Genomic DNA, 56,335 nt, shown 5'->3' with positions numbered 1-56,335 from the left:
CGCCATGGCGGCGGTGGCATAGATCTCTTCGCGCAGCACCATGGGCACCCGCTGAGCCAACACGTCACGAATCATGCCTCCCGCCACACCGGTCATCATGCCCATGAGTACCGCCACCACCCCCGACGTGCCCAGCAGCAACGCCTTGTGGGTACCGATCACGGTAAACAGCGCCAGGCCGAAGGCATCGGCGATGGGTAAAAACCCCCGAGATAGACGATGGATATAGTGAAATCCCACCAACGACACGCCCACCGTGGCGAGGATGACCCACAGATACGTGGGGTCGGTGACCCAGAACACCGGCCGGACACCCAGCACCAGATCCCTCAAGGTGCCGCCGCCAATCCCGGTCACCGCCGCCAGCACCAGCATGCCAAACGGGTCCATCCGCGAACGGCAGGCCAAAATGACTCCCGACAGGGCAAACACGATCACACCCGCCAAATCCAACCCGTAAATTACCCCCGACACGCGGCGCTCCTTTGATGCGACCCTGAAGAGGCGGGCAGAATATCACTGTTGCGGCCGGTGCGTAGCGGATTATGCGGGCAAGGTGACGTTAATGTTCCTGACGCTCGAGCCACTCGCGCAGAAACGCAATTTCACTCTCTTGAGCCGCGATAATCTCCTCGGCGAGCTGGCGAATCTCTGGGTCATCGCCATATTCGAGCACGATCTCGGCCATCGCAATGGCGCCTTCATGGTGCGGAATCATGCCCTTGGCAAAGTCCACGTCGGGATCTCCGCTGAAGGCCATGTTCATATCTTCATGCATACGGTCATTGGCCGCCTGAAAAGCGGCGACGGCCGGATTCTCTGAAGGTGATGCGGCCTGCCCATGGGCGTCGCTGTCTGATGAGTGATGATGCGCATGGCTGAGCGGCGCGATCAGCGCCCCTGCGAGCATCATGGCACCTACCCAGTACGGCCTGCGCATGGCGGGTAGAAGGCTCTGGGTGACACTTTGGCAAACGTTGGACATCAGTGTGCTCCTCAATGGCTGATTGGCTTTGCCTGCCTCTGTCAGGCAGGATGCTATCGTCACGATAGATTAAAAGTCTAAAACCTTGGGGCAGCACAGAGGTCAAGAGGCCTAAGGTCTAGGGTCTCCCCATTTTCCGGCGTGTCATCGGCATAGTCCTCCTGAGGAGGTGAACAAGTCTGGTATTCGTGCCTCGGCGTCTGGCGCTCTTCTCCAGAGGGGATAGAAAACACTTCGGCCTTGAGCAAACAGCCGTTGCCAGCCCCGCTGCAGGCTATAGAACGGGAATATCAGCCGGCGGTGTCGCTTCTGACGTTGCGCGTGCCGCACCAACTCCGGCGCTCGGTCCTGATAGGCCGCAAGCAGTGTCATTTCCAACAATTGTTGCGACTAAACAATAATTGCTGCGACAATCTCTATGTTGAGTTTACATAGAGTGCGCCTTTGTGACCGTTTCTCTTAAACAATCCAGAACCTTTAGCTTCCATGATGGCACCCTAAAAAACGAGGCAGAGCGCTTGGTCGTTTGGTGGTACGGGCCTATATTTAAGAACAATCGCTTACGAAGCGTCCCTAAAATCCATATCTTCTTAAGAACCATCGACCATGAAAATAACTTAGGAGGCGTGATGAGACGTGAGACTGTCTTAACGCATCTTGGGCTATTGAGAATAGGGTCAGTATGGGAAAAGGGCGTGAGTAGCTCGCGTATTGCCTACGAGGAAAGAAAATTCTCCGTTTCTTTTTCTCCAGGCGGCTGGCGAATTGTCACCTTAGATGATTTACGACAATCAGGACGAAGCCTCTATACCGCTTTTCATGACTCGAACTACTTACCCCAGAAAAATCAGCACAAAACATACCTGATTGAATTTGACCTTCCAGATGGCAAACACTTGCTCATCCCTTGCACAGAATTTTTTATTCGCGTTTACGGCCGATCTTCTGAAATCAAGCGAGTGCTCGCCACTTACCCTTGGGAAGAAGTCAAAAAACGTCTTTATCGACCGCTTGATGCGCCTGCATCCCCAGGTACGTGGCCTGTCAAATTTACCTATCATGTTCATAAACACGATGCCATTTTGCTCGCGCATATGTTGTACGATCCGTATGCCAAGCGCGCTGCAAAATATATATATTCACAATTTGAAACCAGCTCCACGCCAGATGAGATGCTTTTAAAAGCCACCCCATGGTTTCAAGGCAGCGGGGAAATCTCTGTTTCTGGCGTTCCAATTGATGGTGGCAACACATTCCTAGGCTTGCAGATATTAGGCTGTACGCAGCCCGATGGTGCCACGATCCACCGCGAAAGAGAGAAGTCAACGACAGTACCAGCCACCGATGGCGATGATGCTCCCACTCAATTTCCCTATCATCAGCTTCAAGACATCCCCGATGTCATTGACCTGACGGATGATGAAGAGCCCGACCATGGCTCTTCTTGGCTAGACCTTCCTGAGGACGAATTCGTTATTTTAGGTAAGCCTCGCGCCGTCTTGGATAAACGATATACTCGAAAAAATGTGCCCGATACACGAGGCGTCCCCGTTCCGGGTGACGAAACTATTTTCTCCACTGGGGAGCCGCATGGATCAGGAAAAGGGGTCGGACAGGCCTCTATTCATGCTCCTATTACACTGGAATCACAGGGCTTTCTACGTGATATGTGGAATGCGCTTCTCTATTTGCAATCGGCCTATCCCGAAACGATTCGTGGCGTTAGCTGGTTTACCTTTGAAGACGGCTTTAGCACTTCCCCCGACCCTCGGTTGATCAGCCTCGAACCTTTCGAAATAGACGAGGAGGTGGAAACGTCAGTCGCTAATTGGGTTTACATTGATACTCAGACCAAGGTACCTCGCGGGGTGCTCGTCGTTCGGGTGCATGTGTTAGATCAAACGCTCTATCTCATGGAGATCCAACGACGCCCTCCAAAACCCAGAGCTGGCGGTAGCGAGGAGGCATCCAAGCCTCCTTCCTATAAAGGTTTAGTCTTCACGCTGAGCCACCAAGGCAGCTTCGAGCAGTGGTTACGCCAAGTGCTGTCTAACGTGCGGCACGTAGAAGGTGTTGTCCAAAAACTAGTTGGTCACTGCCCAGGATTCGCCGATACGTTCAAGCACCCTAAATCCAAAAAGGAACAGATACCCTGCGAAGCCTCTGTGTTAAATGCTTTTAGCAAGGTCAGTATTGGTCGCAGTGACTTAGCATAGGTACTATTTGCCACCTTTATGAGTAGCGGTGTCTGTTTTGTCGCTAAGAGCAACCTGTACACCCCGTGTGCAGGTTGCTCTTCTGACGAAGAGCCGATACGGCCATCCCTTCAGTGGCGGGCGAGGATCTTCGCTGCGATGGGCGAAGTGATCATTTGAATCACGGCAAAAAAAGCGGCTGGAATCGCGATCTCTGATGGCAAGCCGGAAACAGCGACAAACGCTGCAGCGATGCTGAATTCCTTTTTACTGACCGTGAAAAGATAGGTAATCACCTCTTTGCGATCAGAGGTGAGTAACCGTGAGGACATACCTACCAGGTACCCAATCAAATTGAGGCACAGGGCCGCGCCCGCAATCACAAACGCATACCAGCCATAGCCAATGATCGTGGTGGCATTCGGCCCGACCACGGCGAGTAGGATCAGCAGATACAGAATCGACCCTATCCCTGCATACGCTGAATCATGCCGTGCAAAGAAAGCCGAGAACTTTGTACGCAAGCTGACCCCAATCACGGTAGGAAGAAGCACGATTAGTGTTAATTCAAGAATAATTGATCCAAGCGGCACGTCTAACTGAAGGCCGGTGAGCCATAAAAACAGGAAGGGAACAATAAACGGACATAACGCGGTGTTGACTGCGTTGAAAACAGCGGCAAGCGCCACATTGCCTTTTGCCATCAGTACCAAAAGAGGAGAGGACACATCTGTCGGCAGCGTGCCGAGCAAGGTTTGGCCAGCAGCCAGCGGGCCGCTTCCAAAAAATAGACGGCCCGTTAGCCACCCGGCAATCGACATAGGCCCATAGACCAGCCCCAATGCCAACAACTGCCGTGACGGCTTTCGGAACACGATGCGCACTGCATGCGCATCGAATGTGAGGCTGATAATCAACATCAGTAATGCCAGTAATGGCCCAATCGCGAACTTAAGCATTATTCCGGTGGCCGGAAAGAGTAAGCCTCCCCCCGCGACGACGATTACAAACCAGACAAGGTGCGCCTCGACAAAATAAATGAATCTACCCATGGTGGATTAGACGTTACCGGTTGAAGTGGATTGAGCCCCGCACCTAAAACATGATCACCTTCGGCCCAGCGCGCCATGGCTCGCTTGGTAGCTAGGGACGTGCTTCCCAATCCAGCGATGCAAATAGATAATGCTCAAGGGTTGAAGCTTTAGTTGCTAGAGGTTTTATAGTACCAAGAACAGATAATTCGAGAGAAGGTAACAGATGGGACATCATCATGATCATCCCCACATTGATCCTGCCTCTGGCGACCGGCGCGTCAGCATCTCCATTTGGGCCAATGGGCTCTTAACCATCGCTCAAATCGTCGGTGGCATTATGGCGGGGAGCCTATCGCTGATCGCTGATGCGTTACATAACTTTTCTGACATGGCAGCATTAGTCATTGCCTTTGCTGCTCGTAAAATCGCCAGACGGCCTGCCGATGTGCATATGACCTTTGGCTATGGCCGCATCGAGATAGTGGCAGCACTCATCAATTACACCACCCTCATTATTGTCGGTGTCTACCTGATTTACGAAGGCGCTATGCGGATGGTCGATCCCCCTGAGATAGAGGGATGGACGATCGTGATTATTGGTGGCGTCGCGCTCGTCGTCGATGCCCTTACCGCCATGCTCACGTGGTCAATGCAAAAAGAGAGTGTCAATATCCGCGCCCTTTTTCTGCATAACTTATCGGATGCGTTTGCCTCCATCGCCGTGATTATCGGTGGTTCGCTTATTTTACTGTACGACATGCGCTGGGTAGACCCCGCGATCACGATAGGGATTGCGCTATATATTCTTTACCTAGCCTTCTCTGAAATTGGCGGCCCTATCCGTACGCTAATGCTGGGATCTCCCCCGGACATTGACGGGCAGGCAGTCGTTGAGACCGTACGAGATATCGAGGGAGTCCAGGATATTCACCATGTGCATCTATGGCAGATGCAGGAAAACATGGCAGCCCTTGACTGCCACGTGGTTCTGACAGAAACCGGCTGGCAGCAGCTTGAATCCGTCAAAGCAGAGATCAAGGAGCAGCTTATAAATGCGCTTCAGTATTGCTCATTCCAGCCTAGAGTTTGAGCATAGTGACCACGCGCATCAAAATGCCAATCTATATGGGCATGAGTGACAGACCGAGGCCGGCTCCCAGCTCAGGTAGATAGCGAGCAGCTTACTCCCATAGCGATTGGCTTATTTTTCAACCCTACTTTTCCACCCCATCGTTGAGACAGAGAGAGAAACATGTTCAAAAAAGCGTCTTTTATATTGGCCGGTACGTTAATGCTGACCGCTGCGATCGTCGCCGTATCGAAGCCTGCCCTCTTAGACATGCAAGCTCAGGCAGCAAAAGAGAGCGGTGTCCAGGCCGAGGACTCCTTGGTGCGTTCACACTCCCCCATCTTGGGACGAGAAGACGCGCCGGTGACGATTGTGGAATTCTTCGATCCGGCTTGCGAAGCCTGCCGTGCTTTCTATCCCCTGACAAAAAGTATTCTGGAAACCTACCCAGAAAAAGTGCGGCTCATCGTGCGCTACACTCCTTTCCACGGCGACGTATCGGACAAGGCCATTCGGGTATTAGAAGTTGCTCGTCGTCAGGGCGTCTTTGAACCGGTACTGGAGAGGCTGCTGGCTCGCCAGGATCAATGGGCTTCACATGGCAGTTTTGATGAATCCGCTATCCTCGATATCGCGAGCCAAGGAGGCCTTGATTTAGCGGCTGCCGAAGAGCAACTGACTTCTGCTGAGGTGCAGGCGGTGATTGACCAAGACATGGCGGATGTCAGAGCCAATCAGATTCGCCAAACACCTACCTTTTTTGTCAATGGCGAGCCTTTAGACCCCTTTGGTATGCAAGAGCTGATTGATGCCGTCGAGAGTGAAGTAGCGGAGATCTCTGGGGAAGAGGATGGCCAGTGATGCAGCGCTGGTGGTTACTAGGCTTGGTGGGCTTTTACCCCTTGCTAGCCGAAGCCAATTGGCAAACGCATCTGTCATTGCCTCCGTCTGAACTTAGCCCTGTCAAGTTACAGGCGGCTAGCGAGCAAGAAGGCACATTACCGCTCGATAGCGTTGATACCCTAACCTTTGGGCGTGATGTCGTCATTAATACCACTCTCTACGAGGCCTTGGCAGCAGAAGGTGTCCCAACGCGTTTCGCCACTAAACTGGAAACACTGCTCAGCGAGTTTATAGCAGCGCCGCTGGAGTTTTCTGGCAGTGAACGTATTCAATTAGTGTGGGAGGAAGATCGACGCCAGGACGGCGCCCGTGTTGGGCCACCACGCCTCAGTTATGCCGCTCTGCCTGATCAGGCAGAGCCCTTGGAGGTCATATGGCCGGTCACCCAAAAGGGGGACGTAGCTCTTTTCAAAAGCGACACACTGCTAGGCACGTTGCGGTTGCCCGTGCTTAGTGCCCGCTTAACGTCTCGCTTTGGGAATCGGCGACATCCTGTGTATGGAGGGATGCGTCCTCATAATGGAATTGACTTGGCTGCGCCGACAGGAACGCCGGTCATTGCCACCGCACCTGGGCGCGTATTCTTTATGGGTCGCCAAGGGGGATATGGGCAGGTGATCGAGGTGGAGCACGACACAGGGGCCATTAGTCGCTACACACACCTTAGCCGATTCTCCCCACAGCTAGTGGTTGGGGATTTAGTCAATGCGGGAGAGTCGCTCGGAGAGGTAGGTTCCTCCGGGGTCGCCACGGGCCCCAACCTGCATTACGAAGTGAGAGTCAATAACCAGCCTGTTGATCCCCTTGGTCAAGGTCAACGCATCATGTTGGGTGAGCAGCCGACTCAAGGTGAATATCAAGCGTCACTTTACGAGGCAAGAGATCGCTTGGAACAAGCTATCGGCACGGCGTCCATTTATGACTTGATCTCGTTTAACGAGCCGTAACCACCCGTGCTTAGCAACGTTGCATGGATTGTTAGTAACGTGAACGTGTGCTTGCCTCGTTATGGAATCCTAGCGCTGTGATCACTCATCTACCACAAGACAGGTAATCGGTATGGAAGAGGTTTCTCTCGTCACCATGGGGGTATTGGGAAGCCTTGCCGCGGGCTTGATGACGGCTGTCGGGGCGCTTCCTGTCTTGTTTACCAAAAGACCGAATCGTGGTGTTCGCGATTTAGCGTTGGGGTTCGCCGCTGGCGTCATGCTAGCGGCCTCTTTCTTCTCACTGATCATACCCTCCTTAGAAGCCTCGGAGCTGCGTTACGGAGGTAGCGTGGTACCTGCTGCCATTGCCTGTGCGGCCATCTTGCTAGGGATTGGAATGGTCGCACTACTGAACGAACTCTTACCTCATGAGCACTTCGAACAGGGGCGAGAAGGGCCAGAGGCTGCCTCACTACGTCGTATCTGGTTGTTTATTATTGCCATTACGATACACAACCTGCCAGAAGGGCTGGCCGTTGGCGTGGCCTTCGGCGCAGGGGGAAGCGAAGGAGGCATTCCACTAGCGATTGGCATTGGACTTCAGAATGCCCCAGAAGGACTGGCCGTAGCAGTATCACTGCTAGGCGTGGGCTATTCACGTTGGCGGTCATGGACGATTGCCGCCCTTACGGGGCTTGTTGAGCCGTTGGGTGGCTTATTAGGCGCTGGAGTCATCAGCATGTCACAAGCGCTACTGCCCTGGGGGTTGGCCTTTGCAGCGGGGGCGATGTTGTATGTGATCAGTCATGAGATTATTCCCGAAACTCATCGAAGCGGGCACCAAAAAAAGGCCACGCTGGGCCTCTCTATCGGATTGGTACTCATGCTGTTTTTGGATGTTTCGCTGGGCTAACCATTGGGCGTGGGGCGTAGCGTTAGTGCTAACCTAAGTCGTGAGCCCCTCCGTGCGATTTTTCAGTGATACAGAGCTGATGATCACTGATGACCTCAATGATTCGGCAGCTTTCCACTTTACCACCGGCACACTGCGTGACCATCCGTTGAAGCTCCTCACGCAGTATGGACAGTCGTTGAAGGCGGGACTCCACTTTCTTTAGGTGATGCGTGGCGATGGCATCGACTTCTTGGCAAGGCATATCAGGTTGATCTGACATGGCCAAAAGCTCTCGCACTGACTCCACCGAAAAGCCAAAGTCTCGGGCATGACGAATAAAGGTCAAGCGCCGCACAGCGTCGTCTCCATAGCGGCGCTGCCCCCCACCGGTTCGTGTCGCATCGCGCAACAGCCCAATACGCTCGTAATAGCGAACCGTTTCAGGTTTGCAATCGGCTCGTCGTGCTAACTCACCAATGCTGATACTTTGGCCGATCATCGACATGGTAAAACTCCTTAGGCAGGGCTTGAAGCTGTAGTTGCTACAAGGTTTACACTTAAAAACCATAGCCCATTGGCAGGAGAGGCACCATGAAAACATCAACGCCGACAACAGCGCCTACCACCTTGACGCTGCGTGTTGAAGGCATGGACTGCGGCGGTTGTGAGCGCAAGGTTGTATCGGCGCTAGAGCGACTGGAAGGCATTGAGGAAGTCACGGCAAGCTCGGTCACGGGATCAGTGAAGATTCACCACCACGATCACGGGGCCCCCTCGCGAAAGACCATTGAGGGCATCCTGAACGAACTAGGCTATCAAGTGGCTTCCCATGATGGCCAAACACGCGCATCTGGTGCTTCATCCTCTTGGTGGCAAACCGCTAAAGGGCGCTTGGTCATTATCACAGGAAATCTGCTGATAGTGGCCTTCGCGCTTCGTTTAGCATGGCCTGCGCTGGGTAATATGCCTTTCATTTTGGCCACGCTAGTCGGCTTAATACCCATTGCGCAGAGTGCCTGGGGCGCCCTCAAAATGCGCAATCCCTTTACCATCGAGATGCTGATGTGCATCGCTGCGCTTGGCGCATTGGCCATCAATGCTGCCGCTGAAGCTGCGATGGTCGTGTTCTTGTTCGCCGTAGGTGAGCTACTCGAAGGGGTAGCTGCTTCACGAGCGCGCCGCAGTATCTCAGCCTTGGCAAATTTAACACCCTCAACGGCGAGGCTGATGGACAATGGCCAGCTGCGTGACGTCTCGGCGGAGTCACTTAAACCCGGGCAGCGTGTGCTGGTGCGGCCCGGTGATCGCGTACCCTGCGATGGACGCATCCTGGTGGGCACCTCCGACATTGACGAGTCGCCGGTAAACGGCGAGTCCATACCCCGTTCGCGAGCGCCTGGTGATGACATTTTTGCTGGCACAGTGAATCTTGATGCCGCCCTGGAGGTGGAGGTAACACGAGGCGCTGATGACAATACGATCGCTCGCGTTATTCGTCTGGTTGAAGAAGCACAGGCCGCCAAGGCACCGATAGCACGCTTTATTGATCGTTTTGCGTATTACTATATGCCCGCCGTCGTCTTACTCGCCCTACTGATGGCGATAGTGCCACCGCTGGTATCGACCATGGCATGGTCGGAGTCGATTTACCGTGCGTTAGCATTGCTGTTAATCGCATGCCCCTGCGCGTTGGTCATTTCTACCCCAGCCGCCATCGCCGCAGGTCTCTCGGCGGGCGCTCGGCGCGGACTACTGATCAAAGGGGGAGCCGTTCTTGAACAGTTAGGTAAGCTTCGCTTGGTGGCATTAGATAAAACGGGCACCCTCACTGCGGGTACCCCAAGAGTCACAGATGTGGAGTCTTGGATTGCTGAGGAAGACGATAACAGCGTATTGCGGCTCGCCGCCGCAATAGAGCGGGATTCCAGTCACCCTATCGCCACGGCTATCGTTGAGCATGCCAGACAGTCGGGCATCAACCTCCCCACCGTCACTGGCAGCCGCGCTCTGGCGGGGCGCGGTGTTTCCGGCCAGGTGGAGGGTCGCGAGCTGAGCTTAATGACGCCTCGTCACCTTCACGAGAAAGTCATCCTTGAGGAAAGTCTCAGTGCTCGAATTGTCGCGTTAGAAGAAGCCGGTAAGAGCCTCGCTCTCCTCGTCGAAGGCGAGCGTTTACTGGGCTTGATCGCGGTTCGCGATGAGCCACGCGAAGATGCCATTGAAGGCCTAGCGGCGCTATCCCGTTTAGGCGTACAGGCGGTCATGCTCAGCGGTGATAATGCCCGCACCGTCGCTGCCACGGGGGGTCGCTTAGGCATTGAAGCGTACGGCGAACTAATGCCTGAAGACAAGGCAGCGTATGTTCGAGACTGGCAAGCGGCAGGCCGTGGCCCCATCGGTAAAGTAGGTGATGGCATCAACGATGCACCGGCACTCGCGGCAGCAGATGTGGGTATCGCGATGGGGGGTGGCACGGATGTGGCGTTGGAAACCGCCGATGCAGCCTTGCTCAAGAACCGCGTTACCGGCATCGCTGAGCTGATAGACCTCTCTCGTGCCACGCTGCGCAATGTGAAAACCAACGTTGTTCTCGCCCTTGGCTTAAAAGCCATTTTCCTAGTTACAACGGCGCTGGGTATTACCGGCATGTGGATTGCGGTGATGGCCGATACCGGTGCTACCGTCCTGGTGACGTTGAACGCCATGCGACTGCTGGGTTACCGCTTTTCGCCCAGTACCGCAATGACAGGCCTGTCACAAGGAAAAACAACGTCATGAGAACAGCGCCAAACGATAGCCCTTCACGTCGCTGGCCATGGTTCACATTAGCTTGCGTGATGGCTCTAGCCGATCAACTGGTCAAGGAAATTGTGCATGCCCAGATGTCGTTTGGCCAAGTCATTCCGCTAACGCCGTTTTTTAACTGGGTTTATACCGGGAACACAGGAGCCGCTTTCAGCTTTCTCGCAGAAGCAGGGGGTTGGCAGCGCTACCTCTTTCTTGGTTTAGCGTTGGTGGTGGTCGTCGTATTGGTTGTGCAGCTATGCAAACCCCTGTCGCGCTTGGAGGCCTGTGCGTACAGCCTGATTCTTGGCGGCGCGCTCGGTAATACTGTTGATCGCTTAGCGCGAGGGTACGTCGTCGACTATCTGGACATTTACTGGGGCGAATGGCATTGGCCCGCCTTTAACATGGCCGATATCGCGCTATTTGCCGGTGTATTGATGTTCGCGGTGGCGTTATGGCGTGAAAGTCCTGCTTTTAAGCGCTCTGAGTAACGCTATGGATGTGGTCGATAAAGATAAAGAATATACGCTTTTTGCTGGGCGCTCCTCACCAATAGTCGATTGCGTTGTAGCGCTCGCCGCTGGGGTGCTGACCACCTTGAGTGCCGCCCCCTTTTCCCTATGGTGGCTTGGCCCAGTGAGCGTGGCACTGGTCTATTGGAGAATAGCGTCGCTAACGCCCGCCATGGCCACCCTGCGTGGGTGGTGCTATGGGGTAGGCCTGTTCGGTTCAGGCACGTCGTGGGTCTTCGTTGCTATTCACGATTTCAGTGGCACCGGGGCCTTGGTGGCGATGCTCCTCACCACTCTTTTTGTCAGCGTCCTGGCGCTCTTCTTTGCAGTCCCCTTTGGGCTCTATCGACGCATCACGGGGCCACGGTTCGCCTTTCTTAGCTTTGCCGGTATGTGGGTGGTGAGCGAATGGCTACGCACTTGGATGCTCACCGGCTTTCCCTGGTTATTGCTGGGCACCTCTCAGATTGATTCTCCACTAGCCCCATGGGCGCCCGTTGGTGGTGTGTACTTGCTGTCACTCATGACCGCGCTGACAGGTACGTTAGGGGTAGAGGTACTGCGTCGCCGCTGGAGTTTCCTTGTCCCAATGGCCGCCTTGTGGATCGTTCCATTCCTATTGCCCGCCCAATGGACAACCCCGGCTGGCAAGCCCATCCGGGTGGCATTGCTGCAAGGGAATCTTGACCAGCGCATTAAGTGGACTGCCCAAGGGCAGCGCGAAGCGATCAGTATCTACACGACGATGACACGGGAGCAAGCAAGGGATATCGATCTCATCGTTTGGCCTGAGGCAGCCCTTCCCATGCTTGAGCAGGAAGCACAGCAAATACTTGAGCAAGTAGCGTCCGACCTGGGGCCTGACACCGCCTTGTTGACCGGCATTTTGCAACGCGACAGTGAAGGGCGCTCTTATAACAGCGTCATAGGGCTAAATGATGTGCAGGGCGAATACCAGAAGGCGCACTTGGTGCCCTTTGGCGAGTATTTGCCATTCCAAAGTCTCCTCGCTGGCACCCTTGCTTTTTTCGACTTGCCAGTACCTCGCCTGACCCCAGGGTCAGGCGAACAGGCTCCGTTACACGTGGCTGGAGCCACCATTGGCAATGCCATTTGTTACGAAATCATTTTTGCCGACCATGTCGCCCAACAGGCGCGTAATGCCGAGCTGCTATTAACGGTTTCCAACGATACGTGGTTTGGGCGCTCCATTGGCCCACACCAACATCTTCAAATGGCGCGTCTACGTGCCTTAGAAAATGGTCGTCACCTACTTCGAGCTACCAGTAATGGCGTGACGGCCATCATCGATTCACAAGGTCACGTCACAGCCCGTGCCCCACAGTTTGAACAGGCCAGTTTAACGGGCGAGGTGACCCCGATGCAGGGCCTAACTCCTTTCACACGCACCGGTAGTGGCCCCGCTTGGATACTCGCTGCGGTGCTGACACTGCTCGGGTTACAACTGAACTTATCTCGATCAAAAAACGACGCATTAGATGAAAAAGGAACCTAGCGATGCTCTTGGCAAAGAACGCAGCAATACTTAAGAGATTCCTCCCATGGCCAATGCAGATCGGCTTCATCGTGAGTGTGATGGTTTCGTTTCTGGCATGGCTCCCTGTCGCCATGGCGGCACAACCTTCCACTGCCCAGGAGACGGAATGGCCCAAGGGGCATTACCCGCTACCTGAGGAAGGCAATATTATCGGAGAGGCTGACACCTTCATCGTGAAGAATTACGAGGATACTCTGATTGATATTGCCAGACGTCACAACCTTGGCTACCAGGAGATTGTACGTGCTAACCCAGAGGTCAGTATTTGGGTGCCCGGAGTGGGTACTGAAGTAACCATTCCAGGACGCTTCATCCTGCCGAATGTCGAGCGTACTGGGGTCGTCATCAATATCGCCGAGCTGCGGCTTTACTACTACCCAGATGTCAAAACCGGTGAGACACCGCGCGTTGAGACCTATCCTATCGGCATCGGTCGCGAAGGGTTTGATACACCCCTTGGTGTGACCGAGACCACCATGAACATTAAAAACCCCGCATGGTACCCGCCTGAGTCGGTAAAACGTGAAGCGGAAGCACGCGGCGAAACCGCACCAAGCGTTGTACCGCCCGGCCCCGATAACCCGCTAGGAGACCATGCCATCATCCTAGGCTTCGATGGCTATTTGATTCACGGCACCAACCAGCCCGATGGCATTGGCATGCGCGCAAGCCGAGGTTGTATCCGCATGTTACCCAAAGACATCGAATCTATATTTGACCGCATTCCACCCGGCACCCAAGTCAACATCATCAATCAGCCGATCAAGATAGGTTGGGAAGGCGGTCAGCCGCTGATTCAAGCCTTTCCGCCGCTTGGAGAAGAAGAGCACAGTATGACCGCACTCACAGAGACCATGACACGCCTTAACCAATACAATGTCGATAACGTAAACCTCGATTACGAGCAGCTCAGCGATGTCCTGTCACTCTCTAACGGGCTTATAACCCCACTACATCCAAAGCAGGAACAGGAGCCACAGCGCCACAGCCCAGAAGAGAAGGCTATCAAGGGCATTTATGAAGACCTGGTTTTGACGTCATCTCAACGGTCATGACACGCCTTTTGGCACCCCGTTGAGCCCTGGCATATAGGTAGAGAGCCATAGCCCCGTCCAAACGGCGGGGCGACATTCGCCTACAGAGTCGCGGGGCCCTCCAAGTGACTGCGCGCTATCAGTGTCTTAGCACTCAATATCCAGAGGCAGCCAGTAGGTAACGCCACCCACTACCACCTGTATCCCGTCTGTCGTCCGCTCTACGGTCTGTTGTCGAAGCATTTTCTGCGTTAATTTTGTGTCATGGAAATACTCCATGGCAGCAACGATCCATGCCTCCCTCCAGGCCTCTCCTTGATCAGCACACCGGGCCATCGTCATCAGGGTGCGGGCTAGTGTTTCTTTTCGCCGCTTTCTTGCCCGTTTTACATCCACCCGAGGAGCCAACGTGGTGGCATGTTGGCGATTTAAGAAATTAGTAAACCCCGTGACCGAGGCTGCTTGTCCGGGCACCGCATGCAAATAGTTGTCCACATCGCCCTGTTGAGGCAGTCGCTGCCCCTCCCGGTCAGTAGCGAGTAGCAATGCGGCTGCCGCTCTTAGTGCAAGTCGTGCGGAGGTGTGGGACGTTTTGCCCGCCTCTATACGGGTTTCCAATTGCAGCCAATAGGCTTGCAGCACTTGGTCTGATAGCGAAGCGAACGGCATAGAACTGAGACACGCTTGAATACGTCTTTTCTCTGAGTCGATCCGCTTTGCTTGGTGATCCGGCTCTACCCCTTGCTCTTCATGCAACCATCGCATGGGAAGCCTCACACGCCGCAAGCCCTCCGCCCCGAAGTGATGAAGTAGCTCCGAATAGCTCGGTATCCGTGACCATGCCTGGTCGAGCTCAAGGAAGAACGAGAAGAAATGATTGATCTTGAGGGCAGCCTTATGCGGCCCAGTGATACGAATCAGCCATTCACCAAATTCCCCAAAGGCCTCACTTAACGCTTTGGTAGTGATACCGGCTTGGCCAATGGTGATGCGTTTACGGCATGTTCGCGTCCAATAGCAGGGCTCACAGGCATCACCTCGACCCGCTGGCATGGGATTACCACACGATGGGCAGGCAATTTCCCCTTGCTCATTACAGGCTTTGCACAACGCATCCCCGTTGGGTGCCACCACCAATAAACGATGTCGACGACATGCAGAACAGGTACCGTGGTCTGCTGTCGAACAGCGTGGACATAAGCGATGATCATGCCCCATACGCGCCACTCGGGTAAGACGTTGAGATGCTTTCCCACACGCCTCGCAGGGCTCTGGTTCTTTGAAATAGGGAGCGCAGGCGATACAGACAGGGCCGTAGGGAGTGACCTTGCCGATGTTGTAGTCTGAACTGGCTTTTCCACATCGTGCACACGGTTTGTCAACGTTGCACTGACGACAGACGGCGTCTGGGTCATTCTTAGGCAGACGGGCTAACTCACCACATCGTGGGCACATCCGCCGCTTAAACACACGAGCATAGCAAGTTGAACAGTAGCCGTGCCCTTTATGGCGTCGCCACAATTTGGAGACTTCTCGGCCACACTCATCGCAGTCGACCGTTTGGTGTTGATTCAAGAGGTTGGCTCCGCTTTCATTCTGCGTTTTAAACGCGCCCATGAGGCTCTAACAGCGCGTTCCGACATGGGGCGACAAGCCGGGGGAACACGGCGGCGATGCGGCCCATGAGGGTGGTGAGATAACCGTGATAGCAGCGGCAACAACACAACGGGGGGCGACCTTCGGGGATCATGAAGCGCGCTCGTTTTGACATTGCACGCGACCAGAACGCTGAACGTTTCTTCAAGGCCCATACTGAGCAAGCGTTCCAACGCTACCAATAAGGCACTACGCTCGCTGACAGCCAGCAGCTCAAACGCCAGGCCAGACACAGGCATTCGGCAATCCGTAACCGAAATGCCCAATGAAAGAAGCGCATCGGCCAGGGGTGACACAGGCCGCCGACTTGCACGCCGTATAACGCCAATAAAAAAGGCCACCATAGAAAACCAATCGGCGGGTGCGATAGAGGCCTGCCTAAACGTCACCTTATCCTGTTCTAACACACGATCAGCCATCACTTGAACACTGAACGCTTCAGGTAAAGGCGACGTGCATACCGCCTTTCTAAAATCGTTATGACACCGGCTGCATTGAGCTAAATGTTGATCTTCCGCTGTCAGGCGATGGGGCTCTATAGGGGCCTTGCATGCTGGGCACTCATCTACCAGCTGCACCCCATGAAAGCGGCACCCAGTGTGCCAAGCGAATCGCCAGTGCCGGCGCAAGTAGGGGGTTGAGTCCTCTGCCAAGCACAACGTGCATACCTGTTGTCCTCCATGGCGGGTTCGATTTCGGCTGCCGAGTGCCAACAACCAGGGCCAAGTCCGGGTTTCCGGTAACGAGTAACCGACCACTTTCTCACAATCGTCCCGCATCCCCGCTTTCTGAAACTTAGCGGAAGATATCCCCGAGGCATTCACTAATGGGCGCATTCTTGCGAGGGGTATTTCCCTATCAATGTCCCTCGTCCATATACGCCATGTTGGCCAAATAGCCCCGGTGAGCGACAAAGGATCACACCCCTGTCGCAACGCCGCCCGAACGAGCCATGATGAAAGGGACTCCTCAGGCAGCAGGGGCACACTCAGCGCCCAGGTCATTACAGCATCACTTCCCTAATGCCACGGGTGGGCCGCACCCATGATTTACTCTGAATAATTTTCTCATCGATGCACTCAGCTCCAGACAAAATAGCGGCATTTGCACACTCAATCAGCAGCCGGTGCAGGTCACCCAAATTACCGCCAGAAATCGCGTGGAGCTGGGTCGCCAATTGGGGCTCATGCAGTTGGGAAGGATGTTTGAGAGGTAATATCTTCTCAAAGCCAGCGAGCAGCTTCTGAAACTCCTGATTGAGCTCCCACTTTGGTAACGCGACCACATCAAAGCGACTCGCATGCTGTGGGTCTGAATGCAGCACACGCACAGCATCTTGCGTCCCCACACCAACGATGGGAATCATTAGCTCATTGCATAAAAGCTTAATGGCATTCATCGTTTCGCGCTGCTTAACAGCACCACCGGTTAACAGAGAGTGAAACTCATCGATGATCAGTAAGCGCGTATGGCAAGCACGCAGTTGATGAATCACCTGGTAGCGCAGCTTGGGAACAGGATCTGTAGGCCGGTAGGGAGCCCAGAAACTCTCTAGCACTGCGATATACAGACTTTTCTCATCGGCACTCGGGGGAGCCTGAGTGACAACAACAGGCTTCACGGGCTCTACGTCTTCATTCACGTAGCCTTCACCGTACTGCTTACGAAACTTGTCTTTCCGTTGTTGGAGTCACCCACGAGCAAGAGGTTAGGCATACGAGGACGACTGGGCTTCTCCATCAACCCACGCATGACCTCAATGACACGATTGGCCAATGGATAGCCCAACCAGCGCGGTTGATCCATAAACTCCATTCGCTCTTTAGCGGACAGCCCCAAGACGTGACGAAGATCAGGATGAAGGTGTGTGCTCATGCTATGTCCCAGTTCACATCGATATCACCCGTTAAAAGACCGTCCCCTTGAGCGGGTGTCTCTTTAGGGGCCGCAGTTGAGGGCGCATGTAAAAGGGGATCTGCAGGCGTCACCTTCTTCTCATGCTCTTTACGTCGTTGTGCCTGACGGCGACTTCGCTTAGTACGTGCTTGCGACTCCTCCACATGGGTTCGCAGCTCACTAATAGCGCGTAGAATTTCAGTCTCATTGACCGAGTTTCTTCCTTCCTGCCGAAGGCGCGCTTTAGCTTGGGCATACTCCCAAACACTCATCGAGGGGAGGGCAAGATTGGCAAAGGGCACGCGAAAATAGTGCCCGAGCTCCGGGTCTTTGAACCAAATGACACTAATGTCGCGAGGGTCGCGCCGGAAAACAAAGGTGCGTTTCTTGTCTGGCATGTCTGGATCTTTGGCATTGATCCAAGGTCTTAGCGCTTCATCGTAATAGTTTATGCCATCGATGGTCACACCAAAGGTCTGGATCGTACGCTGAAAGCTGGGCAAAAAATCGAGCAATACAGAGAGCCTGTCAGCAGGCCTCGGCGCTAATCCCACTCCCTGCACATCCGCATTGCCAAACACACCAATTTCCCACTTTTTCATCGGCGACATACCAATCCCAGAATGAAGGCGCTGGTGGTAAACCTTGCAAATCAACGTCACCAGCCACTCTTCAAACTCGCTTTTCGTCATGGCCGCGTGCTTCTCTGGATCGTATCCCTCTTTCTCTTTAATGGAGGAGAAGGTCGTCCCAGGCAGGTTATGGATTTCCTTTAGAAGAGAGCCCAGTACCCGCTCAATGTGGCCACCATAACGAGGCTGCTTAACAGGCCGAAACTCAAGGTTGACCCCATAGGCTAGGCATGAGCGCCGAAACGTCTCAGAGCGAAAATCTGGGCCGTTATCGACATGAATCGTGGCGGGTGTGCCCCATACCGGCCACTCAGCCTCCACATTATGCAGTAGCAACCACTCATCTTTAGGAAGCATGGAGTGCGCCACACACATGCCGACAGATGTTTCAGAGGGCGGGTCAAACGACAAGTAATACCCCGTGACCATGCGAGTAAACACGTCCATGGCCAACGTAATCCATGGGCGACCAATCGGCTTGCGATACACGTCATCGACCAAAATAATATCGGCAGGCGTGTGGTCAATCTGCATAACGGCTAACGGATAGTCCGCATTGGGAAATTTTCCGGCAGCCGGCTGGAACTTGTTAATGGCTTTGTCTCTAAAACCATGGCCACGCAACCGGTCACGCTCTGGGATATCACGCAGACGAGCACGAACGGTACCAGGGCTCGGCGGGTCGATGCGCCGTTCATGGCAGCGCCGCATGACTTCCTGTACCGCTTTTTGTGCGGACGGACGCTGCAGCGTCAAATACACCTCTTTGATGACTTCCTGAATCACTGCCTCGGCATGCGCGGGAATACGCGACTTTCCCTTCTTCCACCCTGGCTTTTGAGGAATCAATGCGAGCACCGAGCCCGTCGCTTTATACCGCTTCAACCAACGGTAGATCGTAGCCGTATCAACCCCCGTTTGTTTCGCACGCTCCTCCGCTGCATCCCGCCCCACCGTATGGCGATCCACCAAGGGCTTAATGATGGAAAAGCGATGCTCGGCCTCCCGCCAATCGGCATCCCCAATCTCGGACATATCCTGCTCAGGGGATACGGACCCGCTATTGAGAGGCGCTAGTTCTTTGATGCGAAGCGGGCAACTACGCCCGGACTCAACGGCAATGCCAATGACTGTCTCAAAATCGAGCACCTGGGAAATTCGGTAAACGGTGCCATCTTTCTGAACCTGCTCACCCACCATAATCTGCAAGTGTTGGCGTGTTTGGGCGACGCCGTTATTGGGTTCAGTTGCGCTGCCACGATGGTTATTCATAATCGGGTACCCATACCTCCGATAGAGGACTGAAGGATTGGGCCATATCGCAATCTAACTGCCGAGTCGCCAGTAGATGCCATAAATGCGCAATCCCCTCTGCCCGGTAAATATCGCCCATAAAGTGCCGAGAAAGCAGGTAATCCAAGGTCGCCACCCCCATTTCCCTCACCGTGTTGAGGACTGCCTGGCTTTCGACAGAGGGAAACACCATCCGCTTGTAGCGCGCTAGGAAGGTAATGTTGTCCAAGGTCTTATCACGAATGCGGCTTTCATCATGAATGCGAAACGCCCAGCCCTCATTGTTGGCATGCCGTATCGCCGCCTTCCATTTAGGCGACCATTCACGCCAATGTGCTTGCCACTTTTCCCGTGGTTTGACCTCCACCAGGAGAGGTTTTGGGTAATCCCTGTAATGACGGTTACCGAGACGGTAATAAACCAAATAGTCAGGTGTGTAGGTGTAGCGCCTACCGGTCACGGGATGATGAAACGGGATCTCGCACGGCTGGGATATCACACCAAGGACGCTCACATCAAAGTCAGCCTTGATGAGGAAATCACGTTCGAGCGTCGACTCGAACGCAATAGACTCCTCCCCGCGAAAGGCATAGTAGCCAGACACACTTCGTCGGGTAGGGCCGATTTTACGAACGGATGTAGGCAGTGGCATGGGCAGTCGCACCAAATGTTGAATAAAACAAGACCTGTCGCATCAATTGCTATTAATTCTGTCGCACTCAATCCTGTACAGACTACCATAATAGCCCGATATTACGCCCTGAGGGTCGCACTAATTGCTGAAAATGACAAGCAGTGCCCAGGCCAGGCTGGCCAGCGCCACCAGGTTCTGCAGCGTCGTGAAACGGCGTGCCTGGACACCCTCTAGGTCGAACCCCTGCTTGGTGAACCGGTACCCCTCCTCGCAGGCCCAGCGATCCAGGTAAGCCTGAATCATCCGCTCGCCTTGGCGGCGACCACGCACCGGGCGCGTCGTCACCAGCACCAGGCGCTCCGACTTCTCATGATCGACAACGATCATCCACAGCGGCGTCTCCGGATGCTCCCGCAGTGTGACCTTGGTGATGCCGAACCGCACCGGGATATGCTGCCCACGGCGCAAGTGGCCGCGGTGCTTCAGTGGCAGATCTCGGGCAATCTGCTGCGACGTCTTGGCGGTATCTCGCCACTGCCAGAAGCGCTGATTGGCGGCCCGGACCAGCACATGACGCTCGGCGCGCAGCCAGGCATCCCACAGCCGCCCTCGATCGCCGCCACGATCGATGACCCACAGTGGCCGGCCCTCCACATGGCGCTGCACGGTATCCATCACGCTCAGGATATCGGTGTTTTCACTGCGGTAGCCGCCGCGAGCCGGCGATAGCAGCCGCGTGAGCAGTGGCCAGGTGGTGCCCCGCTTCAGGTCGCGTGCCACCACGCTGATCAGCGGATAACCGCCGACGATCTCGCCGGTATCACCGTCGCGAACGCGGGTTCGGTATTCACTGGTCGGGGCGCCATCCCGGTTCAGGTCGCCCGGATCGATGGCCAGCACCATGTCATCGGTGATATAGGGCGTGATCCGCTGGAGCTGCAGTTGCTCCGCGGCCCAGGCAAGCTCGCTGTGCCGGGACAGCATGCGCGACAACCGCTTCTGCGTGTGGTGTAGCCGACAGGGTTCCTTCAAGGCGCGGGCGATCTCGGCCTGGCGCAAACTACCGCTGGCCAGGATGCCAAAGAGCGTTTCTGCCGCCAGCTTCACGACGGGTCGAGCGAGGTGATCCGACAGGTCGTCACACCAGTCGATCAGGCGAGCTTTCCATTTGGCGCGGTCTTTGGCATCTTGAAGCATCGGGGCTTTCCTTTTGGTTCATGGTGTTAGGGGTAACAACATGATACCGGCGGGAAAGCCCCGATCTCGTTGATAGCACTGAAATTTTCAACGCTATTCAGGCAGTTACAGCACCACCTGTGGAAAAGTGGGGAGACGCTAGGCCTAAGGTACGTTACCCTTGGGGGAGTCCACTTGATAAGGAGTGCTCATGGATTGGAATCCGGCCTACACCTGGCTAGTCATCGCGCTGCTGCTCAGTCTCGGCGAGCTGACCTCTGGCGCCATGGTCCTCCTGGCGCTGGGCATCGCCGCCGCCTTGACCGCCGCCGTCACCGCGCTGGGGCTGACACTGCCCTGGCAACTGCTCAGCATGGGCATCTTCGCGGGTATTCTGGTGCCCGTGGGCGTGATGGTGATTCGCCCGCGCTTTTCGCCCAAGGGGGTCGCCTACGGCACCACCGGTACCGGTGTGGAAAAGAACCAACACTATGTCACCCTGACCCGCGACTTCGATAATGCCACCGGCATCAAGGTCAATGGCGACTTCTATCGACTACGCGTGCTGGAGAGCGGAGCCACCGAGCTGCCCTCCGGCACTCCGGTGGTGTTCAAACGTTTCGAGGGCACCACCGCCCTGGTCATGCTGGCCCCTGCCAGCAACCCGGTTCCCCAGGACGACCATTCGCAACACAAGGAGCTTTAACCATGGATCTACCCATCAGCCCAGGCCTGTTGATCAGCCTGATCATCGTGGTCATCGGTATTCTGATCATTTCCAAGGGCTTGGTGATCGTTCGCCAATCGGAAGTCATGGTGATCGAGCGACTAGGCTCGTTTCACCGGGTGCTGGAGAGCGGCATCAACATCATCATTCCCTTTATCGAGCAGCCCCGCGCCATCACCATGATTCGCTACAAGAAGATGGGCGAGGAGTATCACCCCATCACCAGCGATGAAATTCGTATCGACCGTCGGGAAACCGTCATGGACTTTCCGGGCCAGCCGGTCGTGACCACCGACAACGTCACGGTGCGGATCAACGGCGCGCTCTACTATCAGATCATCGACCCCAAGCGAGCAGTCTATGAAGTCGAGAACATGAGCCAGGCCGTGGAGGTACTGGCCAAGACCACGCTGCGTTCGGTGGTCGGCAAGATGGAGCTGGATAAGCTGTTCGAATCCCGGGCCGAGGTGAACAACGAGATTCAGGCTGCCATGGAAGAGCCTGCTTCCAAGTGGGGGGTCAAGATCTCCCGGGTCGAAGTTCAGGACATCGCCATGCCGGAAGAGGTGGAGTCGGCCATGCGTCTGCAAATGGCTGCCGAGCGTAAGCGTCGTGCAACGGTCACCGAAGCCGAAGGCGAGAAATCAGCAGCCATCGCCATGGCCCAGGGCCAGCGTGAGTCTGCCATCCTCAACGCCCAGGGCGATAAAGAGTCGGCCATTCTGCGTGCCCAGGGCGAGCAGGAGTCGATCAAGCTGGTGCTCAGCGCCATTGGCGACAGCGACGAGCACAAGCGTACGGTAGTGGGCTATCTGCTTGGCCAGAGCTACATCAAGGTGCTGCCCACCATGGCCAAGGACGGCGAGCGCGTCTTCGTGCCCTACGAATCCTCGGCGCTGCTGGGCTCCATGGGCATGTTCCGTGAAATGGCGGGCACCCCGGAAGACGCCGTGGCCAACCATCTGGATCACGCCAATTCTCGTCAGGGCGGCTTCCGCAGTGGCATCGTGGGGGGCGCTGCAGGCGGCCAATCGTAGCCATACCCGCGAGGCCAGCGTCAGCGCTGGCCTCGTCTGTTCTCTCTTCTCTCTTCTCCTCTAACGCCCCAGCCGGGTCAGCCCTCGTGGCGCCGAAATGCGAAAGAACCGCTCGACCACCTCACTGGCCCCCGCTGGAGTGACCAGCGACACGGCAAAAAAGAGCGGCAGATTGACCATCAGCCCCCAGAATCCGGCATGGATCCCCAGCGGATGTGGCCACACGGCGGTGAATGCCACCGTGACCATGAAGCCCGCCACGATACCCGCCATGACACCTAGCTTCGACGCTCTAGGCCAAAAGAACATGCCGATGAACGCAGGCAGCACTTGAGAAGCAAACCCCAGCCCCACCAGCAGAATCATCACCAGGCTTCCCGGCTCGGCAATCGCCAGCGGCGCAATCACCAGCGCCATGATGGGCAGGATCAACCAGCGTGCCACTTTGGCCGTCGTACCATCGGACAGCCCCAGCAGAGGCTGCAGGACATCCTTGCTCATGGAGAGGGAGACCGAATGTATGAACGGCTCACTCGACGACATGGCGGCTGCCAGCGTGCCTGCCCCCAACAGTCCGACCAGCACCACCGGCAAGTGCTGCATGGCATACTCCAGCACGACGGAGTCTGCCCGTGCCAGCTCCGGCAATGAAAAGATACCGATGAAACCCACGGTGACCATGGGCAAAATCACGATGTAGTAGGTCGGCAGCCAGGTCGCACTACGGCGTATCGTGCGTGCCGAGGAAGCACTCATCCACTGGGTCCATACGGGCGGCATGAATGACAACATCGAAACGATGATCGAAGTGGTCCAGAAACTGAAGCTCATGTCGCCCGCCGCTCCAGGCAGCGTCAGAAACTCCGCGTGGTCAGTCTGAATACGCTCGAACACGGCCGCAAAACTCACGCTGCCCGTCGCACTCTGCATCGCCCAAAGCCCGACGGCCCAGGCCACGACCAGCATCAGCGCCCCTTGAAACGCGTTGGTGCGCCCAATCGCGCGCTGACCGCTGGCGCACAGATACACGGCGATACACGCCAGCACCAGCACCACCCCCAGCCACACCGGAATGGCCCCGCCGCTCATCACGAAGAGAATGTATGCCGACCCCACCGTTTGCAGCACCGCATAGGCAATCGAGCCTACCGCCATGACGCTGGCCGCCAGCGCGCCCAGCGTCACACTCTGGTAGCGGTCGGCAATGGCACTGGCCTGGGTGACATGGCCAAACTGCTTGCCGAACTGCCATACCTTGGGCCCGAAATACCAGGCCACCAGCGCCAGATAGGCCAGGTAAACGGCCACGTAGAACACTGCCACGCCTTTGGAGTAGGCCCAGCCGGGCGCGCCCATGAAGGTGTAGGCACTGACGCTGCCGGCCGCTATCAGCAGGTACAGCGTGACAGGCCCCATGCTGCGCCCTGCCACCCCCCACTCCTCCAGGCTATTCATGGAACGGCCCGCTCGGGCGCGCAGGCCAAGCAGCATGGCAGCGGCCACATACAGCAGCGTGATGATCAGCGGCCAGAGGCTACTCATGGTCGTCACGCTCCACGATGCGATTGCCCACCAGCATGACGACCACGCAGGCCAATATGATCACGTAGCTCCACACCACCAGCAGCGGCAACCCCATGACCAGCGTCGCTCGGTTGACCCAGCCAATGACCGGCCAGATTCCAGCACCGACCAGCCCCACAAACGCTACCAACAACCACCAGCCCGCACGGGAGGTAGGCAATACCCATAAACGTCGCATCACGATTCCATTTGAGTGAACATGCCGCTGCCCAACCAGGCAGCCTCTCGGCGTCGAACGCCACCCCAGGCGCAGGGCCATTGTCACGGCGGCGTCACGGCACTATGGCAGATTGGCCTTACCCTGCCAGCCGCCAAGTCGCCTAACATGAAGATTCTAATGCTTTCCGACGTGTACTTCCCGCGCGTTAACGGCGTTTCCACTTCGATCGAGAGCTTCCGCAACGCCCTGGAGCGCCAGGGCCACGAAGTGCACCTGATCTGCCCCGACTACCCTGCTCACACAGCTCAGGAGCCGCGCACCTGGCGCATCGACTCACGCGGGGTCATCGGCGATCCTGAAGACCGCATGATGCGGTACCAGCGCATCATGGCGATGGCCAGTTCCCTGGCCTGCCTGAAGTTCGACCTGATTCATGTGCATACGCCTTTCGTGGCGCATTATGCAGGCATTGCCTTGGGTAAACGGCTGAACGTTCCGGTGGTGGGCACCTACCACACGCTTTTCGAAGAGTATCTTCATCATTACGTGCCAGGACTGCCGCGCCGCAGCCTGCGGTTTGCCGCTCGACGCTTTTCGGTGCACCAATGCCACCAGCTCGCTGCAGTGATCGCACCATCGTCGGCCATGGCCAACACGCTGAAAACCTACGGCGTTCAGTCACCTATCGCGACGATTGCTACCGGTTTGTCACTTGACCGCTTCGTCACCAGTACGGCAGGTGGGCACTTTCGGGAGCGCCACGGCCTCCCCACCCAAGGACACTTGCTGCTGTTCGTGGGTCGTGCCGCCTATGAAAAGAACATCGGCTTTCTGATCGACATGCTACCCAAGGTACGCCAACGGCACCCGGATACCTGCCTGGTAATCGTAGGAGAAGGGCCTGCCTTGGCGTCGTTGAAACGCCAAGCAACGCAAGCAGGATTGGCAGAGGCGGTGTTTTTCGTGGGCTACCTGTCCCGCGATGGCGCCTTGCAGGACGCTTATCGAGCCGCCGACGCCTTCGTGTTTGCCTCCCCCACCGAAACCCAAGGGTTGGTACTGCTGGAAGCCATGGCCCTGGGAACGCCGGTGGTTTCTACTGCGGCCATGGGCACGCTGGACGTACTGCAACAAGGCGAAGGCTGCCTGATCGCGGAAGCGCACCCTGCTCGCTTTGCAGAACACGTCAATTGCCTGCTCACCAATGACATCCTGCGCCGCTACCTTGGCCAGCGCGGCCAGGCCTATGCCCAGCGCTGGAGCGAAGAGAGCAAAGCAGAAACACTGGCAGCCCTCTATGAACAGCTGTGCCCCAGCGTGCTGGTGTCCTACCCTGTTTAAGATACTTCACGAACTAGCAAGCGCCCGATATGGCCCTTGCTGTTTAGCCTCGTAAAAACATTAGCAAGGCGAGGTCATAGTAGGAGCCGAGCCTTTTGCAAACCGTTTTGGAAATAGGCCTAGTCAACAGTGCATCGGCTTTTGTGGAAGCATCAATATAACGTCATCAATATCCAAGTGTTTGGGCTAGCATATTGTTAAAGCTACGAAATACTCACTGATAAGCTAATTTAGACAAAAATAGCTAATCTTTTTTGTTACCCCGATCTGGAGCCATTTCTTATGAACCAGCCCCTATACCGTCTTGCGGCCTTTTCAACCGATCCTACCAAGGGCAATCCTACAGGGGTTTGGATAGGCGATCGTTTGCCAGATGCTGAAACCATGCAAGCCATCGCCGCTGAAGTAGGGTATTCGGAAACAGCCTTCATTGTACCGACAAGTGGAGAAACCAGAACCATTCGTTACTATAGCCCCCTCGCGGAAGTCAGCTTCTGTGGCCATGCGACTATTGCAAGTGCTGTCATGCTCGGGCATTTAAGCGGTACAGGCATCTATCAACTGGATACTCGAGCAGGCCGTGTGCCAGTAAAGGTCTACAGGGCAAACGGTCAGATTCAAGCGACACTTACATCCGTTGAACCTAGACATAAGCCTGCCTCTGAAGGGCTAGTCAACGACGTGTTAAAACTACTTGGTTGGTCTTTCGACGAACTCGACCCCACCCTTCCTCCTACTGTTGCCTATGGTGGCGTTTGGCACCTGGTGCTGGCGGCTCACTCACAGGATCGGTTGAACCGCCTGGATTATGATTTTGACAAACTTGCGGCGCTCATGGCTCGTGAAGGCGTGACGACATTGCAACTTGTATTCCGCGAAACAAACGATCTTTTTCACTCCCGAAACCCATTTCCCTTAGGCGGCGTTGTCGAAGACCCTGCTACGGGTGCAGCGGCAGCTGCTCTAGGCGGCTATTTACGAGATGCCCAGTTAATGGATGTGCCAGGGAAGTTTTTAATCAGGCAGGGTGAAGCAATGGGAAGATTAAGCCTGTTGCAGGTTGAAGTGCCGGCACAAGGAGGGATTATCGTGGCAGGAACAGCAGTAGAAATCACTTGATGACAGCGGTGCCATCATCGACACATCGCCTCTCACTACTCCAGCCCCGCCAACAACTGCTTGAGGAGGTCATCGAGCTGTGATCTTTGCTCTGCAGTAAGGCCGTTGACCAACTGCGCCTGAGTATCCACGTGGGCAGCCACTGCCTCTTCAATCACCTCGAACCCACGTTGAGAAAGAGAAATCAGAAAACCGCGCCCATCAGCAGGGTTTTTGACTCGCTCGATCAAGCCCGCTTTTTCCAGTTGATTGAGACGATGCGTCATGGTGCCTGAAGTCACCATTGTGGATGCCATCAGATCTCCCGGAGACAGCGCATAAGGTGCCCCCTCACGCCGAAGAGTCGCCAGAACATCAAAGCTGGCGTCCGTCAGCCCGTACTTTGCCCATGTCTTCTCCATGACGCGCATTAGCGCGTGATTGAGCCGCTTGACCCGGCCGATGGTCCCCATCGGCGCGACATCGAGGTCGGGTCGCTCCTGCCGCCACTGCTCCAGAATGGTGTCTACATGATCCATAACGTGTTGTCGCCTAATTACCTTGACGTCAAGATGAAACGCAAATATCTTGATATCAAGCTATTTAACAAAGTCCCCATGGGCGCTTAACCTATGATGCTATCAACCACTACACGCACGATACAGCCACGCCAAAGCACCTGGCTCATGCCCCTGATCTACCTGATTGCCGGAGGCACCCTGCTGGGCCTGTCGACGAATTTGGCGAAACTGGCCAGTGACTTCCAGCTGTCTGCGCTCGCTTTTCTTTTCTGGTCGATCTCAGGGGCAGCTCTGATGCTATTGATGTTCGCTGCTTTCCGGCACAACTTGCCACCGATCAACCGCCGCACTTTAGAGTATTACGTTACCTCAGGGCTACTGGGCGTTGCGGGTGCCAACTTACTGTTTTTCTCCGCTATCCCTCATGTGGGGGCCGGTTTCGTGGCGCTCATTATCACACTACCACCGTTGCTCACCTACCTGGGAGCCTTGGCATGCAATGTGGAGCGGTTCCAGATATCCCGTGCGGCAGGGGTTATGTCAGCCCTGGTGGGAGCCATGCTACTGGCATGGCATAAGTTATCAGCACCGGATGCCCATTATCTCTGGATTCTCCTTGCCCTTATCGGCCCCGTACTACTCGCCATCGGCAATCTTTACAGAACCTTGCGTTGGCCAGAAGGTGTGTCTAGTGATGCGCTAGCGCCGGGAATGCTGATTGCTGCCGCCGTATTGTTACTCATCGTGGGGTTCATGCCGGGCTTCACCCTCTCTGTCCCAACAGATCACTACCTGCCGACCCTGCTGATTGCCGTTCAAGCGGTGGTCTTCGCAGCTCAGTTCTTACTGCTTTTTCTGCTACAGAAAAGCGGCGGCCCGGTATTTTTAAGCCTGTTGGGCTCCGTTGGCGCTATCGTAGGTGTGCCCGTAGCTATCTTTTTACAGGGAGAAACCGCGCCCGAAGGCTTACTACTGGGCACACTGTTAATAGGTACGGGAGTGGCTCTGCTAAATATTGGCAACATCAAACGAACGGCCCGCCGAGGCAGGCCGTTGCGTCATTGATAGTGGGAATTAAGCGGCGGGGCAAATCGGCAAGCCCGGCACGGAATGCCGAGCCCGCCAAATGGGTTATCGAGAGAGCTCCTGGCGCACGATGTCGGCGCCTGCGCTCAATGCCTTCAGCTTGCCTTGCGCCACTTTGCGCGGCAGGGGCGTCATGCCGCAGTTGGTGCAGGGGTAGAGCTTGTCGGCGTCCACAAAACGTAGCGCCTTGCGCAGGGTATCGGCGACTTGTTCCGGGGTTTCGACGGTGTGGGTAGCCACGTCGATGGCTCCGACCATCACCTTCTTGCCACGAATCAGCTCGATCAGCTCCATGGGCACGTGGGAGTTCTGGCACTCCAGCGAGACGATGTCGATGTTCGAGGCCTGCAGTTTGGGGAAGATTTCCTCGTACTGGCGCCACTCGGACCCCAGCGTCTTCTTCCAATCGGTGTTGGCCTTGATGCCGTAGCCGTAGCAGATATGCACGCCGGTCTCGCAGGTGACGCCTTCGATGGCTTTTTCCAGGGCGGCGATGCCCCAGTCGTTCACCTCATCGAAGAACACATTGAAGGCGGGCTCATCGAACTGAATGATGTCTACCCCCGCCGCCGCCAGATCACGGGCTTCCTGGTTGAGGATCTTGGCAAATTCCCAGGCGAGTTTTTCACGGCTCTTGTAGTGGCCGTCATAGAGGGTGTCGACCATGGTCATGGGGCCTGGCAGCGCCCACTTGATGGGCTGGTCGGTCTGCTGGCGCAGGAATTTGGCATCGTCGACGAAGACCGGTTTTTCCCGCGAGACAGGGCCCAGCACCGAAGGCACGCTGGCCTCGTAGCGATCACGGATCTTGACCGTCTTGCGCTGCTCGAAATCGACACCATCGAGGTGCTCGATGAACGTCGTCACGAAGTGCTGGCGAGTTTGCTCGCCGTCGCTGACGATGTCGATGCCTGCCTGACGCTGATCGTGCAGGCACGCCCGCAGCGCGTCCTGCTTGCCTTCCGCCAGCTCGTCGCCCTGCAGTTTCCAAGGGGACCAGAGCGTCTCGGGCTCGGCCAGCCAGGCGGGCTTGGGCAAACTACCGGCGGTCGAGGTGGGCAACAGTGTCTTCATAAGAAATAACCTTCATGATGAGGGGATCAAAGGGCGTAATCGGCCGACCACTTGTCGAGTATTTGGCGGAAGGGCTTGATGAAATACTGCTCGGTAAAGCGCCCCTGCTCGATGGCCAGTTGGCTGCGCTCTTCACGGTCGTACACGATGCGCGTCAGCGAGTAGTCCTGATGCTTCAGGCTAGGCTGATAGAGCTTGCCTGCCGCCGAGTTGGCGTTATAGATCTCGGGGCGGTAAATCTTCTGAAACGTCTCCATGGTGCTGATGGCGCTGATCAGTTCGAGATCCGTGTAATCGGCCAGCAGGTCGCCGGAGAAATAGAACGCCAATGGCGCCACGCTATGGGGCGGCATGAAGTAGCGCACCTGCAGGCCCATCTTGGCGAAGTAGAAATCCGTGAGCGACGGCTCGTCGTTGACGTACTCGACGCCCAGCACGGGGTGGCGATTTTCCGTCTGGCGATACACTTTGCTGTGAGACACGCTCAGGCAGATGACCGGCGCCTTGCTGAACGATGCGCGGTAGGCGTCGGAGTGAATGAAACGCTTGAACAGCTTGCCATGCAGGTCGCCAAACCCTTCCGGGATGCCAAACTCCGAGCGCTCCTGATTATGCTCGGCCAGCCACACGCTGAAGTCGTAGTCGCGAACGTAGGAAGAGAAGTTGTTCCCCATCATGCCTTCGATGCGCTTGTCGAGATGCTGATCGATGATGGTCGTCTTCAGCATTTCAATCGCGGGGAAGGCATCGCTCGCGTTTGCCATGTTCAGCTCGCCGGTGATGATATCCAGCTCGACGGCGTAGCGATCCGCCCTGGGGTTATCCCAGTGCGCCAGGGTATTGAACCGGTTGTTGATCATTGTCAGCGCATTGCGCAGGTTTTCCTGGCAGCGCTCGCCTCTCGCCAGATTGGCGAAGTTGGTCGTGGTACGCGTGCTCTCGGCAGGACGGTAGTTTTCGTCGAACCGGACGCTCTTGATATCGAAGGTAAAGTCGTAGCTCATCGCGAACAAACACCCTGTTGGTCGAGATTGGCGACGGCGCCGCAATGCAGCTCAGCGCTCGATGCCATGTTTGACGTTTCGATACACGGGCGTTAGCGCCACGTCATCGAAGAGGATGTGTTCTTTATGCCAGACCCACCACATGAATGAAAAGCGACATTAATTCAACTCATCATGAGAAAGCCTCATGATGAGCTGTTTGGCAGGGCGCTTACCCCTGTTGAAACGGGTACACCGAGCCAATGTTCAGCAGCTGCGTCAGCTCATCCAGCGCGGTGAGGACTTCCGTGGCGAGCTGCGGGTCGGCCAGGTCATCGGTGGTGAGGCGGTCGCGGTAGTGTCGGCTCACCCAGGCGGTGAGGTCGTTATAGAGCGCATCGTCGAGCAGCACGCGACCGCTGAGGGCTGCGCGCTCGGCGTCGCTGAGCACCACGCGCAGGCGCAGGCAGGCGGGGCCGCCGCCGTTGCGCATGCTCTGCTTCACGTCTTTGACGATCACTTCGCCAATGGGGTTATTGCCTGCCAGGATGAAGTCCTGCAGCGTGCGCCACACGGCCTCCCGCTCCTGACACTCGCTGGGCACCACCAGGGTCATGGTGCCATCCGGGTTGGAAAGCAACTGGGAGTTGAACAGGTACGACGCCACCGCGTCTTCCATGCTCACCGCTTCCGCCGAGACCCGAATGGGAATGAGCGGCGTACTCATTTTGGCGCGTAGCTCGTCCAGGGTCCGCGCCTCGTCCAGAAACGCCATTTCGTGGTAGAGCAGCACCGGGCCGTTGCCCACGGCAATCACATCGTTGTGGAACACGCCCGCATCGATGGCCTCCGGGTGCTGCTGGGCGAACACGGTCTGGGCGTCGCTCAGCCCGTGCTGGCGGGCCACCGCCTGGCTGGCTTCCAGCGTTTGCCGGGCGGGATAGCGCTTGGGCTCGCTGCGCCCGCCGCCAAACGCCTGGCGGCCATACACGAACAGGTGCACACCGGGCTCGCCGTACTCACCGCACAACCGGGTGTGGTTGGCCGCCCCTTCATCGGAAAACGCGGGGGTGGCGGGCAGCACCGGGTGGTGGGCGAAGTGCTGCTCATCGCGGAAAATCGCCTGGAGTACGCGCCCCGTGGTGCGCGGCTCCAGGTAGCGGTGGAAGCTCGACTGCAGGTTGGCCGGGGTAAAGTGCACCCGTCCATCCAGCGCATCCACGCTAGGCGTAATGGTGCCCGCGTTGGCGGTCCACATGCTGGACGCCGAGCACACCGCCCGCAGCAGCTGTGGCGCTTGCTGCGCCGCTCGAGCGAGGATCACGCGGTTGCTGCCGCTGAAGCCCAAGTCGCGCAGCGCGCCCAGGTCCGGCCGCTGCTGCGGGGGCAGAACGCCCTGGGCGTAGCCTGCATCCATCAGCGACTTCATCTTGGCCAGCCCCTGCAGCGCGCCCTCTCGGGGGTTGGAAACCAGGCCCCCGTGGCTCATGGAGGCCATGTTACCGTGGGCCAGTCCCGAGTAGTTGTGGGTCAGCCCGACCAGGCCGTCGAAGTTGACTTCCCGAATGCTGTGGACGCTCATAGGGTGACTCCCGGTGGCAGGGTTTCGGGCATTTCCAGACTGTCGGCTTCCATGGAGGCAACGGGGTAGGCGCAGTAGTCGGCGGCATAAAAAGCGCTGGGACGGTGATTGCCGCTATCGCCTACGCCGCCGAAGGGCGCGTCACCCGATGCCCCCGTGGTCTGGCGGTTCCAGTTCACGATGCCTGCGCGAATACGCAGCAGGAAGTCGTCCCAATCCGCCTGTTCGCCGCCGATCAGCCCCGCCGAAAGGCCGTAGCGGGTGTCGTTGGCCAGTGCCAGCGCCTCGTCCCAATCGGCATAGCGATGGATTTTCAGCAGCGGGCCAAAGTGCTCCTCATCGGGCACCTCCAGGCCGGTCACGTCGATCAGCGCGGGGCTGAGCAGGCTGGTGTTCTCTGCCAGGCGCTGCATACGGTTGATCACCGTGCCGCCCATGGCTTCCAGTTCGTCCTGCGCCTTGAGCAGGCCATCGGCCGCGGCCACGCTCACCAGGCCGCCATAGAATGGCGCGGGCTCCTCGTCGAACTGCCCGGCCACGTGCAGCTTGGCAATCGCCTCGGAGAGTGCGTCGATGAGACGATCTCCCGCCTCCCCCTGGGGAATCATCAGACGACGGGCGCAGGTGCAGCGCTGGCCGCCGGAAAGAAACGCCGACTGCAAAATGGTCAGGACGGCTGCGCGCTGATCATCGACATCCTTGACCACCAGCGGGTTGTTGCCCCCCAGCTCCAGGGCAAGGATTTTATCCAGCTGCCCGGCAAACTGCTGCTGCAACAGGCCGCCCACTTTGGCGCTGCCGGTAAACAGCAGGCCATCGATACCCGGGTGGGCAGAGAGCGCCTGCCCCACAGCCACGCCGCCTTGTACCAGGTTGATCACCCCGGCGGGCAAGCCGGCTTCCAGCCAGCACTGCAGGGTCAAATCCGCGGTGAGCGGGGTCTGGTCGCTGGGCTTGAACACCACCGTGTTACCCGCCAACAGCGCGGGCACCATGTGGCCGTTGGGCAGGTGCCCAGGGAAGTTATAGGGGCCGAATACGGCCATTACCCCGTGGGGCCGATGGCGCAGGACCGCCCTGGCGGTACCCACCTCTTTTTCACGTTCGCCGGTGCGCTCGTGGTACGCCTTGATGGAGAGCGCCACCTTGCCCACCATGGCTCCGACTTCGGTACGCGCTTCCCATAGCGGCTTGCCGGTCTCTGCGGCAATCGCCACGGCCAGGTCTTCCTGGCGCGCCTTGAGCACCTCGACGAACCGCTCTACCAACGCCTGACGCTCGGCAAAGGGAGTGCGCGCCCAACCGGGGAAGGCGGCCCTGGCAGCCTCGACTGCCCGCCCCACCTGGGGCTGCGACGCCGAAGCCCCTTGCCAAAGCAACGTGCCTGCCACGGGGTCGTGCTTGGTCACGGGGGCGGCCTCGCCGACCACCCAGGCCCCATCGATCAACTGCTGCTGTTGGGCGGGCATACGCGGGGTGCGTGCGTTCGGGTTATGCATGACGCTCTCCTTTGCTGAGCCGGGTAGTCGGGTAGTCGGGTACGTGGGCAGATCAGGTTTCCAGCAGACGCAGCGTGTCGCCCGTGGCGACGCCCAGCCGCTCGGCCTCCTGAGGGGTCAGGACGACGGTGCTTTCGTCAGCGGGGCCTCGGCCAATCCAGCCAGCGGTAAAGTGCTGCATCTGGGTGGTGGCCGCCAGCCAGCGGCTGACGCTTTCTGCGGCAGCGTCAGGCGACACCTCCACCTGATAGCAGCGTGAATTGCGGATCGCCCGCACATCATCGATATAGGCTTCCACCGTGGGGCCGCCGTCGAAGATGTCGATGTAGCCTTCCCAGCGCAGCCCCTCTTTCTTGAGCATTTCCAGCGCCGGGCGGGTGTGGCGATGTACCTGACCAATACAGGCCCGCGCCTCTTCCGACATGAACGTGGTGTAAATGGGAAACTTGGGCATCAGCTCGCCAATGAAGCTTTTCTGACCCAGGCCAGTCAGCCGGTCTGCCTCGCTGAAATCCATGGGGAAGAAGTGCTTGCCCAGGCTTTGCCAGAACGGGCTGACGTTGTTTTCATCGAACACGCCGCGCATTTCGGCAAGCACCTTCTCGGGAAAACGGTCGCGGAACTGAGCCATGAACAGCCAGCGCGCCTTGGAAAGCAGCGCACCGTTGCGCAAATGCTTGTTGGCCTCGCCACGGTACTCCGGGCGCAGGAACAGCGAGCACACCTCGGCATCGCCGGTATGGTCCGAGCTCAAAAACAGCGTGTCGATGGTGCGATGCAGGTCGAGCTGTACCGAAGAGTGGGCCAGGGTGCCAAGCCGGTAGTTGTAGAACGGCACCTCACGACCCACCTGACCTTCAATGGCGCAGCAGCCTGCCAGTTCGCCGTTGGCCTCATCTTCCAGTACAAAAAAGTAGAGCCGGTCGTCCACTGGCGTGCGCTCTTCGAACGCACGGGCGGCGGCGTCGATCTTGCCCGCCAGGAACTCCCGGTTATCCGGCAGCGAGGTAAAGCCAACGCCTGCCTGCTGCGCCAGCGCCTGGAGCCCATCCAGATCATCAAGGGCAATGGGGCGAATGCGCATTACATCTCTCCTTCATCGAGCGCATCGACGGCGCTAGGCAGGGCTAACGGCGCCGCCAATACGGCACGCCCCTCTTCCACCCCCAGGCGCTGCGCATGCTGCGGGGAAAGCATCAGCTGCCCGGTGGGCGAAAGCGCATAGCGCGCCACGATGCAGCGAAAATCGCTCAGCGTCTGGTTGGCAATCATCGCCGGTTCGGCATCCGGCAAGGCATGCTCCGGGCGCACCCGCACCGGGTGCCAGGCGGCACGACGACAGGTTTCCAGCCGTTCGCGCTCGGCCTTGACGATGGGCCCGGCATCGAAGATATCCACGTGCCGGGAACGAACGAAGCCTTCCGCCAGCATTTCCGCCAGCGCCGCTTCATGGGCCGGATGTTCACGGCCAATGGCTGCCCTGGCGGGCGGCGTCAATAGCGGCAGGTAGAGCGGAAACTGGGGCATCACCTCGGCAATGAAGCTTTTCGAGCGCACCCCGGCCATGTGGTTCATCTCCTGGAAACCGCGGGCAAAGAAGTGGCGGCCCACGCTCTCCCAGAAGGGTGATTCATTCTGGCGATCCAGGTAGCCCGGAAATGCCACGGCGAGAATCCGCGAGAAGCGCTCCGGGTACTGGGCAATGAACATCAGCCTCGCCCGCCGCAGCAGGCTCTCGGCGCTGGTGCCCTTGTAACGCGGGTTGAGCGACAGCGCACAGAGCAGCGTGGCGTCCGAGACCTCGTGGGACAGCGCCAGGGTCTGTACTTCCCGGCGCACGTTGAGCTGCTGGGAGGCGTGGATCAGCGTCTCCTGGCGGTAGGTATAGTAGGCTTCGGCGGCCCCCGCCTGGGCGCGGATGGTGGCGGTACCGAGTACCTCATGACGATGATCGTCCGCCAGCACGAACATGTACTGCTCGTTACCCGGAAAATCGACCTCGCTGCCAAACGCCTCCTGGGAGCGCAGGATGCGCTCCTCTAACCGCTCACGGTTGGCAGGCAGGTTGGTCAGCCGAGGAACGGCGTGCTCGGCCAGCTGTTCCAGGGCAGGCAGGTCAGCCAGAGTGACCGGACGTATAACCAGCATCCTCAACGCTCCTTCTGGTAACGCTTGCGGCCTGCTCATGCGCTGGCAACAAGGCGCTCAATGGCTCGTTCGAGACGCGCCATGCCTTCGGCGATGTCGGCCTCGGGGATCACCAGCGACGGCGCCATGCGCAACACATTGGGGCCTGCGATCAGCGCCATCACGCCCTCTTCCATGGCCAGCGGCAGGATATCCTTGGCGCGACCTTCAAAGGCATCGGACATCTGTGCGCCCATCAACAGGCCCATGCCGCGGATTTCCTTGAACACGCCGTGCTTGCGGTTGATGGTTTCCAGGTGCTCACGGAACAGGTCGTGACGCTGCTTGACCCCTTGCAGCACTTCGGGGGTGTCGATGAACTCGACCGCCGCCAGGGCCACCGCCGATGCCAGCGCGTTGCCGCCGTAAGTGGAGCCATGGGTACCGATCACCAGCGACTTGGCAATGGCGTCGGTGGTCAAGGTGGCACCGATCGGGAAGCCACCGCCCAGCGATTTGGCGCTGGTGAGAATGTCCGGAGTGATACCGAAGTTCTTGTAGGCGTACAGCTCGCCGCTGCGGCCAACGCCGGTTTGCACTTCATCGAAAATCAGCAGCGCGTTGTGCTCGTCGCACAGATCGCGCAGGCCCTGCAGGAACTCCTGGGTGGCGGGCACGATGCCGCCCTCCCCCTGCATGGGCTCGACCATGATGGCGCAGGTGTCATCACCCACCAGCTTGCGCACGCTCTCCAGGTCGTTGAAGTTGGCGTGCAGAATGCCGCCGGGCACCGGGCCAAAGCCCTGGGAGTATTTTGGCTGCCCGCCCACGCTCACGGTGAAGAAGGTGCGGCCATGGAACGACTGGTAGAACGAGATGATCTTGTCCTTGTGCTCGCCGTGGTGATCCACCGCCCAGCGGCGCGCCAGCTTCAGCGCCGCCTCGTTGGCTTCACCGCCGGAAGAGCACAGGAATACCTTGTCGGCAAAGGTGCGCTCGGTGAGCGTCTTGGCCAGCTTGAGCGCAGGCTCGTTGGTGAACACGTTGGACAAGTGCCAGAGCTTCTCGCCCTGCTCTTTCAACGCATTGACCAGTACCGGGTGGCAGTGACCCAGCGAGTTCACCGCAATCCCCCCGGCAAAATCGATGTATTCACGGCCTTGCTGATCCCACAGGCGGCTGCCTTCACCACGCACCGGAATGCTCTGTTGCGGTGAGTAGTTGGGCATCATGTAGTGGTCGAAATCCTGGCGACTTGGGGTGTGGCTCATGAAACAAATCCTCCGGTGGAGTCAGCGATGACATCAGTATACGAGGGGCGGTGGCCGCCCTGCTTTCACGATTGGGACGCTAAATTATGAAAAGCTGCGCCTACCCCAGCCGCTCTTCCCGCGGGGTGATCCCGAAGTGGTTACGGTAGGCGGTGGAAAAGTGCGCGCCCGAGGAGAAACCGGTCATCAGGGCAATGTCGCCCACGGGACGGTCGCTCTCTCTGAGCTGTTTGCGGGCTTCCTGCAGCCGCAAGTCCAGATAATAACGGCTGGGCACCGCTTGCAGGAACTTCTTGAACAGCCGCTCCAACTGACGCCGGGAAATGCCCAGGTGTTCGGCCAGTTCCAGGGTCGAAAGCGGCTCTTCGATATTGGCTTCCATCAGCGTGACCGCATCCACCAGGCTTTGCGGGGCGTGGCCCAGGCGGTGGCGCAGGGGGACGTGCTGGCGCTCATCGGCAAGGCGAATGCGATCGCACACGAACTGCTCCGAGACCTGTTCAGCCAGCCGTGGGCCGTGATGCTTGCCGATCAGCGTCAGCATCATGTCCATGGCGGCGGTGCCGCCCGCGCAGGTCAGACGATCACGGTCGATCTCGAACAGCTGCTGGGAAAGCGTGACCTGGGGGTACGCCTGGGCAAATGCGTCGAAGCGCTGCCAGGGCAGCGTCGCGCGATAGCCTTCCAGCAGCCCGCAGCGGGCCAGCACTTCGGTGCCCCCCGCCAGGCCGCCTAGCGCAACGCCCCTACCCTGATGACCGCGCAGCCACTCGTGAAGCCTGGCGGGCAGTACGTAGGGTAGCGGTGTCGGTGCGCAGACCAGCAGCATATCCAGCGGCCCAAGAGCGGCTTCCAACGGGTGCTGGGCCAGCAGCGAAAGCTGCGATGCACTGCGCACGGGCTCGTCATCCAGGCTGAGCGTCACCGTGTGATACAGCATCTGGCCACTGAGCTGATTGGCCATCTGCAGTGGCTCGATGGCGCTGGCATGGGCCAATAGCGAAAACCCGGGAAACAGCACAAAGGCAACCCGCCGACGCTGATCGGGGGAAGGCGTCAACGGCCGAGTGGGCATGTGAAGGTGTGACAAGGTGAGAGGCACTGCATGGAAACCGCCGCTGGCTGTCGAGATAACGTGTTCAAATCAAACGTCATCTTACCCAATTGCGGCGCGGAAGGCAGCGCCATGACCGCAGGAACAAAAACACGGCGCATAAATGCAAATTGCCGGGCCACTGGCCCGGCAAACGAAGGTGCTGCGTCAACCGCCGCTGTTGCCCATGCCAAGGATGACAAAGGCCGCCACCACCAGGCCCAGGCCAATGATCACCACGGGCAGCAGCTTGTGCATGCCACTGGGGGGCTTCTTGGCCTCCGGCTGTTTATGCGGCGCCGCCTTGTCGAAATCTTCGGGCAACCGCTGGTTCAGTACGTGCTCTTTCTCTTCTTCCGGGGTCTTGCTCTCTCTGGTATCCATACTCCACCTCTTCCTGACCGGTTAGATGAAACAGCGCGGCGTTCACTCCGTCGCCCCAAGCGTTACAAGGTTACGACATCGAACGCCACATCGGGGTTCACATCGGCATCGTAGTCCACATCGTCACGTTCGAAGCCAAACAGCTTCAGGAACTCATGCTTGTAACCAGCATAGTCGGTAATGTCGAACAGGTTCTCTGTGGTGACGTTTGGCCACAGGTCCTGACAGGCTTTTTGAACGTCGTCACGCAGCTCCCAGTCGTCCAGACGCAGACGGCCCTGCTCGTCGGTGGCCATCTCACCGGGCTGGCCTGAGTAGAGGCGCTCGCCAAACAGACGGTTCAACTGGTCGATGGTGCCTTCGTGCAGGCCCTGCTCTTTCATGATGCGGTACACCATGGCGATGTACAGCGGCATCACCGGAATCGCCGCGCTGGCCTGGGTAACGACGGATTTCAGCACCGCCACGTTGGCACCGCCGCCGCTCTCTTGCAGCTTGGCATCGATGGCCGCCGCTGCGCGGTCCAGGTCTTCCTTGGCTTTCCCCAGGGCGCCGTGCCAGTAGATCGGCCAGGTGATTTCGGTGCCGATATAGCTGAACGCCACGCTGCGGGCACCTTTGGCCAGCACGCCTGCGTCTGCCAGAGCGCTCATCCACAGCTCCCAGTCTTCGCCGCCCATCACGGTGATGGTGTCGTCGATCTCCTGCTGCGTCGCCGGCTCCACCTCGGCTTCGATGATCGCGTCCTTGTTGGTATCGATGGCCGTGGCGCGGTAGGTCTCACCGATGGGCTTCAGGCTGGAGCGCTTGAGCTCGCCGGTATCGGGCATCTTGCGCACCGGCGAGGCCAGTGAGTAAACCACCAGGTCGATCTCGCCCATGTCCTGCTTGATCAGCTCGATGGCCTTCTCGCGGGCTTCATGGGAGAACGCATCGCCGTTGATGGACTTGCTGTACAACCCTTCCTGCTTGGCAAACTTGTCGAAGGCCGCGCTGTTGTACCAGCCCGCCGTGCCGGGCTTCTTCTCGCTGCCGGGCTTTTCGAAGAACACGCCCAAGGTATCGGCACCGTAGCCGAAGGCCGCCGTGATACGCGCCGCCAGGCCATAGCCGCTGGAAGCCCCGATCACCAGCACTTTCTTCGGGCCCTGGTGCTTGTCCAAACCACGGGCGCGGGTCGCTTCGATCTGTTCGAGAACGTTCTGTTCGCAGCCTTTGGGATGAGTAGTGGTGCAGATAAAGCCCCGAACTTTCGGTTTAATGATCACATTGGACCCCTTCATCGGATGAGTATCATCGGAGCACCCTCGTGCTCACTTGCCAGTAGGCGCTATTCTAGCGGGCTCGGCGCGCCCTGTCCGCTCTTGAGGTTATGGGGGATTCACGGCAGGATAGCGCCCTGCCCACTTCCTGCCGATGAGAACCGTGATGAATGCACAGCAGCTAGTCGATGAACGCGGCGACCTCTGGTTGGCGCTCGCCCCGCTTTGGCTGGACCGCGAACCCACCGAGCGCGACTACGCCCGCATGATCGAGGTCATCGAACAGCACGGGCTACCGCTCAAGGAGCTCGAGTGGGTGTTCCGTATCGAGCTGGCCCCGGTGCTGTCACGCCATCAGCTGTCGGTGGCCAGCGAGTGGCGCAAGTTCGATGACTACAAGCTGATGAAGCAGCTGGTCAATCACAACCTGCGCCTGAAGGGTTGGCGGCGCAAAACCTGGGCGCTGTTTTCGGGCTTGACCACCATGATGGTACGCCACCGTTGGAACGACCTGATGCAGCGGCTGATGGTCAGCCGGGGCGAGCTCTAGCCCCTTCACGCTTTGTCCAGCGCCGCCTCCACGGCCAGGCGCAGGCGTGGGCCATGGTCTCGTGGGCCAAAACGCGCCAGCACTTGCCCGTCTCTGGCGACCAGAAACTTGGTGAAGTTCCACTTGATGGCCCGCGTGCCCAGCACGCCTGGCGCTTCCTGCTTGAGCAGCGTAAAGAGCGGATGCGCGTTGCCCCCGTTGACGTTCACCTTCTCCATGAGCGGAAAGCTGACCCCGAACTGCTGCTCCCCGAAGGTGCAGAATGCTTCGGCGCTTTCGGGCGACTGCCGCCCAAACTGGTTGCAGGGAAAGCCCAGCACGGTAAAGCCACGGTCACGGTAGCGTTGGTAAAGGCTTTCCAGCTCCTTGAGCTGGGGCGTAAAGCCACACTGGCTGGCGACGTTGACCACCAACAGCACTTGGCCGCGCAGCGCACGCAGGTTGAAGGGCTGGCCCTGATGGGTGTAGCAATCCTGTTCGTAAATGCTCATCACACACCCTCTTGCTATCGTCTGACGCTACCTTGCCACGAGGCGGCCTGCCAGCACCAGCCCGGCGGCTCACGCCTGCGCGAATTTTCCACCATGGCTGCTTATAACAGTGGCCCCGCCACGACCCTCAGCGCCAGCGCGATCAGCAGCACACCGGTAACACGGTTGACCCAGTGGGCGTGGCGCTGCAGCCAGGGCAGCACCCGCGAGTGCGACAGCCCCACGGCCACCAGTACGTACCAGCCGCCATCGATGACCATCGCCGTGGCCACGATGATGCCCTTGGCCAACGGGCTCATGTCCGGCGTCACGAACTGACTGAGCAGGGCCACGAAAAAGATGATCAGCTTGGGATTGCCCAGAGCCACCAGCACCGCTTCTCGGGCCGCCTGGCCTGGCGTGGTGACCACCGCATCGGCCGCCAGCGAGCTGGCGCGCCCGGCCCGCAAGGCCTTGAACCCCAGCCACGCCAGGTAGGCGGCCCCACCCCAGGTGATCAGCTGAAAGACCTCGGGGTGGCGTACCACCAGCGCGCCCAGCCCCAGCACGGTCAACAGGGCATAAAAACCCACGCCCAGGGCATGGAACACCGCCGCGGTCACGCCGGGCAGCCGCCCGCCCCCCAGGGTGTGGCGCAGTACCAGCGCGAGGCTAGGCCCCGGGGACATGGCCCCCATGGCACAGATGGCGGCCAGCGATAACCAGAGCGTCAGCGGCATGCGTTTCTCCATGAGTCCAGCGGTTGATCAGCGCACCAGTATACGCCAGCTCAAGCGCAGGCGGGTGGCTGCCTGGGCCGCGCATCGTGGAATCCTCCCCCGGCCTTGAATACGGCCTTAAATAACGCTGTTAGCATGGTACGCTGTTGGGTAAAATTTTCCTTTTTCAGAACGTTCGGCAACGCCGATCAATGACGCCTGCCGTGCAGGCAGTTCATGGTTAATAAAGGACTTCAATATGGGTAGGGCGTTTCAGAACCGTAAGGAATCCATGGCCAAGACGGCCGCTGCGAAAACCAAGGTGTACAGCAAGTACGGGCGTGAAATCTACGTCTGCGCCAAGGCAGGGGGCACCGACCCCAATGGCAATCTTGCGCTGCGCGGCCTGATGGAGCGTGCCAAGAAAGACCAGGTGCCGTCCCACGTCATCGACAAGGCCCTCGACAAGGCCAGCGGTGCCGGAGGCGAGGACTTCTCGTCCGCTCGTTACGAAGGCTTCGGCCCCGGCAATGCCATGGTCATCGTCGACTGCCTCACCGACAACCCCAACCGCACCTTTGGCGATGTGCGCGGCTGCTTTACCAAGACCAAGAGCAAGATCGGCACGCCGGGCAGTGTGAGCCACATGTTCGATCACTGCGCGATCTTCTCGTTTACCGGTGGCGATGAAGAAGCCGTGCTGGAAGCGTTGATGGAAGCCGACGTGGACGTCACCGACATCGAGCAGGAAGACGGTCGCATCACGGTATTTGCTCCGAACACCGATTACGCCAAGGCCAAGCAGGCACTGCTGGACGCCTTTGGCGAGATCGACTTCGAAGTGGATGAAATCCAGTTCCTGCCGCAGAACACCACGCCGGTGGAAGGTGACGACGTCGCCATGTTCGAAAAGCTGCTGAACATGCTCAACGAGCTGGACGACGTGCAGAACGTCTTCCACAGTGCCGAACTGCCGGAAGAGAACGCCTGAGCGGCTAGCCCTTCAGCGCATCACCAGGAACGAAAATCCACCCTTCGGCCGTCGGCATCTCCGCTGGCGGCCAGGCAACCTGCTGGGGCGCATGCTCCAGTGCCCAGGCCAGCAACGCACACTGCCATGCATCGTGCATGTCCTGCTGGCGGGGGGGGGCTGGTACAGCACCGCCTGCCATTGGGCCGGGATCACGCAGCGCTGGCGCAAAGCGGCAAAGCCCTTGGAGCGTTTGGCGGGGGATGGATACCCCTCCACGACAGTCAGCTCCCCCTGCTCGCTCTGCCACTGACCGCACGCCACGCTATGCGGCGCAAAACGCGCCAGCACGTGCATGCCTTTGGTGGCCTGGCTGCCAATCATGTCCTTGATGGGCGACAGCGGCGTAACGCCACGTTCGAACAGCCAACGCTCGCTGTGTCGGTAAAGATAGGGGTTTTCCTGAGAGCGGCCCAGTGCCGCGACGGCTTCCCCTCTGGCCAGGGCCAGCAGTGCCTGCGGCAGCGCCAGCGGTGTATCCACCGCCATGAAGACCCGTTCACCACCGTCCGCCATGTGCTGGCAGAGCCCCAACAGGCGGGTGATCAGATCACCAGGCGAGGCGGCGTCATTGAGCGTCTCGCGCAGATTGCCCCGCCAGGGCGCTCCCACCAGGGTCAGTGACGCATCGGAGGTACCACAACACACGGGGGGGGGGGGGGGGGGGGGGGGGGGGGGGGGTGGGGGGGGGGGGGGGGGGGGGGGGGGGGGGGGGGGGGGGGGGGGGTGGAAAATCAATAGACGAGAGGAGGGAAGGCGGTGGGTAGATGGTAATGAAACCATAGGAAATGAAGTGGTGTGAAAAGAAAGGAGGAGGGTTGAAGAAAAGGAGAACGGGATGAAAGAAGATATGAGATGGGATGGTAGGGAGTTCCCCCTAAGGATAGAGATGTTAGAAGGAACGGAGGTAGGATTGAGGATAGTTATGGTTAGGAGGTAGAAGGAGTAGGTGTTGATAGGTGAGTGGGAGGGAAAAATGGGGAGAAGAGGAATAGTAGTGGTGGGGATGGGATATAGGATGGTTGGGGGGGATTAGATAGGAGAAATAGATGGGAATAAATGAAGAAGAGGGAGAGGGGGATGGTTGTTAGGGGAATATATAGGGTGAGGGGAGAAAATGGGGAGGTTGGGAAGGTTGAAATTCATGATTGGGAGGATAGGAATAATTGATGAGGGAAGGGAGGGGCTGATATAAGTTAATGAAAATATGGAGGTTAAGATAAGGTGGTAAGAGTGTGGGGGGGGGTAAATGAAGAAGGAGTGTGGGGATAGAGTAGATCGGTGTATAGAAAGAATGATGGACGGAGGTTTGTTGAGGAATGGATTTTAAGTGGGAACATGGATTGGCCCCAACAGCGTCACCATGTTGCGTAAAGAGGGCTCGATGACGATGGGCACCGCAATGGCCAGGGCCGTGATCAGGATCAGCAGACGCGTCAGAGGCACCAGCGCAAAGACCCGAAACCTGATCGGGCCATGCAACCGATTGGCCAGCCAGTTGAGCCCCCGCTGGCTGGCAATGATCAGCACAATGGCACCTGCCAGCAGCAACCCCAGCGTGATGAAGGCTTCGCTGTCCAGCTCGTTAAACAGGCGGGCATACTGTTCGTGATCGTCCATGTGGGCTCCTAAAGGGGGTCTACCAGGTAGTGTCTCGATTCCAGCAGTTGCCGAACGCTGGCGTAGCTCAAGGGTGCCACCTGCCACCGCCCCTGATGGCAGTGCAGCATGCCGCGACTGGCCAGCGCGAACCGAACGCTCACTATCTCATGTTCCGAGAAAGGCAGCACATGGGCCAACGCCTGATCCTCCAGCCCCCCATGGATCAACAGGGTGTGTAGCAGCAGGGTGGCCAGATCGCCGGTGTCGGCGGGGAGCTCCGCATCCGCCAGCGTATCCAGCAGCCATAGCGATGTTTCGCCATGATCGGAACGGTTGCCCGTGTGAGCGCGGGCGTCCTCGGCCGGTTCACGCAGGCGCTCACGCCAATAGTGCCAGGCAATTCCCAGGTGGCCGCGACTATGGGCCGCCAACTGCTGGAGCTCCTTGAACACGCCCTTTTGTTTGGGGGAGTCCTCCAGCACGGGCTGTCGAGTACGGGTGCTGTAAACGGGCGGGCACTGGCCTGCGGCCTGGGAAAAATAGTCCGCCAGCTGTGCGCCTTCAAGCCCTTGCAGCGTCAACACGGGAACCCCTTCCAGCCCGACGGCCTGCTTCAGAAAGGCGTAACTCCAGCTATCACACCCCAACACGCCCTGCCCCAGCCGCCCGCCCTGGGCACGCTCCACCAGCGCGCGCACGCCCTGCAAACCATAGGCATGACGCAGGAAATGCCGCTCCAGCGCCGGAATGGCCCAGCGCTTTGTCGGGGCAGCCGCCGTTACCCACGCCAGTTCTCCAGCCATGCGCTCGGCAAAGGTAGGCACCTCCAGGCACTCGATGCCGTGCTGTCCCGCCCAGTGGCCAACGATATCCGCATGCCCACCGTGGGGAGGCGACACGAACAGCACCAGCGGTCCTTCTTGATAGGCGGCCAGCGCCCGATGCAAGCTCATCGCGGCAGGCGTCCAATCCACCGGAGGTGCCCAGTGGGCGAGTTTCACTTCCGGCAAGGCGCGCAGCTCGCTCTCCAGTGCCGCCTGACGCCTGTCGGCACGGTTCCCCAGCATCCAGGCAGTGGCCACGCGCCAACTGCGCTTCCACTGGCTGGCCTGGGTATGCTGCGGTGTTTGAAAGGCTTCCAGTTCCACTACTTCCCACGGAGCTGGCGCTGCATTCGTCGGGCCTTGATCCATATCGCGCCTCGCGCCGGTAAAGTAGATCAAGATTAGCATGCCCCACGTACGACCACGCAGATAGCCGAACTTATCGTCTAGAATAAAGTCGTTAGGATAAGGCCAATACATTGATGAGCGATGCGCAGGAGGCAACGATGAGCGTGGTTGACGTCACCAGGGAAGAGCTACACGAGAAGCTTGCGAAGTGCATTGCTGGGGAGCGAGTGCTGATCGAACAGGAAGGTAATCGGTTCAGCGCGCGCATACAGCACGTGGGAATGACGGGGGTCAAAGTGATCCCGGAAACCATCATCAAGAACAGTACCGGCGACCCCGGTGACATGAACGGTGTTACCGTGCCCTACGATGATATCTGGGAGCTGGAGGTCAAGGGTGTGGTGTTCAGCCGCAAGGCTTAGTGAGCCCGTCAAGCGCCATTCCCTTTTCGCAGGGCAGGCAACAACAGCGCCCGCCACCAACGCCCGCCATCATGGCGGGCGTTGTGCATATAGCTATCTGCTACGGGCTCGATCTGCTCGGGTTCGATCACTTTACCTTCGATCAAACGGTCACCCGATCAATAGCTGAGGCAGATTTTACCGAAGTGCTTGCCAGACTCCTGATGACGAAACGCGTCCGCGATATCGGCCAGCGCAAACTCCCGGTCGATCACCGGCTTCAGATTGGCCGCCTCGATGGCCTTGATCATCTCCATCTGATGACGGCGGCTGCCCACGATCAGCCCCTGCAAACGTGCCTGCTTGGCCATCAGCTTTGCCGTGGGCACCTCGCCTTCACGGCCGGTCAGCACGCCGATCAGCGAAATGTGCCCGCCGATTTTCACGGCGTCGATGGATTGCGGCAAGGTGCCCGGTCCACCGACTTCCACTACGTGATCGACCCCTTCACCGTGGGTCAACTCTAGCACACGCTTGCCCCACTCAGGCGTGTCACGGTAGTTGATGGTGTGCTCGGCGCCCAGTTCACGCAGGCGCTCCAGCTTGGCATCGGACGACGAGGTAGCGATGACCCGGGCGCCCATCAGCCTGGCAAACTGCAGAGCAAAGATGGAGACGCCCCCGGTGCCCAGCACCAGCACGCTATCGCCCGCTTTCAGCCCGCCGTCTACCACCAGTGAACGCCAGGCGGTCAACCCCGCCGTGGTCAGCGTAGCGGACTCGGCATGGCTGTAGCCCTTCGGCTGGTGGGTGAACCAGTTGGCCGGGCGCACCACCTGCTCACGGGCATAGCCATCGACGCCGTCGCCGGGTGTGGTGGCAAAATCGCCTACCCGAGCGGGGCCTTCCAGCCAATCGGGGAAAAACGTCGAGACCACTGCATCACCGACGGCAAACTCCTCTACTCCCTCGCCCACGGCCTCCACGACCCCGGCCCCATCCGACATGGGGATACGGCCATCAGCGGTAGGGATCATCCCTGCCACCACGGCATAGTCATGGAAGTTCAGCGAGCTGGCGTGCAGGCGCACCTTGATCTCGCCGGGGCCGGGCTCGCCGGGAGCAGCGAGGTCGACGACATCGAGGTGGTCCAGCCCACCGGGGGCACGTAGCTGTATGGCTTGCATCACTATCTCCTTTGCATGCGCCAAAAATAGGCGACCGGTCTAGTATCGACTCTCTACGGCTACATGGGGGTCGCCTGTTCAGAATCAAGGTCATTGCCCAAAAAACCGCCCGACTGGCGCTGCCACAGGCCGGCGTAAATACCGTTGCGGGCCAGCAGCTCCTGATGGGTGCCGCTTTCTACCAGGCGGCCTTCATCCACCACGATCAAGCGATCCAGCATGGCAATGGTCGAAAGCCGATGGGCAATGGCGATGACGGTCTTGCCTTCCATCAGGGCATCCAGCTGCTCCTGAATAGCGGCCTCCACTTCGGAGTCCAGCGCCGAGGTGGCTTCGTCCAGCACCAGAATAGGCGCATTCTTGAGCAGTACCCGAGCAATGGCGATGCGCTGACGCTGGCCCCCGGAGAGCTTGACGCCCCGCTCGCCCACATGGGCATCCAGGCCCCGGCGCCCCTGCGGGTCGACCAGATCATGAACGAACGTATCGGCATGGGCGCGGCACACCGCCTGCCACACATCGTCGTCGCTGGCCTGGGGGCTGCCGTAGCGAATGTTGTCGCGCAGCGAGCGATGCAGCAGCGACGTGTCCTGGGTGACCATGCCGATCTGGTGACGCAGCGACGTTTGGGTGACCTCGGCAATGTTCTGGCCGTCGATCAGAATGCGCCCTCCCTGCAAGTCGTAAAAACGCAGCAGCAGGTTCGCCAGGGTCGACTTACCCGCCCCAGAGCGGCCAATCAGGCCGATCTTCTCGCCGGGCCGAATGGTCAGGCTCAGCCCGTCGAACACGTGTCGGCTCTGCCCCTTGGCCTGGGCATACTGAAAGCGCAGGGCATCGAAGACGATTTCGCCTTTGGGCACGCTCAGCGCCTTGGCATCGGGAGCATCCTTGACCGTCGGCTGCTGGGCGATGGTGTTCATGCCATCCTGCACCGTACCGATATTCTCGAACAGCCCGGCGACCTCCCAGAGAATCCAGTCCGACATGAAGCGGATACGCATCACCAGCGCAATGGCAATGGCCAATACCCCCAGCGAGATCGCCTCCAGGAACCAGGCCGCAATGGCCATGCCGGCGGTGCCGACCAGCAGCAGCGTATTGAGCAGCGTCAGGCAGACACTCATCACCGTGACCAGCCGCATCTGACGGTGTACGGTGATCATGAAGCCTTCCATGGCATCCTTGGCGTAGCGCTCTTCGCGCTGGGTGTCGGCAAACAGCTTGATGGTCTGAATGTTGCTATAACTATCGACGACCCGGCCGGTCATCTGCGCACGGGCATCCGCCTGGGCCATGGAAACGTCCCGCAGCCGGGGCACGAAGTAGCGCATGATGCCCAGATAGCCCACCAGCCAGACACCCAGCGGCAGCAGCAGCCAGGGGTCGGCCCGCCCCAGCAGAATCGCCGCGCCGGTAAAGTAGACGATGGCGTAGACCATCAGGTCCATGACCTTGGTGACGGTCTCCCGCACGGCCAGTGCCGTTTGCATCACTTTTTGCGACACGCGCCCGGCAAACTCGTCCTGATAGAACGCAAGGCTCTGGCTCAGCATATGGCGATGCGAGAGCCAGCGGCCGATCATCGGGTAATTGCCAAAAATGCTCTGGTGGGTGATCAGCGACTGGCCCAGCACCAGCAGGGGCAGCCCGACCACTACCGCCAGCCCGACACCCGCCAGCCACAGCCCGTGCTGCGCCCAGAAGTCGGCCCGCTCGACCCGGCCGAGCCAATCCACCAGCTCGCCCATATAGCTGAAGAACATCACCTCGGCGGCGGACACCACGGCAGTCATCAGCGACATCAGCAGCAGCCAGGGCCAGACTGGCCGCGAAAAGTGCCAGATAAACGGCAGCAACCCTTTAGGAGGCGTCGACACCTCACCTTCCGGGTAGGGGTTTACGCGGCGTTCAAAAAACTGGAACAGCGGCAACAGCAGGCGTGACAACATGGGAAGTCCTTGACGAAGAAGCCTTTGAAGAGAGCCGAATGGCGTCTGTCAGTGCGCTCGGCGGCGGCTCAGCAGCCAGCGCGCCCAGAACGGCGCGAACACCATCAGGGTAATCATGCGCAGCAGGTGATGAAAGGCCACGAAGACCGGGTCGATATCCAGGGCAACGGCCAGAATCGCCATTTCACCGATGCCACCAGGGGCCAGCGCCAGCAGCGCCACATCTCGGCCCACCCCTACGGTGCGATGAATGAGTTCGGCGAATACCGCCAGGGCCATCAGGGCCAGCAGGGTCGCCACGCCCGATTGCCACAGGTAGCGGCCCAGCAACCTGCGGGTCATGCCCTGGAAACGCGAGCCAATGGCACTGCCCAGTACCCACAGCATCAGGTTCATGCCCCACTGGGGCAGCGCCAGGCTGGCCAGGTCAAGCCCCGACAGCAGGGCGGCCATGAGCAAGGGAGTCAGCAGCGCCGAGCTGGGGATGCGCAGCCAGCGGCCCAGCGGTATCAGCAGGGGAATGGTCAGCAACATCCAGCCGTGTTCCAGCGACGAAGCGGCTGGCCCCAACGAGCCCTCGCCCCCTTCAAAGGCCCAGAACAGCGGTGGCAGGAAGAGAATGACCAGAATAATGCGTAGCGACTGGGCAACGGCGATGCGCTGAGGGTCACCACCACACTTTTCGCCCAGCAGAATCATCGCCGTCATCGCGCCGGGGGCGGCACCAAACCAGGCGCTCACCGGGTCGAACCCGCAGCGCCGATACCAGGCCGAGGCCACCGCCGTGGAGGCGGCCACCCCGAGCAGCAGCAGCGCCGCCGACAGCGGCCAGTCCAGCACACGATGTGCCAGCTCCGGCGTTACCTGGCTGCCCAGCACCAGCCCCATGACGGCCAGGAACACGTTGCGCAGCGGCTCGGGCACTGCAACGCTGGCGCCCTTGGCGGAGGCCAGCAGATTGGCCACCAGCGGGCCCAGCATCCAGGCCAGGGGAAGGTTCAGCAGTTGAAACAGCAGGCCGCCCAGGGCGCCGACACCCAGCGACACGGCCAGCGCTCTGGCACTTGCTGCACTGAAACGACTTCCCTTCACGCGCCCCTCCTCCTGAGCAATTGCCTACCCGACCACGCGTTTTCGGCCAGCGAGCCTATCGGCATGGCGGCATATCATTACCCTGCTAATGGACAGCCTAGTGTACACGATATCGGCGGCTAGTCTTCGTCGTCATCGCCGCGCAGGCGCGCCAGGCGTTCGGCTTCCTCTTCCTTGGCGTCGTCGATGACTTCCATCAGCTCTGCCACGTTGGCAATGTGGCTGTCGAACTCGAAGTGGCCGGTCAGCTGGCTTTCGGGGTGCAGCTCGCCGGACTCATAGAGCGCCCACATCTCCTTGCCGTAATGGGTGTCCAGCAGCTCCGGGGCAAAGCGGCCAAAATAGGCGCGCATGTTGTTGACGTCGCGCTCGAGCATGGCGGCGGCGCTGTTGTTACCTGCGGCATCCACCGCCTGGGGCAGGTCGATGATGACCGGGCCGTCGGCATCCACCAGCACGTTGAACTCGGATAAATCGCCGTGGATGAGACCGGCACACAGCATACGCACCACGTCCTGGATCACTTTGGCGTGATAGCGCAGCGCCTGCTCGTGGGTCAGGGTGACATCGTCAAGGCGCGGGGCCACGTCGCCCGCCGCATCGCTGATCATCTCCATCAGCAGCACGCCATCCACGAAGCCATAGGGCTTGGGAACGCGCACGTCGGCAGCGGCCAGCCGATACAGCGCGTCCACCTCGGCGGTGAGCCACGCCTGCTCCTGCTCTTTCTGGCCGTAGCGGGTCTTCTTGGCCATGGCCCGAGCGCGGCGGCTGTTGCGCTCCTTGCGCCCTTCCTGATACTGCACCGCCTGCTTGAAGCTGCGCTGCTTGGCCTCCTTGAAGACCTTGGCACAGCGCGTCTCGTCACCACAGCGTACGACGTACACCTGCGCTTCCTTGCCGCTCATCAACTGCATCAGCACCTCATCGATCAGGCCATCGTCGACCAGGGGCTGTAATCGTTTGGGTGTTTTCATGGCTTGCTGCGCTGATCCTGTTAGTGACGAATGCGGCGCACTCGGAAAGCACGCCCCTTGAGTTTATCCCGCTCCAGCTTGGCCTGGGCACGTTGAACAGCACCGCGCTCCACTGCCACGTAAGCGCTGCGGGCCAGTACCTTGATCTTGCCCACCTGATCACCCCGCAGGCCGCCTTCACTGGTCAAGGCGCCCAGAATGTCGCCAGGGCGCAGCTTGTCTTTCTTGCCACCTGCCAGCTGTAGCGTGGCCATGGGTGGCTCGAACGGAGTGCTGTCGGACGCCTTGGGCAGCGGCTCGGGGGTCAGCGGCTCGCCCAGCAGCTCCGCAAGGCGTTCGAGGCGATAATCTTCCTGCGGTGTCACCAGGGTACAGGCGATACCACTGGCCCCAGCGCGCCCAGTGCGGCCTACGCGATGAACATGCACTTCCAGCTCGCGGGCGATCTGGTAGTTGAAGACGGCATCCAGCTGGGCGATGTCCAGCCCACGGGCGGCCACGTCCGTGGCAACCAGAATCGACGCACTCTGGTTGGCGAACAGCACCAGCAGTCGATCACGATCCTTCTGCTCCAGGTCGCCGTGCAGGGCCACCGCACTGAAACCCGCATCGACCAGGCTGTCGGCCACCGCCTGGGTTTCGCGCTTGGTGTTGCAGAACACCACGCTGGTGGTAGGGCGGGTGGCCAGCAGCAGCTGTTTCAGCGCCGCAAAGCGTGCGTCGTCGTTGGCCACGGCGTAGAAGTGCTGCTCGATGGTGGTGGCATCGTGGGTCTCTTCCACCTTGACGCTGACAGGGTCGCGCATGACACCCCGTGTCATGATGGCCAGGCCTTCGGTCGACTGCTCGTCCGGGAAGGTGGCGCTGAACAGCAGCGTCTGGCGGTCGGCAGGCGTGTCGGCAATGATGTCGTCGATGGTGGCTTGAAAGCCCATATCGAGCATGCGGTCGGCTTCGTCCAGCACCAGGGTCGTCAAAGACCCCAGCGTCAGCGAGCCTCTGCGCAAGTGCTCGTCAATGCGCCCCGGCGTGCCCACCACGATATGCGCACCGTGCTCCAGGGAGGCCAGTTGCGGGCCAAAGGCCGCGCCGCCACACAGCGTCAGCACTTTCACGTTGGCCATGCCGCGCGCCAGACGGCGCAGCTCTTCGGCTACCTGGTCTGCCAGCTCCCGGGTCGGGCACAGCACCAACCCTTGCACGCTGAACGCTTCCACTCGGAGCTGAGAGAGCAGCGCCAGGCCAAACGCGGCGGTCTTGCCCGAGCCGGTCTTGGCCTGGGCCATCACGTCGCGGCCCGCCAGCATGGGCGGCAGGCTCTGCGCCTGAACCGGCGTCATCTGGTGATAGCCAAGGGAGTCCAGCGTGGCAAGCAGCGCAGGCGACAGCGCAAGAGATGCAAAAGAGGTATCTGACACAAGAAATTCCTGAAGGGGCATGAGGCCCAGCAATTCGATAATGTGAAGCACCATACCAGAAAGCGCCCTGCCCTGCCTGACTGGGAGCAGGCCGCCCTTGGCATGGCGTCAGGCTTTGTACGAAAAGTCGGCGAGCGATGGCCAGACAAGGCAAAAATCGGCGAAAAGACGGAGTTTACAAGGTGTAAATGAGTACTTTGAGCCGATTTTTAACGCCGTATGGGCGAGCGTAGGCAGTTTTCGTACAAAGCCTAGGCGGAGAGCGCCGCGAATTGCCCATGGCTCAAGGCCGCCAGGTCATCGGGGGAGAGCTCGATCTCCAGCCCGCGGCGCCCGGCACTGACATACAGCGTGGGCCACGCCTTTGCAGAGGCATCGATGAAGGTGGGCAAACGCTTTTTCTGGCCCAGCGGGCTGACGCCGCCCAGCACGTAACCGGTGCTGCGCTCCACTGCTTCCGGCGCTGCCATCGCCGCCTTCTTGGCCCCTGCGGCCTTGGCAATCTGCTTCAGCCCCAGCTGGCAATCGACCGGTACGATCCCCACGGCCAGCTGCTTGCCATCCAGGCTGACCACCAGCGTCTTGAACACTTGTGCCGGTGAAACACCCAGCTTTTCGGCGGCTTCCAGGCCATAGGACGTGGCCGCTGCATCATGTGGATAGTCGTGTACCTGAAAGGCAATGCCTGCTTGCCGTGCACTATTGATGGCCGGGGTCATGGAGGTCTCGTGAGTTGAACGTGGCGGTGGACATCTCATCGTCTACTGCCAAACTTAATAGCGTGCCAACGCTTTGGAAGTCAACCGACAGAAAGGAGTCTGACCATGAAGGCCACCTCAAAAGCACAGCAAAAGGCGGCGGGCGCTGCTCTTTCCGCCAAGCGCGGGGAAAGCAAACCCGGTGAGCTCTATGGCGCATCGAAAGAGATGTACGACGACATGAGTGAAGCCGAGCTGGAAGAGATGGCGGGCACGCCACGCAAGGGGAAGCCACAAAAGCGCGAAGAGTGAGTACCGCGCCAGCACGAAGGCTGGCGCGAGGCTTTAGGTGCCTTCGCTCAGGGGCAAGGCACCACGCGACGCAGGGTATCCTTGGCCCATAGCGTCTGGCCATCCGGCGTGCGGCCATGCTCGTTCCAGCGCTCGGTGGTTTCCAGGCAGTAGGAGCCGGCATCTTCGGTGCGCGGGTCAGCGCTGACGGGACGCTCACCACCGATACGCATGACGTCCGGATTATCCGTGGTGTAACGGGGGGCAACGGTATTACTGGCACAGCCAGCCACCAGGACGGTAGCCAGCAGTACGGGCAAACAGCGGCGCAATGGCATGTTTTTACAACCCTCACAAGCAGTGATAAACCGACACCAGTTGTCGGTAGCGCTAGATACCACTCGCCCAGCGCCACCGTCAATCTTTTTTGATGCGGGCTCAGGTCACCAGTGTAATGCTCATGACCGGGCGCAAATTACGCTGCTTGCAGTGCTGCTCGACGCTTTCCACGATCTCTTCGGCGTCATCGATCTGCTGCTTGTCCAGTTGGATATCCACCATCAGGAAACTGCCCACCTGGGCCAGGCGCACATCGTCGTCGGCAATATCGAAATCCGCCACTTCCTGAATCACTTCCTGACGAACGCTGCCCACGGGCTCACCGAACATCAGTTCACGCAAGGCATCCTTGACCATGCGAATCGGCATGGGCAAGAAATAGCCCGCGATAATCAGCACCATGACCGGGTCGGCGAACCGTGCCAGATGCGCCCAGGGCGTCAACGTCAGCCCCCAGGTCAGCACGAACCCCAGCATCACGGCGGCACTCAGCCAGGTATCCATCTGCCACTGACGAAGCTCGGCATTCAATAGCGAAGACTTGGCAACCCGCGCATGGCGCGCCAGCCACCACCACGTCACCAGACACCCCGTGACGTTGACCACACCAAAGATCAAGGCCAGGTCCAGGGTCACCAGGCGGCCTCCCTGAGCCAGGCTCCACAGCGCCGAGACCAGCGAAAACAGGCAGACCAGGGCAATCACCACGCCTTTGAGCAGCACTGCCAACGGCTCTACCGTCAGCCGCCCAAAGGGGTAGTGATCATCAGCGGGCTTGCGCGCCTGCTGAAGGGCAAACAGCGACAGCGAGGCCAGCACTAAACTTAATAGCGAATAGCCGCTGTCGAAGAGTATCGTGATCGAGCCACTGGCCAGGCCGAGCGCCAGGCCGGTAAACGCGAACAGACTGGCAGAAATGGCGGAAAATCTGAGCGCACGGCGCTCTGCGATGAAGGGGGTCACGCGAATTGCTCCATGAAAAGTAGGTATAGCGCGGGGTATCATAGGGAGACCTGCCACGTTAAACCAATCGCTCAGCGCCAACATTATTGGCACCCAGGAAGGCAACATCATGCGCGCAGAACAGGTGGAAGCGTTTATCGAAGTGACCGAACACGGCTCCTTTGCGGCGGCGGCTCGGCATACCGGCATGAAACGCAGCACGCTCAGTGCGGCCGTGAACGCCCTGGAAGATAGCCTGGGGGTGGCGCTGTTCGAACGCTCGGGCAACAGCCTGCAGCTCACGGCGGTGGGCGAAAGCGTGTTGCCGGACTGCTACCGCCTGCTGACCAGTGCCAGCCGGATCAAGAAGCATTGCCAGCAGCATTTGCAAGGCGTCGAGAGCCAACTGTGCATTGCCCGCGACGATGCGCTGCCCGAAGCCTTCTGGCGTCAGGTCATGCACGAACTGAAGCAGCGCTACCCGCTGACCGCCATTTCGGTGTACCTGCTGCCCCCGCAAGAGCACCCGCAGTTCGTGGTGCGCCAAACCGTGGACATCGCTTTCGGCCTGTATACCGCCGAGGGCACCACGGTGAAGGCCAATCATCTGGCACCGGTCAGCATGAGTCTGGTGGCCGCTCCCGATCACCCGCTCAGCCGCCTGCCCAGCGTCACCCGAGATGATCTGGCCCAGTACACGCAGGTGTGCCTGACCTTCGACCAGGGCGACAGGCTGGTCAGCGAAGCGCTGTTTTCGACCAACTACCTGGGGTTGACGATGTTCGAGGTGATCCGTGATGCGGCGATCAACGGCACCGGCTGGGCACTCCTGCCCTACCCGCTGGTCAAAGAAGCATTGGCCAACGGCCAGCTCTGCGCGCTCAATCATGACCTGGCGCTGGAAAGCCACTACTACCGCTACGTGGAGGGCGAAAGCCTTGGCGTGGTAGCCACCGCGCTATTGACCAGCGTGACGCGTTTTCTGAGCGCGACTCGCTAGGCCTCGAACCTCATCACCACAGGGATCAATGACTACGTTGAAATATCGCGGTGGCGAAAATGGCCAAAGCCTTCCACGCTATAAGCAAGTACTTAACAAGGAGGAGCAGGACACGCTAGCGAAGCGGCACAGGTAAGTGTCATCCAAGCGTAAAGAGCATCTGCCAGTGTCGGTATTGCCGTCAACCAAGGAGTAGTTTCCGCGATGGTACGACTCGATAAGAAAGCCACCAGGCTGTATGTGCTGGATACCAACGTCCTGATTCACGACCCCGCCGCGCTCTATCATTTCGATGAGCACGATGTGGTCATCCCCATGACCGTGCTTGAAGAGCTGGACAAGCACAAGAACGGCATCCGTGAAATTGCCCGCACCGCTCGCCAGATCAGCCGCACCCTGTCCGACCTGACCAATCAGGTCACCTTCGATGAAATCCAGAAAGGCATCCCCATTCCACGTATCAGCGGGGAGTCCGGTC

At 58.9% G+C, this 56,335-nt stretch carries 56 protein-coding genes and 1 pseudogene (2 of these 57 only partly in view); 20 read left to right on the top strand and 37 right to left on the bottom strand.

The features are described 5' to 3' along the window. Both LG409_RS04925 and copM read right to left on the bottom strand, forming a co-directional pair. Positions 1–474, bottom strand: the 5' portion of a protein-coding gene (locus LG409_RS04925) for a trimeric intracellular cation channel family protein (RefSeq protein ID WP_218314546.1). Its footprint begins 261 nt before the window's first position; only the first 474 of its 735 coding nucleotides appear in the window; the start codon lies at positions 472–474; the stop codon falls past the left edge of the window. An 88-nt stretch (positions 475–562) separates the two neighbouring features. Further along, positions 563–985, bottom strand: a complete 423-nt coding sequence (copM, locus tag LG409_RS04920; protein WP_016916437.1) for a CopM family metallochaperone — start codon at positions 983–985, stop codon at positions 563–565. Positions 986–1,431: 446 nt separating this feature from the next. On the opposite strand from copM, the gene LG409_RS04915 reads away from it, so the two are divergent. Then, on the top strand, positions 1,432–3,201 hold the full coding sequence (locus LG409_RS04915; RefSeq protein WP_128082404.1) for a hypothetical protein: 1,770 nt from the start codon (positions 1,432–1,434) through the stop codon (positions 3,199–3,201). Between the two features lie 110 nt (positions 3,202–3,311). Here LG409_RS04915 and LG409_RS04910 read toward each other — a convergent pair whose 3' ends face one another. Then, complete coding sequence (locus LG409_RS04910) at positions 3,312–4,232, bottom strand: bile acid:sodium symporter family protein (protein ID WP_039175778.1); 921 nt, start codon at positions 4,230–4,232, stop codon at positions 3,312–3,314. A gap of 205 nt (positions 4,233–4,437) precedes the next feature. On the opposite strand from LG409_RS04910, the gene LG409_RS04905 reads away from it, so the two are divergent. From LG409_RS04905 to LG409_RS04890, 4 genes are all read left to right on the top strand, one after another. Continuing rightward, positions 4,438–5,304, top strand: a complete 867-nt coding sequence (locus tag LG409_RS04905) for a cation diffusion facilitator family transporter (RefSeq protein ID WP_227407729.1) — start codon at positions 4,438–4,440, stop codon at positions 5,302–5,304. A gap of 162 nt (positions 5,305–5,466) precedes the next feature. Beyond that, the gene (locus LG409_RS04900) at positions 5,467–6,144 is read left to right on the top strand and encodes a DsbA family protein (protein ID WP_022521292.1); all 678 of its coding nucleotides are present in this window, start codon (positions 5,467–5,469) and stop codon (positions 6,142–6,144) included. Beyond that, on the top strand, positions 6,144–7,133 hold the full coding sequence (locus tag LG409_RS04895; protein ID WP_052196326.1) for a M23 family metallopeptidase: 990 nt from the start codon (positions 6,144–6,146) through the stop codon (positions 7,131–7,133). Before LG409_RS04900 ends, LG409_RS04895 begins: the two co-directional genes overlap by 1 nt. A 112-nt stretch (positions 7,134–7,245) precedes the next feature. Beyond that, entirely contained in the window at positions 7,246–8,028 is a 783-nt protein-coding gene (locus tag LG409_RS04890) for a ZIP family metal transporter (protein ID WP_035556053.1), read from the top strand. Positions 8,029–8,056: 28 nt separating this feature from the next. On the opposite strand, the gene LG409_RS04885 is transcribed toward LG409_RS04890, so the two are convergent. After that, positions 8,057–8,515 carry a MerR family transcriptional regulator gene (locus LG409_RS04885; protein ID WP_022521290.1) on the bottom strand — a complete coding sequence of 153 codons (459 nt, stop codon included), beginning with the start codon at positions 8,513–8,515 and terminating at the stop codon, positions 8,057–8,059. An 86-nt stretch (positions 8,516–8,601) separates the two neighbouring features. On the opposite strand from LG409_RS04885, the gene LG409_RS04880 reads away from it, so the two are divergent. From LG409_RS04880 to LG409_RS04865, 4 genes are read left to right on the top strand one after another with little or no spacing between them, the layout of a single operon-like run. Further along, a complete protein-coding gene (locus LG409_RS04880) occupies positions 8,602–10,788 on the top strand; it encodes a heavy metal translocating P-type ATPase (RefSeq protein WP_016916427.1) in 2,187 nt (728 codons plus the stop codon). Then, entirely contained in the window at positions 10,785–11,288 is a 504-nt protein-coding gene (gene lspA / locus LG409_RS04875; RefSeq protein WP_016916426.1) for a signal peptidase II, read from the top strand. Before LG409_RS04880 ends, lspA begins: the two co-directional genes overlap by 4 nt. Positions 11,289–11,292: 4 nt before the next feature. Further along, positions 11,293–12,825, top strand: coding sequence for an apolipoprotein N-acyltransferase (gene lnt, locus LG409_RS04870; RefSeq protein WP_016916425.1), 1,533 nt, complete (start codon positions 11,293–11,295; stop codon positions 12,823–12,825). A gap of 53 nt (positions 12,826–12,878) precedes the next feature. Next, positions 12,879–13,922 carry a L,D-transpeptidase family protein gene (locus LG409_RS04865; protein WP_016916424.1) on the top strand — a complete coding sequence of 348 codons (1,044 nt, stop codon included), beginning with the start codon at positions 12,879–12,881 and terminating at the stop codon, positions 13,920–13,922. 126 nt (positions 13,923–14,048) lie between these two features. Here the strand turns inward: LG409_RS04865 and LG409_RS04860 are convergent, their stop codons facing one another. From LG409_RS04860 to LG409_RS04835, 6 genes and pseudogenes are all read right to left on the bottom strand, one after another. Beyond that, positions 14,049–14,954: a hypothetical protein gene (locus LG409_RS04860; RefSeq protein ID WP_016916423.1), complete on the bottom strand. Its 906-nt coding sequence runs from the start codon at positions 14,952–14,954 to the stop codon at positions 14,049–14,051. A gap of 518 nt (positions 14,955–15,472) precedes the next feature. After that, complete coding sequence (locus LG409_RS18710) at positions 15,473–16,561, bottom strand: TniQ family protein (RefSeq protein ID WP_081139052.1); 1,089 nt, start codon at positions 16,559–16,561, stop codon at positions 15,473–15,475. Next, a pseudogene (locus LG409_RS04850) lies at positions 16,561–17,363 on the bottom strand (TniB family NTP-binding protein). Before LG409_RS04850 ends, LG409_RS18710 begins: the two are co-directional and overlap by 1 nt. A 65-nt stretch (positions 17,364–17,428) precedes the next feature. Continuing rightward, a complete protein-coding gene (locus LG409_RS04845) occupies positions 17,429–19,357 on the bottom strand; it encodes a Mu transposase C-terminal domain-containing protein (RefSeq protein ID WP_016916422.1) in 1,929 nt (642 codons plus the stop codon). Beyond that, positions 19,350–20,030 carry a heteromeric transposase endonuclease subunit TnsA gene (locus LG409_RS04840; protein ID WP_022521280.1) on the bottom strand — a complete coding sequence of 227 codons (681 nt, stop codon included), beginning with the start codon at positions 20,028–20,030 and terminating at the stop codon, positions 19,350–19,352. Before LG409_RS04840 ends, LG409_RS04845 begins: the two co-directional genes overlap by 8 nt. A 120-nt stretch (positions 20,031–20,150) precedes the next feature. After that, on the bottom strand, positions 20,151–21,209 hold the full coding sequence (locus tag LG409_RS04835) for a transposase (RefSeq protein WP_016916420.1): 1,059 nt from the start codon (positions 21,207–21,209) through the stop codon (positions 20,151–20,153). A 190-nt stretch (positions 21,210–21,399) separates the two neighbouring features. Here LG409_RS04835 and LG409_RS04830 point away from each other — a divergent pair, with 190 nt between their 5' ends. After that, positions 21,400–21,894 (top strand): NfeD family protein, encoded by a 495-nt coding sequence (locus LG409_RS04830; protein WP_039175771.1) that lies wholly within the window; start codon positions 21,400–21,402, stop codon positions 21,892–21,894. Between the two features lie 2 nt (positions 21,895–21,896). Next, positions 21,897–22,952, top strand: a complete 1,056-nt coding sequence (locus tag LG409_RS04825; protein WP_227407728.1) for an SPFH domain-containing protein — start codon at positions 21,897–21,899, stop codon at positions 22,950–22,952. 60 nt (positions 22,953–23,012) lie between these two features. Here LG409_RS04825 and LG409_RS04820 read toward each other — a convergent pair whose 3' ends face one another. After that, a complete protein-coding gene (locus LG409_RS04820; RefSeq protein WP_227407727.1) occupies positions 23,013–24,494 on the bottom strand; it encodes a sodium:solute symporter family protein in 1,482 nt (493 codons plus the stop codon). After that, positions 24,487–24,714, bottom strand: coding sequence for a hypothetical protein (locus tag LG409_RS04815; RefSeq protein ID WP_039175766.1), 228 nt, complete (start codon positions 24,712–24,714; stop codon positions 24,487–24,489). Before LG409_RS04815 ends, LG409_RS04820 begins: the two co-directional genes overlap by 8 nt. A gap of 21 nt (positions 24,715–24,735) precedes the next feature. Here LG409_RS04815 and LG409_RS04810 point away from each other — a divergent pair, with 21 nt between their 5' ends. Together LG409_RS04810 and LG409_RS04805 are read left to right on the top strand one after the other, a co-directional pair. Then, positions 24,736–26,037: a glycosyltransferase gene (locus LG409_RS04810; RefSeq protein WP_227407726.1), complete on the top strand. Its 1,302-nt coding sequence runs from the start codon at positions 24,736–24,738 to the stop codon at positions 26,035–26,037. A 282-nt stretch (positions 26,038–26,319) separates the two neighbouring features. After that, complete coding sequence (locus LG409_RS04805) at positions 26,320–27,156, top strand: PhzF family phenazine biosynthesis protein (RefSeq protein ID WP_227407725.1); 837 nt, start codon at positions 26,320–26,322, stop codon at positions 27,154–27,156. Between the two features lie 35 nt (positions 27,157–27,191). Here LG409_RS04805 and LG409_RS04800 read toward each other — a convergent pair whose 3' ends face one another. Then, on the bottom strand, positions 27,192–27,674 hold the full coding sequence (locus LG409_RS04800) for a MarR family winged helix-turn-helix transcriptional regulator (protein WP_227407724.1): 483 nt from the start codon (positions 27,672–27,674) through the stop codon (positions 27,192–27,194). A gap of 147 nt (positions 27,675–27,821) precedes the next feature. On the opposite strand from LG409_RS04800, the gene LG409_RS04795 reads away from it, so the two are divergent. Further along, positions 27,822–28,721 (top strand): DMT family transporter, encoded by a 900-nt coding sequence (locus tag LG409_RS04795; protein ID WP_227407723.1) that lies wholly within the window; start codon positions 27,822–27,824, stop codon positions 28,719–28,721. 66 nt (positions 28,722–28,787) lie between these two features. Here the strand turns inward: LG409_RS04795 and LG409_RS04790 are convergent, their stop codons facing one another. The 10 genes from LG409_RS04790 to fabV form a co-directional block, all read right to left on the bottom strand. Continuing rightward, complete coding sequence (locus tag LG409_RS04790) at positions 28,788–29,816, bottom strand: methionine synthase (RefSeq protein WP_016916417.1); 1,029 nt, start codon at positions 29,814–29,816, stop codon at positions 28,788–28,790. Positions 29,817–29,842: 26 nt separating this feature from the next. Beyond that, on the bottom strand, positions 29,843–30,820 hold the full coding sequence (locus tag LG409_RS04785) for a DUF1852 domain-containing protein (RefSeq protein WP_039175760.1): 978 nt from the start codon (positions 30,818–30,820) through the stop codon (positions 29,843–29,845). Between the two features lie 211 nt (positions 30,821–31,031). After that, the gene (gene astB, locus LG409_RS04780; RefSeq protein WP_227407722.1) at positions 31,032–32,381 is read right to left on the bottom strand and encodes an N-succinylarginine dihydrolase; all 1,350 of its coding nucleotides are present in this window, start codon (positions 32,379–32,381) and stop codon (positions 31,032–31,034) included. Then, a complete protein-coding gene (gene astD, locus LG409_RS04775) occupies positions 32,378–33,850 on the bottom strand; it encodes a succinylglutamate-semialdehyde dehydrogenase (protein WP_227408089.1) in 1,473 nt (490 codons plus the stop codon). The genes astB and astD overlap by 4 nt, the downstream gene beginning before the upstream one ends. A gap of 82 nt (positions 33,851–33,932) precedes the next feature. Then, on the bottom strand, positions 33,933–34,964 hold the full coding sequence (gene astA / locus LG409_RS04770; RefSeq protein ID WP_227407721.1) for an arginine N-succinyltransferase: 1,032 nt from the start codon (positions 34,962–34,964) through the stop codon (positions 33,933–33,935). After that, positions 34,964–36,028: an arginine N-succinyltransferase gene (locus LG409_RS04765; protein WP_081139043.1), complete on the bottom strand. Its 1,065-nt coding sequence runs from the start codon at positions 36,026–36,028 to the stop codon at positions 34,964–34,966. The genes astA and LG409_RS04765 overlap by 1 nt, the downstream gene beginning before the upstream one ends. A 35-nt stretch (positions 36,029–36,063) precedes the next feature. After that, positions 36,064–37,278, bottom strand: a complete 1,215-nt coding sequence (locus tag LG409_RS04760) for an aspartate aminotransferase family protein (protein ID WP_039175754.1) — start codon at positions 37,276–37,278, stop codon at positions 36,064–36,066. Positions 37,279–37,378: 100 nt separating this feature from the next. After that, positions 37,379–38,353 (bottom strand): GlxA family transcriptional regulator, encoded by a 975-nt coding sequence (locus LG409_RS04755; RefSeq protein ID WP_227407720.1) that lies wholly within the window; start codon positions 38,351–38,353, stop codon positions 37,379–37,381. A gap of 186 nt (positions 38,354–38,539) precedes the next feature. After that, a complete protein-coding gene (locus LG409_RS04750) occupies positions 38,540–38,755 on the bottom strand; it encodes a hypothetical protein (RefSeq protein WP_016916408.1) in 216 nt (71 codons plus the stop codon). A gap of 62 nt (positions 38,756–38,817) precedes the next feature. Beyond that, positions 38,818–40,023 (bottom strand): enoyl-ACP reductase FabV, encoded by a 1,206-nt coding sequence (gene fabV / locus LG409_RS04745; protein WP_039176082.1) that lies wholly within the window; start codon positions 40,021–40,023, stop codon positions 38,818–38,820. 160 nt (positions 40,024–40,183) lie between these two features. Between fabV and LG409_RS04740 the strand changes: the two genes are divergently transcribed. After that, positions 40,184–40,567 (top strand): DUF7079 family protein, encoded by a 384-nt coding sequence (locus tag LG409_RS04740; RefSeq protein WP_039175751.1) that lies wholly within the window; start codon positions 40,184–40,186, stop codon positions 40,565–40,567. Positions 40,568–40,572: 5 nt separating this feature from the next. Here LG409_RS04740 and LG409_RS04735 read toward each other — a convergent pair whose 3' ends face one another. Next, positions 40,573–41,058, bottom strand: a complete 486-nt coding sequence (locus tag LG409_RS04735; protein ID WP_096921309.1) for a glutathione peroxidase — start codon at positions 41,056–41,058, stop codon at positions 40,573–40,575. A gap of 101 nt (positions 41,059–41,159) precedes the next feature. After that, positions 41,160–41,777 carry a LysE family translocator gene (locus LG409_RS04730; protein ID WP_227407719.1) on the bottom strand — a complete coding sequence of 206 codons (618 nt, stop codon included), beginning with the start codon at positions 41,775–41,777 and terminating at the stop codon, positions 41,160–41,162. A gap of 238 nt (positions 41,778–42,015) precedes the next feature. On the opposite strand from LG409_RS04730, the gene LG409_RS04725 reads away from it, so the two are divergent. Continuing rightward, positions 42,016–42,747, top strand: a complete 732-nt coding sequence (locus tag LG409_RS04725; RefSeq protein WP_039175748.1) for a YebC/PmpR family DNA-binding transcriptional regulator — start codon at positions 42,016–42,018, stop codon at positions 42,745–42,747. 12 nt (positions 42,748–42,759) lie between these two features. On the opposite strand, the gene LG409_RS04720 is transcribed toward LG409_RS04725, so the two are convergent. The 3 genes from LG409_RS04720 to LG409_RS04710 form a co-directional block, all read right to left on the bottom strand. After that, the gene (locus LG409_RS04720; RefSeq protein WP_227407718.1) at positions 42,760–43,398 is read right to left on the bottom strand and encodes a DUF429 domain-containing protein; all 639 of its coding nucleotides are present in this window, start codon (positions 43,396–43,398) and stop codon (positions 42,760–42,762) included. Between the two features lie 714 nt (positions 43,399–44,112). Continuing rightward, positions 44,113–44,406 (bottom strand): hypothetical protein, encoded by a 294-nt coding sequence (locus tag LG409_RS04715; protein ID WP_227407717.1) that lies wholly within the window; start codon positions 44,404–44,406, stop codon positions 44,113–44,115. A gap of 8 nt (positions 44,407–44,414) precedes the next feature. Further along, a complete protein-coding gene (locus LG409_RS04710; protein ID WP_227407716.1) occupies positions 44,415–45,581 on the bottom strand; it encodes a hypothetical protein in 1,167 nt (388 codons plus the stop codon). 137 nt (positions 45,582–45,718) lie between these two features. Between LG409_RS04710 and LG409_RS04705 the strand changes: the two genes are divergently transcribed. Then, positions 45,719–45,982, top strand: coding sequence for a hypothetical protein (locus tag LG409_RS04705; RefSeq protein WP_039175741.1), 264 nt, complete (start codon positions 45,719–45,721; stop codon positions 45,980–45,982). Positions 45,983–45,990: 8 nt separating this feature from the next. Here LG409_RS04705 and LG409_RS04700 read toward each other — a convergent pair whose 3' ends face one another. The 7 genes from LG409_RS04700 to ybaK form a co-directional block, all read right to left on the bottom strand. Beyond that, entirely contained in the window at positions 45,991–46,128 is a 138-nt protein-coding gene (locus LG409_RS04700) for a hypothetical protein (protein WP_189462636.1), read from the bottom strand. Positions 46,129–46,140: 12 nt separating this feature from the next. Beyond that, positions 46,141–47,148, bottom strand: a complete 1,008-nt coding sequence (locus LG409_RS04695; RefSeq protein ID WP_096921313.1) for a zinc-dependent alcohol dehydrogenase family protein — start codon at positions 47,146–47,148, stop codon at positions 46,141–46,143. 59 nt (positions 47,149–47,207) lie between these two features. Continuing rightward, a complete protein-coding gene (locus LG409_RS04690) occupies positions 47,208–49,100 on the bottom strand; it encodes an ABC transporter ATP-binding protein (protein WP_039175739.1) in 1,893 nt (630 codons plus the stop codon). A 48-nt stretch (positions 49,101–49,148) separates the two neighbouring features. After that, the gene (locus LG409_RS04685) at positions 49,149–50,192 is read right to left on the bottom strand and encodes an AbrB family transcriptional regulator (RefSeq protein ID WP_039175737.1); all 1,044 of its coding nucleotides are present in this window, start codon (positions 50,190–50,192) and stop codon (positions 49,149–49,151) included. 119 nt (positions 50,193–50,311) lie between these two features. After that, positions 50,312–51,169, bottom strand: coding sequence for a PA4780 family RIO1-like protein kinase (locus tag LG409_RS04680; protein WP_189462635.1), 858 nt, complete (start codon positions 51,167–51,169; stop codon positions 50,312–50,314). Between the two features lie 20 nt (positions 51,170–51,189). After that, on the bottom strand, positions 51,190–52,587 hold the full coding sequence (dbpA, locus tag LG409_RS04675; RefSeq protein ID WP_227407715.1) for an ATP-dependent RNA helicase DbpA: 1,398 nt from the start codon (positions 52,585–52,587) through the stop codon (positions 51,190–51,192). Positions 52,588–52,838: 251 nt separating this feature from the next. After that, on the bottom strand, positions 52,839–53,306 hold the full coding sequence (gene ybaK / locus LG409_RS04670) for a Cys-tRNA(Pro) deacylase (protein ID WP_039175734.1): 468 nt from the start codon (positions 53,304–53,306) through the stop codon (positions 52,839–52,841). Between the two features lie 105 nt (positions 53,307–53,411). Here ybaK and LG409_RS04665 point away from each other — a divergent pair, with 105 nt between their 5' ends. Next, complete coding sequence (locus tag LG409_RS04665) at positions 53,412–53,597, top strand: DUF3008 family protein (protein ID WP_227407714.1); 186 nt, start codon at positions 53,412–53,414, stop codon at positions 53,595–53,597. 47 nt (positions 53,598–53,644) lie between these two features. On the opposite strand, the gene LG409_RS04660 is transcribed toward LG409_RS04665, so the two are convergent. Further along, positions 53,645–53,914: a hypothetical protein gene (locus LG409_RS04660; RefSeq protein ID WP_039175732.1), complete on the bottom strand. Its 270-nt coding sequence runs from the start codon at positions 53,912–53,914 to the stop codon at positions 53,645–53,647. Between the two features lie 100 nt (positions 53,915–54,014). Further along, positions 54,015–54,878: a cation diffusion facilitator family transporter gene (locus tag LG409_RS04655; RefSeq protein WP_039175731.1), complete on the bottom strand. Its 864-nt coding sequence runs from the start codon at positions 54,876–54,878 to the stop codon at positions 54,015–54,017. A gap of 109 nt (positions 54,879–54,987) precedes the next feature. Between LG409_RS04655 and LG409_RS04650 the strand changes: the two genes are divergently transcribed. Then, complete coding sequence (locus tag LG409_RS04650) at positions 54,988–55,857, top strand: LysR family transcriptional regulator (RefSeq protein WP_039175729.1); 870 nt, start codon at positions 54,988–54,990, stop codon at positions 55,855–55,857. 204 nt (positions 55,858–56,061) lie between these two features. Then, on the top strand, positions 56,062–56,335 hold the start of the coding sequence (locus LG409_RS04645; RefSeq protein WP_227407713.1) for a PhoH family protein. The gene runs 1,136 nt beyond the window's last position; the window shows 274 of its 1,410 coding nt (coding positions 1–274); it begins with the start codon at positions 56,062–56,064; its stop codon lies beyond the right edge, outside the window.

Source organism: Halomonas sp. NyZ770 (genome assembly GCF_020616575.1).
Taxonomy (GTDB): domain Bacteria; phylum Pseudomonadota; class Gammaproteobacteria; order Pseudomonadales; family Halomonadaceae; genus Vreelandella; species Vreelandella hamiltonii.
This window is presented reverse-complemented; position numbering and strand designations above follow the sequence as displayed.

Bases quoted from the DNA above. Each gene is read 5' to 3' on its own strand.
- lnt (WP_016916425.1), top strand. From the start codon at position 11,293: ATGGATGTGGTCGATAAAGATAAAGAATATACGCTTTTTGCTGGGCGC.
- LG409_RS04665 (WP_227407714.1), top strand. From the start codon at position 53,412: ATGAAGGCCACCTCAAAAGCACAGCAAAAGGCGGCGGGCGCTGCTCTT.
- LG409_RS04805 (WP_227407725.1), top strand. From the start codon at position 26,320: ATGAACCAGCCCCTATACCGTCTTGCGGCCTTTTCAACCGATCCTACC.
- LG409_RS04905 (WP_227407729.1), top strand. From the start codon at position 4,438: ATGGGACATCATCATGATCATCCCCACATTGATCCTGCCTCTGGCGAC.
- LG409_RS04860 (WP_016916423.1), bottom strand. From the start codon at position 14,954: ATGCCAGCGGGTCGAGGTGATGCCTGTGAGCCCTGCTATTGGACGCGA.
- astA (WP_227407721.1), bottom strand. From the start codon at position 34,964: ATGCGCATTCGCCCCATTGCCCTTGATGATCTGGATGGGCTCCAGGCG.
- LG409_RS04765 (WP_081139043.1), bottom strand. From the start codon at position 36,028: ATGCTGGTTATACGTCCGGTCACTCTGGCTGACCTGCCTGCCCTGGAA.
- LG409_RS04690 (WP_039175739.1), bottom strand. From the start codon at position 49,100: ATGTTGTCACGCCTGCTGTTGCCGCTGTTCCAGTTTTTTGAACGCCGC.
- LG409_RS04680 (WP_189462635.1), bottom strand. From the start codon at position 51,169: ATGAAAACACCCAAACGATTACAGCCCCTGGTCGACGATGGCCTGATC.
- ybaK (WP_039175734.1), bottom strand. From the start codon at position 53,306: ATGACCCCGGCCATCAATAGTGCACGGCAAGCAGGCATTGCCTTTCAG.
- LG409_RS04900 (WP_022521292.1), top strand. From the start codon at position 5,467: ATGTTCAAAAAAGCGTCTTTTATATTGGCCGGTACGTTAATGCTGACC.
- LG409_RS04810 (WP_227407726.1), top strand. From the start codon at position 24,736: ATGCCGCTGCCCAACCAGGCAGCCTCTCGGCGTCGAACGCCACCCCAG.
- LG409_RS04845 (WP_016916422.1), bottom strand. From the start codon at position 19,357: ATGAATAACCATCGTGGCAGCGCAACTGAACCCAATAACGGCGTCGCC.
- LG409_RS04800 (WP_227407724.1), bottom strand. From the start codon at position 27,674: ATGGATCATGTAGACACCATTCTGGAGCAGTGGCGGCAGGAGCGACCC.
- LG409_RS04825 (WP_227407728.1), top strand. From the start codon at position 21,897: ATGGATCTACCCATCAGCCCAGGCCTGTTGATCAGCCTGATCATCGTG.
- LG409_RS04730 (WP_227407719.1), bottom strand. From the start codon at position 41,777: ATGCCGCTGACGCTCTGGTTATCGCTGGCCGCCATCTGTGCCATGGGG.
- lspA (WP_016916426.1), top strand. From the start codon at position 10,785: ATGAGAACAGCGCCAAACGATAGCCCTTCACGTCGCTGGCCATGGTTC.
- LG409_RS04705 (WP_039175741.1), top strand. From the start codon at position 45,719: ATGAGCGTGGTTGACGTCACCAGGGAAGAGCTACACGAGAAGCTTGCG.
- LG409_RS04735 (WP_096921309.1), bottom strand. From the start codon at position 41,058: ATGAGCATTTACGAACAGGATTGCTACACCCATCAGGGCCAGCCCTTC.
- LG409_RS04910 (WP_039175778.1), bottom strand. From the start codon at position 4,232: ATGGGTAGATTCATTTATTTTGTCGAGGCGCACCTTGTCTGGTTTGTA.
- LG409_RS04695 (WP_096921313.1), bottom strand. From the start codon at position 47,148: ATGCAAGCCATACAGCTACGTGCCCCCGGTGGGCTGGACCACCTCGAT.
- LG409_RS18710 (WP_081139052.1), bottom strand. From the start codon at position 16,561: ATGACCTGGGCGCTGAGTGTGCCCCTGCTGCCTGAGGAGTCCCTTTCA.
- LG409_RS04795 (WP_227407723.1), top strand. From the start codon at position 27,822: ATGCCCCTGATCTACCTGATTGCCGGAGGCACCCTGCTGGGCCTGTCG.
- LG409_RS04890 (WP_035556053.1), top strand. From the start codon at position 7,246: ATGGAAGAGGTTTCTCTCGTCACCATGGGGGTATTGGGAAGCCTTGCC.
- astD (WP_227408089.1), bottom strand. From the start codon at position 33,850: ATGCCCGCCCAACAGCAGCAGTTGATCGATGGGGCCTGGGTGGTCGGC.
- LG409_RS04660 (WP_039175732.1), bottom strand. From the start codon at position 53,914: ATGCCATTGCGCCGCTGTTTGCCCGTACTGCTGGCTACCGTCCTGGTG.
- LG409_RS04740 (WP_039175751.1), top strand. From the start codon at position 40,184: ATGAATGCACAGCAGCTAGTCGATGAACGCGGCGACCTCTGGTTGGCG.
- LG409_RS04880 (WP_016916427.1), top strand. From the start codon at position 8,602: ATGAAAACATCAACGCCGACAACAGCGCCTACCACCTTGACGCTGCGT.
- copM (WP_016916437.1), bottom strand. From the start codon at position 985: ATGTCCAACGTTTGCCAAAGTGTCACCCAGAGCCTTCTACCCGCCATG.
- LG409_RS04715 (WP_227407717.1), bottom strand. From the start codon at position 44,406: ATGGACGATCACGAACAGTATGCCCGCCTGTTTAACGAGCTGGACAGC.
- LG409_RS04815 (WP_039175766.1), bottom strand. From the start codon at position 24,714: ATGCGACGTTTATGGGTATTGCCTACCTCCCGTGCGGGCTGGTGGTTG.
- LG409_RS04650 (WP_039175729.1), top strand. From the start codon at position 54,988: ATGCGCGCAGAACAGGTGGAAGCGTTTATCGAAGTGACCGAACACGGC.
- LG409_RS04785 (WP_039175760.1), bottom strand. From the start codon at position 30,820: ATGAGCTACGACTTTACCTTCGATATCAAGAGCGTCCGGTTCGACGAA.
- LG409_RS04725 (WP_039175748.1), top strand. From the start codon at position 42,016: ATGGGTAGGGCGTTTCAGAACCGTAAGGAATCCATGGCCAAGACGGCC.
- LG409_RS04750 (WP_016916408.1), bottom strand. From the start codon at position 38,755: ATGGATACCAGAGAGAGCAAGACCCCGGAAGAAGAGAAAGAGCACGTA.
- LG409_RS04835 (WP_016916420.1), bottom strand. From the start codon at position 21,209: ATGCTTCAAGATGCCAAAGACCGCGCCAAATGGAAAGCTCGCCTGATC.
- LG409_RS04895 (WP_052196326.1), top strand. From the start codon at position 6,144: ATGCAGCGCTGGTGGTTACTAGGCTTGGTGGGCTTTTACCCCTTGCTA.
- LG409_RS04865 (WP_016916424.1), top strand. From the start codon at position 12,879: ATGCAGATCGGCTTCATCGTGAGTGTGATGGTTTCGTTTCTGGCATGG.
- LG409_RS04820 (WP_227407727.1), bottom strand. From the start codon at position 24,494: ATGAGTAGCCTCTGGCCGCTGATCATCACGCTGCTGTATGTGGCCGCT.
- LG409_RS04710 (WP_227407716.1), bottom strand. From the start codon at position 45,581: ATGGATCAAGGCCCGACGAATGCAGCGCCAGCTCCGTGGGAAGTAGTG.
- LG409_RS04755 (WP_227407720.1), bottom strand. From the start codon at position 38,353: ATGCCCACTCGGCCGTTGACGCCTTCCCCCGATCAGCGTCGGCGGGTT.
- LG409_RS04790 (WP_016916417.1), bottom strand. From the start codon at position 29,816: ATGAAGACACTGTTGCCCACCTCGACCGCCGGTAGTTTGCCCAAGCCC.
- LG409_RS04830 (WP_039175771.1), top strand. From the start codon at position 21,400: ATGGATTGGAATCCGGCCTACACCTGGCTAGTCATCGCGCTGCTGCTC.
- LG409_RS04885 (WP_022521290.1), bottom strand. From the start codon at position 8,515: ATGTCGATGATCGGCCAAAGTATCAGCATTGGTGAGTTAGCACGACGA.
- astB (WP_227407722.1), bottom strand. From the start codon at position 32,381: ATGAGCGTCCACAGCATTCGGGAAGTCAACTTCGACGGCCTGGTCGGG.
- LG409_RS04760 (WP_039175754.1), bottom strand. From the start codon at position 37,278: ATGAGCCACACCCCAAGTCGCCAGGATTTCGACCACTACATGATGCCC.
- LG409_RS04840 (WP_022521280.1), bottom strand. From the start codon at position 20,030: ATGCCACTGCCTACATCCGTTCGTAAAATCGGCCCTACCCGACGAAGT.